The organism is Pseudomonas morbosilactucae, assembly GCF_023241715.1.
In the GTDB taxonomy this organism is placed as follows: Bacteria; Pseudomonadota; Gammaproteobacteria; order Pseudomonadales; family Pseudomonadaceae; genus Aquipseudomonas; species Aquipseudomonas morbosilactucae.
Genome location: NZ_JALQCW010000012.1, coordinates 1 through 55715 on the forward strand (window position 1 = coordinate 1; position 55715 = coordinate 55715).

Genomic DNA, 55715 nt, shown 5'->3' on the forward strand with positions numbered 1-55715 from the left:
GTGCCCGGGACACCGTGGATGAAGGCGAAGAGCTGGGCGGGGCGCGTTACCTGAGCCAGGTTCGCGAAGTCCGCGATGACAACGCTCCGTTCGAGAACCGCGCGCCCGTGGCCGTGGGCTCCCGGGCCTTGCGTCTGTTGACCGCCGGCGATGGCTTGAGCGACTACGCCGCCATCGGCCTGGTGCGGGTCAAGGAAAAGCGCGCTGACCGTGCCCTGATCCTCGATGACAGTTACATCCCGCCGGTGCTCGACGTGGCCGCGGCCAAACCCCTGGCGGCGTTCCGCAGCGAGTTGCTGGGCCTGTTGCACCAACGCGGCGAAGCCCTGGCCGGGCGCGTGGTGGCGTCGGGTGCGGGCGGTGCCTCGGAAATTGCCGACTTCATGCTGTTGCAACTGGTCAACCGCGCCCAGCCGCTGATCAGCCACCTGAGCCAGCTCAGCCCATTGCACCCGGAGCGGCTGTACAGCGAGCTGGTGAGCCTGGCCGGTGAGTTCGCGACCTTTTCCAACAGTGCCCGGCGTCCGGCGGAATACCCGCCGTACCTGCACGACGAACTGGCACCGAGCTTTGCCCCGGTGATGCATGCCCTGCGTGAAGCCCTGTCGATGCTGATCGACAGCAAGGCGATCCCGATCCCGATTGTCGAGAAAGCCTACGGCGTGCACGTGGCCATGCTGGCCGACAAGACCCTGATCGACAGCGCCAGCTTCATCCTAGTGGTGCGTGCCGATGTGCCCGGCGAAACCCTGCGCGGGCGCTTCGCCCAGCAAAGCAAGGTGGGTTCGGTGGAGCACATCCGCGACCTGGTCAACCTGCAACTGCCGGGCATTGGCCTGTTGCCGCTGCCGGTGGCGCCACGGCAACTGCCGTACACGCCGGCTCGACGTACTACGAACTGGACCGGGGCAGCGAGCACTGGAAACAGCTGATTCATTCCGGCGGTTTCGCGTTCCATGTCGCGGGTGAATTCCCGGGGTTGAACCTGGCCTTCTGGGCCATCCGAGGATAAGTCGCGATGCATCCCTTCGACGATTCGAACGGTCAGCCCCCGGCCAATGACCGCACCCAATTCATGCCCCGTCCCGGTGGCCGTGCCCCGGAAGCCGGGCGCCCGGCACCTGCCCCGGCGTTGGCGATGCCGGCCGCGCCGCTGTCCACCGGCCAGGCCCAGGGCCTCAACCCCCTGGAGAGCGCCGCCGGGCCGTTGCTGGCGTTGCTGACCCGGCTGCGCAACACCATTGCCCACCCGGCCCCGGCCAGCCTGCGGGCCCAGTTGCTGGGCTACCTGCGCCAGTTCGAAGAGCGTGCCGAGGCCGCGGGCGTGGTGCGCAACGACGTGCTGCTGGCCCGTTACGCGCTGTGCACCGCCCTCGATGAGGCGGTATTGAGTACGCCTTGGGGCAGCACCAGCGACTGGGGCAAGCAGAGCCTGCTGATCACCGTGCACAACGAAGCCTGGGGCGGCGAGAAGGTTTTCCAGCTGCTGGAACACTGCCTGCAAAGCCCACGGGAGCGCCTGTACCTGCTGGAACTGTTGTACCTGTGCATGTGCCTGGGTTTTGAAGGCCGCTACCGGGTGATGAATGACGGTCGCAGCCAGTTGGAAGCCTTGCGTGAACGCACTGCGGCGGCGATTCGCAGCGCCCGCGGCGAACACGAGCGTGAGCTGTCGCCCCATTGGCGCGGCGTCACCGTGGCCCGCGACCGGCTGGCGCAATTCATGCCGCCCTGGATCGCCGTGGCCATCGGCGTCGCGCTGCTTCTGGCGTTGCTGTTCGGCCTGCGCCTGAAGCTGGCGGCGGATGCCGAGCCGGTGTTCAAGAACATCCATGCCCTGGGGGAAATCCCGGTGCAGACCATCGACCGCCAAGTGGCCCAGCCCAAGCTGGTGGAACGTCCGCGCCTGGCGGGTTTCCTGGCCGACGAAATCCGCGCCGGGCGCGTGGCGGTGGAAGATGCCGTCGACCGCTCAGTGGTGACCATCCGTGGCGACGAACTGTTCGCCTCGGCCAGCGCCAGTATTGTCGATGACTACCAGCCGCTGATGCTGCGCATCGCCGACGCCATCCGCAAGGTCAAGGGCGAGGTGCGGGTGACCGGTCACAGCGACAATCGGCCGATCGCCACCTTGCGCTTCCCGTCCAACTGGAAGCTGTCCCAGGCCCGCGCCGAGTCGGTGTTGCAGATCCTGGCCGCGAAGACCGGGCAGCCCGAGCGCTTCAGCGCCGAAGGCCGCAGCGACACCGAGCCGCTGGCATCCAATGCCACCGCCGAAGGGCGGGCGCGTAATCGTCGGGTAGAAATCACCGTATTGGCGGAGGGCGTCGAGTGAAGGCGTTGTTGAGTTTTGTGGTCCGCTGGGTGATCCCCTTGCTGGGCCTGATCGCCCTGAGCCTGATCATCTGGTTCATCGGGCCGCTGCTGGAATTCCTGGTGCCGGAAGGCCGGCGCTGGGCGTTGATCGTCTTCATCTTCGCGGTGTGGATTGCCTACCGGGTGTTTCGCATCATTCAGGCCCGGCGCCATGCGGCCAAGGTCTTGCAAAGCCTGGCCGCCGACACCCCGCCGGACCCGGACAGCGTGGCCACTGCCGAAGAGTTGGCGACCTTGCGCCAGCGTATGGACGAAGCCCTGGCGCTGTTGAAGAAGGCCAAGCTCGGCGGCGACGAACGTCGCAATCTGTATGAGCTGCCGTGGTACGTGATCATCGGCCCGCCGGGCTCGGGCAAGACCACCGCGCTGGTCAACTCCGGGCTGCACTTTCCCCTGGCGGCCCAGTTGGGTGCCGGTGCGGTGCGTGGCGTGGGCGGCACCCGCAACTGTGATTGGTGGTTCACCGACCAGGCAGTGCTGCTCGACACCGCTGGCCGCTACACCACCCAAGACAGTCACGCCACGGTGGACAAGGCGGCCTGGCTGGGCTTTCTCGACCTGCTGAAAAACCAGCGTTCGCGGCGGCCCATCGACGGCGCCTTCGTCGCCATCAGCTTGTCCGACCTGCTGCTGGGCAGCGATGCCGAGCGTGCAGCCCACGCGGCGGCGATCCGCCTGCGCATCCAGGAGCTGTACACCCAGTTGGGGGTGCGGTTTCCGATTTACCTGATGCTCACCAAACTGGACTTGGTGCCGGGCTTCATGGAGTTCTTCGACGCCCTGAGCAAGGAAGAGCGGGCCCAGGTTTGGGGCATGACCTTTGCCCTGGACGACGGCAAGAGCGACGAGAGCCCCCTGGCCCAGTTGCAAAGCGAATTCGCCGGCCTGGAGCAGCGCCTCAATGAGCGGCTGGTGGAGCGCCTGCAACAGGAGCGCGACCCGGTGCGGCGCGACCTGATCTACGGTTTCCCGCAGCAGTTCGCGGCGCTCAAGGAAAGCCTGCAACACTTCCTCGACGGCGTGTTCAAGCCCAATGCCTTTGAAGAGCGGGTGCTGCTGCGCGGCGTCTACTTCACCAGTGGCACCCAGGAAGGCAGCCCGATCGACCGACTGATCGGCGCCATGGCCCAGAGCATGAACCTGGACCGCCAGCACCTGGCGCGCCAGACCGGCACCGGGCGCAGTTACTTCATCGAAAAACTCTTCAGCGCCGTGGCCTTTGCCGAACGCGGGCTGGTGGGCGTCAACCCCAAGGTCGAGCGACGCCGCAAGTGGATCGCCCGTGGCGTGCTGGCGGCCACCGTGGCCGTGGTGCTGGTGGTCGGGACCCTGTGGTTTGTCAGTTACCGGGCCAACCAGGCTTATATCGCCCAGGTGGATCAGCGGGTCGCGCCTTTGGGCGCCACGGTGCAGAACCTCAGCCCGGCCCAGCGCGATGTGCTGGCGGTGCTGCCCCTGCTCAACGCCACTCGTCATCTGGCCGGTGATGCGCCGGGCTGGGCCGAAGGCCTGGGCCTGTACCAGGGCGACATGCTCGAAGCCGAATCCGCCAGCGTCTATCGCAAGCTGCTGGTGGCGGTGTTCGCGCCTCGGCTGATGACCCGCATCGAGGAACAACTGCACGGCGGCGGCAATTCGGACTTCCTCTACGAGGGGCTCAAGGCCTACCTGATGCTGGCGGACAGCGAGCACTATGACCCGGACTTCATCAAGGCCTGGATCACCCTGGACTGGGACCGCACGCTGGCCCGCGACCTGCCGCCCGACCAGCGCCAGGCCCTGGCCGGGCACCTGCAAGCCTTGTTCGAGAAGCACCCGCCCAATGCGCGCCTGGACCAGCAGTTGATCGACGACCTGCGTCGCCAGTTGCAACAGCTGCCTGTGGCGCAGCGGGTGTATGACCGGGTCAAGCGCGCCAAGCTGCCGGCCGGCGTAGCGGATTTCCGCCTCAGCGAGGCCGGCGGTCGCGATGCGGCGCTGGTGTTCACCCGCAAGAGCGGCAAGCCGTTGAGCGAACCCCTGAGCGGCCTGTTCACCGCCAAGGGCTACCGCGAAGGTTTCCTCCTGGCCAGCCTGGACCAGGCCGGCACCCTGGCGGAAGAGCAGTGGGTATTGGGGCGCGATCAGGCGGATCAGCAGAACGTCGCCAGCCTGGCGGCGGATGTGCGCCGCCTGTACTTTCAGGACTACGTGCGCCAGTGGGATGCGCTGTTGGCGGACATCGACTTTGTGCCGATCACCAGCGTGGCCCAGGCGGCGGATGTGCTGCGGATTCTGTCCGGGCCCAGTTCGCCCTTGAAAAAACTCTTGGTGGCGGTGGCCAAGGAAACCGACCTGCAACAGGAAGAGCGCCTGCTCGCGGCCCAGGGCCAGAAGGTTGATGGCGGCGTGGACCAGCTCAAGCAACGCCTGGGTTCCCTGCTGGGTCAGGAGCAGGCGGCCAATCCGTCTGCTGCAGCGCCCACCGACGACCCGGTCAGCGCGCACTTTGCCGACCTCAATAGCCTGGTGAGCAAAGGCGAGGGCGAGCCGGCGGCCATCGATGGCCTGCTGGCCGACATGAATGCCCTGTATGCCCAAGTCAGCGCCATGGTCGGTGCCAGCGGCGATGCCTTGCTGGGTGAAGCCAAGAACCAGGCCAGTGCGGCGGCGGCCCGGGTCAGCCTGACCGCCGAGCGCCAACCGCCGCTGGTCCAGGGGCTGGTCAAGTCGGTGGTCAATTCCACCACCAACACCATGATGGGCGGGGTGCGCAACCAACTGAACGCGGCCTGGATCAGCGAGGTGGTCAACGTCTATCGCCAGTCCCTGAGCGGCCGTTACCCGATGTCGCCGGGCAGTGCCCGGGACGCGACCCTGGATGACTTCGGCCAGTTCTTCGGGGTTGGCGGGGTGATGGACAACTACTTCCGCAAATACCTGCAGCCTTACGTCAACACCTCGACGACCACCTGGAGCTGGCAGCCGGGCGCCGCACAGAAGCTGGGGATCTCGCCGGGGGTGCTGCAAACCTTCCAGCGCGCAGCGAATATCCGCGACGCGTTCTTCCGTTCCGGCGGTACCCAACCCACGGTGCGCTTTGAGCTGAAGCCAGTGGCCATGGACGCCAGCATCACCCAGTTCCTGCTTGATCTGGACGGCCAGCAACTGAGCTACGACCACGGCCCGAGCCGCCCGGTGGCCATGCAATGGCCGAACCCGGGGAGCATCGGTGTGGTGCGCCTGTCGATCATGCCGCCTTCGGCCAGCGGGCGTTCCGGGGTGACCCTGGACGGCCCCTGGGCCTGGTTCCGCTTGCTGGAGCAATCGGACCTGACCGCGGGCAACTCGCCGGACCGTTTCAACCTGCGGCTGCGGGTGGACGGGGCGAGCATTTCCTATGAGCTGCGTGCCAACAGCGCCTTCAACCCGTTCAAGAGCCGGGTGCTCAGCGGCTTCAGCCTGCCGGAGCGGTTATGACCGGCCTGGGCCTGTACGGCAAGTTGGCCAGCCGTGGCGACTTTGTCAGCCGGGGCCTGCCCCAGAGCTTTATCGGCCCTTGGGACAGCTGGTTGGCCGCCGGCTTGCTGGCCAGCCAGACCGCCTTGGGCAGCCAGTGGCTGAATGCGTACCTGGTCAGCCCGTTGTGGCGCTTCGCCCTGGCTGCCGGGGTCTGTGGGCCGCAGGCGGTGGTGGGTGTGGTGATGCCGAGCATCGACCGGGTCGGGCGCTATTTCCCCCTGACCATTGCCGCGCTGCTGGATCAAGACAGCGACCTGGCGTCCCTGGTGAGTGGCCCCGATCACTGGTTTGAACGGGTCGAGGAGTTGCTGTTGGCGACCCTGGACGACACGGCCAGCTTCGAGGCCCTGGAAAGTGGTTTGCAGGCCCTGGGCGCACCCATGCCCAAGCCGCGTGTGCCCGGCAGCCGTTTTGCCGGCTTGCGCCAGTTTGCCGTGAATGATCCCGAGGCCCGTGGCGCGGTGCTCGCCGAGTGGGCGTGCGAGGGATCGAGTTTCTGGTGGGGGCGCGGTTCGCCGCAAATCAGCCCGATGCTCCTGGGTTGCCAGGGGCTGCCACCGGCCAATGATTTCGCTCAGTTTTTGCTCGGACAAGAAGGTGCCGTCTAAATGAGTTCTGCGCCGCAATTGTCCTACCAGTCCGCCAGCTGCAGTCATGTCGGCATGGTGCGGAAAATCAACGAAGACGCCTTCCTCGAAGTCCCGGAATCCGGGCTTTGGGTGGTGGCCGACGGCATGGGTGGGCACGCCGCTGGGGATTACGTCAGCAGCCTGATCGTCGACAGCCTGCGGCAGATTGCCGAGGGTGCGAGCCTGGAAGACTATGTCGCCGCGCTGCGCAACGGCCTGGCCCGGGTGAACGCCGCGGTGCGCGAGGAAACCGCCAATCGTGGCGTGACCATGATGGGCAGCACCGTGGTCCTGCTGGCGGTACGCGGCGACCGTGGGGCGTGCCTGTGGGCCGGTGACAGCCGCCTGTATCGCCTGCGTGACGGCGAGCTGGAAGCCCTGTCCCGGGACCACAGCTACGTCCAGGACTTGCAAGACAGCGGCCTGCTCAGCGAGGCCGAGGCGCGGGTGCACCCACGGGCCAACATCGTCACCCGAGCGGTGGGTGTACAGGACCATCTGGAACTGTCCCAGGTCGACCTGCAGGTGCGGGCCGGCGACAGTTTCCTGCTGTGCAGCGATGGCCTGAACAAGACCGCCGAAGACCGTGAGCTGCGCGATGTGCTGTGCCACAGCGAGCCCAATGACGTGGTGCGCAGCCTGATCCACCTGGGCCTGACCCGGGGCGCCCCGGACAACATCACCGCCATCGTCGTCAAAGCCGCAGGACATTGAGCATGGACATTCTGATTCCCGGCTACGACATCCAGGGCGAAGTGGGCGAGGGCGCCATGGCCACCGTGTACCTGGCGACCCAGCGCTCCCTGGAGCGCAAGGTGGCGCTCAAGGTCATGGCGGCGGCGCTGGCGGCCGACCCGAGTTTCTGCGAGCGCTTCCTGCGCGAGGGCAAGACCCTGGCGCGGCTGTCGCACCCGCACACCGTGACCGTGCATGACATCGGCAATGTCGGTGACCTGTATTACATGGCCATGGAATACCTGCCCAACGGCACCCTGAAAGAGCGCATCGCCGCCGGCCTGACCCCGGAGCAGGGCCTGGCCTACATTCGCCAGATTGCCTCGGCGCTGGGCTACGCCCATGCCCAGGGGCTGGTGCACCGCGATGTGAAACCGGCCAACATTCTGTTCCGCGCCGACGGCACCGCTGTGCTTTCGGACTTCGGCATCGCCAAGTCCCTGGATGACCGCACCCAGTTCACCCAGGCCGGTTTTGCCGTGGGTACCCCGAGCTACATGAGCCCTGAGCAGGCGCGCGGCCAGGACATCGACGGCCGTGCCGACCTCTACGCCTTGGGCGTGGTGCTGTATGAAATCCTCGTCGGTGAATTGCCGTACAACGGCACTGACGCCTTGTCCACGGCCTTGGCCCACCTGACCGAGCCGATGCCGGAACTGCCACTGCACCACGGTCGCTACCAGCACATCCTGCGCAAGCTGCTGGCCAAGGACCCGGCCGAGCGTTACGCGGACGCGGCGGCCTTGTTGCGCGCCCTGGATCAATTGCCGACGGCGACCCCGGACATCGAGGCAACCCTTATCCAGCCCGTGGCCCTGCCGGCGCAGGCGACGCCGCCCGGTAATGAATTGGCCGGTTTGACCCCGGTGTCCATCGAGATTCCCCAGCAGGCCCCGCGTGCTGAAACCCGGCCGCCTGCACCCGAGCCGGTAGCGACTCCGACTCCTGCCCCTGCGCCGTCTCGGCGTGGTTCGACGCCGGTGCTGGCGGGTGTGGCCGTGGCCGTTGCCCTGGCCATCGGTGGTGCCGGTTACTGGTGGCTGGGTGGCGAAAGCCCGGCGCCAGCGGCCAAGGCGTCTTCATCCTCTTCGACGGCCAACGTGCCTGCGGTGGCAGCGCCGCCGGTGAGCCAGCCGGTGGCGGCGGATGTCGATGGCGGCCAGCGGCCGTTGTTGATGGCCGGCAAGAAGACCCTGTTCCAGCGCGTATTGAGTAAGCCCGGGGCGAGCTTTTCCAGCGAGCCGGGGGCGGCACCGGGCCAGGCTGTGCCAGCGTTTTCGGTGCTGTACGTGTACCAGCGCAAGAGCTTCAACGGCAGCGCCTGGCTGCGGGTCGGCGCGGCCAGTGATGGCCGCAGTGCCGGCTGGTTGCCGGCCGAGCAGGTCAGTGACTGGAAGCAGAGCCTGGTGCTCAAGTTCACCGAGCGTTCCGGCCGTGCGCCGGTGATGTTCGTACGCCAGGCCGGCGAGCTGGAGCGCCTGCTGGCGGACCCGGCGGCGGCGAAAAACCTGCTGCTCAATGTGCAGAAAAACCCCCAGGACGACCAGCGTGTGTTGGCCCTGGAGCCGGGGGCCAGCGCGGTGCCTCAGGATCAGTTTTACCTGCTGCCGATTTTCGACTCCAAGGAAAGCTTCGACGAAAACGGCCAGCCGGTGCAGTTGCTGAATGTGGCGTCCATCGACCCGGGCAACAGCCCGCAAAGCATCAGCGACAGCCGTGGCAAAAGCCTGCCGGCGAACAACCCGCAGGCCGCGGGCGATGCCTTCCGCACGGCGGTGGTGCTGGTGGTGGACACCTCGGTGTCGATGCAGCCCTACATCGACCAAGTGCGCGACGTGGTGCATGAGCTGCAAAGCAAGATTGCCGAGCGCGGCGAGCTGGACAGCGTCAGCTTCGGCCTGGTGGGGTTTCGCAACAACACCCAGAAAACCCCGGGCCTGGAGTACGTCACCAAGACCCTGGTGACCCTGGACCAGGGCCGCGACCCGCAGCGTTTCATGGAGCTGGCGCGGCAGGTCAAGGCCACCCATGTGTCCAGCCATTCGTTCAACGAAGACGCGTTCGCCGGGGTGATGCAGGCGGTGGAAGGCATGGACTGGTCCGGCTACGGCGGCCGCCTGATCCTGCTGGTCAGCGACGCCGGTGCCCTGCGCAAGAACGACCCCCTGAGCCGCACCCAGATGAACGAGGCCGAAGTGCGCCAGGCGGCCCTGGGCAAGCAGATCAAGATCTACGCGCTGCACCTGCGTACCGATGCCGGCAAGAACAATCATGGCTACGCCGAAACCCAGTACCGCACCCTGACCGCCGACGCCAACCCGCAGATCGGCGACCTGTACATTCCGGTGCCGGGTGGCGATGTGGCCAAGTTCGGCGAGCGGGTCGGCGAGATCGGCACGGTGTTCGCTGACCTGGTGCATCAGGTGCGTGACAAGCAGGTGCAAGCGGTGCCGGTGCTCAAGCCGGGGCCGAGCCTGGCGGAGAAATCCGCGGCCATCGGCTACGCCATGCACATGGACTTCCTCGGGCGCCAATCCGCCAGCCAGGCGCCACAGCTGGTCAGCGCCTGGGCGGCCGACCGCGACCTGACCAACCCGGCGCTGCCGGCGTTCCAGGTCTGCGTGATGCTCACCAAGCTGCAGCTCAACGACCTGCAGCAATCGCTGAAGCTCATCGTCGACGCGGCGCGCAAGACCCAGACCTCGCCCAAGGATTTCTTCCAGGAAATCGCCAGCGCCAGTGCCTACATGAGCCGCGACCCTTCGGCCTTGCGCAAGGGCGCCAACCTGGCCGACGGCGGCGTGCTGGGCGAGTACCTCGAAGGGCTGCCGTACCGCAGCAAGTCGCTGAACATGACCCAGGACCTGTGGTTGTCCTTGAGCGTGGCCGAGCAGGAAGACTTTATCGACGAGCTGGATTCGAAAATCCGTCTTTACGAAACCTTCCACAACGACCTGGCCAACTGGGTGCGCTTCGGCGACGCCGAGCCGGGTGATGCGCTGTACCGCGTACCTTTGTCGACGCTGCCGTGATGCTCGATCTTCTGGAGGTGAGCAAAACCCGTGGGGCTGGCAGCCAACGCTACAGCCTGGTGATTCCGCGCCTGCAACTGCGGGCCGGCGAGCAGTTGGCGGTGGTTGGGCCCAGTGGCTGCGGCAAGAGCACTCTGCTCGATCTGCTGGCCCTGGTGCAGGCGCCGGATCGGGCCGGGCGCTTTGAATTCGCCCCGGCCCGGCAGGTGATCGACATCGCGGCGATCTGGCGCGCTTCGGGACAGAACCCCTTGGCCGGGCTGCGCAGCCGGCACCTGGGTTATGTGCTGCAAACCGGCGGCCTGCTGGGTTTTATCGACGTGCAGAGCAATATCAACCTCTCGCGCAAGCTCCTGGGCCTGGCCGATAACGGCGAAGCCCGGCGCCTGGCCGAACAGCTGGAAATCGCCGATCAGTTGCACAAGAAACCCGCCGCGTTGTCGGTTGGCCAGCGCCAGCGAGTCAGTTGTGCCCGAGCCCTGGCCCACGGCCCGCAATTGCTCCTGGCCGATGAGCCGACGGCTGCGCTGGACCCAATCAACGCGCAACGCGTCATGCAACTGCTGCTCAAGCAGACCCGCGAGCAGGGCCTGTGCAGCGTCATCGCCACCCACGATGAAGAGTTGGCTCGGGCCAGCGGCTTGCAGGTGCGGCGCATCAGCTGTCGCCGCGATGCCGATGGCGGTGTGACCGCAACCCTCGGGGAGGCTCACTGATGCGTGCGTCCTTGACCGCCGGCCTGGCCTGGCAGGATTACCGCGCCGACGCCTGGCTGTCGGCCTGTTCGGTGTTGGCCCTGGTGGCGGTAATCGCGCCGCTGCTGGTGCTGTTCGGCCTGAAGTTCGGCTTGGTCAGCAGCCTCACCGAGCGCCTGGAAAAAGACCCGGCCGTGCGGGAAATCATCCCCTTGGGCGGCGGCCGTTTCAGTGCCGAGGTGATTGCCCAGTTAGGCCAGCGCAGCGACGTCGCCTTCGCCTTGCCCAGGACCCGGCAGATCGCGGCCACGGCGCAGTTGTCGTTGACCGTGGCCGAGCCCGGCGTGACCGTGGAAATGATCCCCACTGCGGCCCTGGACCCGTTGCTCGGCACTTTGCCGGTGCCCCAGGGTTTGAACGCAGTGCTGCTCAGCCACACCGCTGCCGAGAAACTCGGGGTCAAGGTCGGTGACTGGGTGCACGTCAGTTTCGGCCGGCAAGTGGCCGGGCGCACCGAGGCCCAGCGGACCCTGGTGCAAGTGCAGGGGGTGTTGCCCCTGGAGGCCTTCCAGCGCGATGGCTTGTTCGCACCCCTGGCCCTGCTTGAAGCCGCGGAAGATTACCGCGATGGCCGGGCCGTCGAGGCACTGGGTTGGGACGGCGAGGCCCCGGCGGCGGCCGGGCAGCGGGTGTACCCGTCCTTCCGCCTGTATGCCCGCAGCCTGAATGACGTCGAGCCGCTGCGTCAGGCGTTTGCCGAGCGCGGGCTGCTGGTGTCGACCCAGGCCCAGAATATTGCTCAGGTGCAGTCCTTGAGCCGCAACCTTTCCGTGGTCTTCTGGGTCATAGCCGGGTTGGCGCTGGCCGGGGCCTTTGCGGCGATTTTCGCCGGCGCCCTGGCGGCGGTGGCGCGCAAGCGTCGGGCCCTGTCGGTGCTGCGCCTGCTGGGGTTTTCCACTGGGGCCTTGCTGTTGTTCGTGGTGGTCCAGGCGCTGTACAGCGCCGGCTTTGCTGCCTTGTTGAGTGGCTTGCTGTACGCCTTGGCCGAGTCCGGGCTCAACCATTTGTTTATGCAGGTGCCGGGCGAGTACGCCAGCCATCTGTTGCCGGTGCACTACGCCCTGGCCTTGTTTGCGGCGCTGGGCGTCAGCACCCTGGCGGCAGCGCTGGGCGGTTGGCGGGTGTCGCGCATTGAAGCCAGTGAAGGAATTCGCGATGTATAAGTGTTTGACCGCCGTCCTGGCCCTGACCCTGGCGAGCGCTGTCTGGGCCGACGACGACAACAAGCTGGACAACCCCAAGCCGTTGGCCGATGACGTCAGCCTGCCGTTGCCGTGCGAAGGCGAGATGGTGTTCCGCTACGTCTACGTGCTGGCCCAGGGCACCCTCGACGACCGTGAAGTCAACCTCGGTTACCCCTTCAGCGAGGGCGAGTCGGGTTATCAGCAGTCGTTTATTTCCGGGTATCGCCGTGACTACATCAACGGCCAGTTCACCCTCAAGGATCTGCCGCCGATCTGGAGCAAGGCCATCGGCCCCGGCTTGCCCAAAGCCGGCGCGGGCGTGCCGCTCAAGCCGATGCTGTATTTCATCGGCAAGTACGAAGTCACCGCCCGCCAATACGCCCAGGTCATGGCCCAGGCGCAGTCCCTGGCCAGTGGTGAGCCGGCTCCGGCCTGCGAAGCGCCGGAAGGCCTGCAAGGGCGCTTGCCCAAGGTCAAGCTGTCGCGCTTCGAGGCCGAACGTTTTGCTGCGGTGTACAGCGCCTGGCTGATGAAAAACCACCGCGACCTGCTGCCGGTCAGCGGCCGTGGCACCTCGGCGGAAGACGGCGGCCTGGGTTTTGTGCGCCTGCCCACCGAAGTCGAGTGGGAATACGCCGCCCGGGGTGGCCAGGCCGTGAGTCGCCAGGACCTGGAGGGCCGCTTGTTCCCCCGGCGCCTGGAGGGCAGTGAAAGCGACGGCCCGCTGGCCGACTGGGCGGTGTTCAACCAAGTGGCCGGCGGCACCGGCCAGGCTGCACGCTTGATGCCCATCGGCACCAAGTTGCCCAACCCCATCGGCATGTTCGACGTGATCGGCAATGCTGCGGAGATGGTCCAGGAGTCGTTCCAGCTGGTGCATTCCGGACGGCGCCAAGGCACCTACGGCGGCTTTGTGGTCAAGGGTGGCAACTACCTGGAAGGCGAGGGCACGCTGTTCACCGGCATGCGCCGCGAGTACCCGCTGTTCGCCGCCGACGGCACCGAGCAGAGCAATGAAACCACCGGTTTCCGTGTCGCCGTGGGTGCCCTGGCTGCGCCCCGTTCGCGCTACAAGGAGTTGTTCGCCCAGTGGCAGAAAGAAGGCCGCCTGGCGTCCCTGACCGATGCCATTGACGATGCCCAGGACCCGACTAAGCGCCTGGACAGCATCATCGCTGCCAGTGTCGACCCGCGGCTGCAGGCCGAGCTGGGGCTGGTCAACGAAGAGCTCAAGCGCAACGTCTCGCTGATCGCCCAGCAACGCGAAGAAGCCGCCGGCAACCTGATTCAGTCGTCGGCTCTGGTGGCCGAGACCATCAATAACTACAACATCCGCCTGACCAACCTGAAGAAAAGCCAGCAGCAAGCCATTGATGCCAAGGATGAACCCAGCGCCAAGCTGTTCGCCGAAGCCATCAACAACGGCCGCAGTGCGCTGGACGGGGCGGTGGCGATCTACATCGACAACCTGGCCACCGGTACCCGCTACACCGATGCGGTGATCCAGGCGCAGTTTCAACGGATCAAGGAGGAACTCAACCGCAAGCCAGTGCTCGGCAAGAGCCTGGTCACGCGGGCCACGATATTCGTTCGCCATGTCGGGAACTATCGCCAGCAACGGCGAGCCGATCCGGCGACGATTTTGAAGGAACTGCTCGCATCGTCCGCTCAGAAGTCATGAGGGGCGCGCTTGCGCGAGCTTGGAGGGTCTCGGGCGGCATGGCGCCGCACCGAGCTGGTCAAACTAAAACGAGATGACGCACATGCTTTTTTCCCGTAAGCCTTTTGCTTCAACGTCCAAACGTCACCTGCTGTTGGTTGCCGCCGGGTTCAGTACCGTGCTGACCGGTTGTGCCACCTCTCCGGTGTCCAAGGTCGCGTCGACCACCAAGGTCGAGTACTACCCGAGCTGCTACGAGCCGGTGCAACACCTGCGTGACACCGATTCCAACATGACCACCTCGGTGGTGACCGGTGCAGCCCTGGGCGCGGCCGGCGGTGCCCTGCTGGGTGCCTTTACCGGTGACTCCGACAAGCGCGGCCGTAACGCCGCCATCGGTGCCGCGGGTGGCGCCCTGGCCGGTGGTGCCGCCGGTTACTACACCGAGCGCCAGAAGCAGATCGCCGATGACAACCAGCGCATCGCTTCCTACGCCACCGACGTCAACAAGAGCGTGGCCGACATCGACCGCAGTACCGCTTATGCCAAAGCTTCCCAGGCGTGCTACCAGCGTGCGTTCGACAGCCTGATCAGTTCGCGCAAGGCCAACAGCATCAACGACACCGAAGGCCGCAAGCGCCTGGCGGAAATCGTCTCCGGCCTGAAAGAGTCCAACGACCTGATCACCGCCGTGAACGGTCGTGCCAGCGAAGACCTGAGCAAGTACAACCAGGCTTACGAGCAGGATCTGCAACAAGTGGGCGTGCAGCGCACTGACGTGGTCACCGTGGCCACCGCCGACACCACGCCGGTCACTGCCACCGGTAGCGGCAAGAAGAAGCAGGTCAAGCCACCGAAGAAACAAGTACTGCCGACCGTTCCTAAAGAAGCAGTGAGCACCGAGAAATCGATGCAGCAGGCCAAGACCAAGCAGGACGAGAGCAAGCAGGTTGCAGCGACCGGCCAGACTCAGGTCAACAGCATGTGCAAGAGCCCGGACCTGGGTGACTGGGCCCCGGTGCCTTGCCCTAACGTCTGAGGCAGCGATTGTCGGACAATAGGTTGCGATAAGTACTGAACGCCAGCCGATCTCCTGAGGTTTCAGGAGATCGCTGGCGCTCATCGAGTTACAGGTTAAACTGCGCCCGCCATCCAATAATTCCACTGAGGCGCTGCGCATGAAATTCCGTTTTCTTCTCTGGATGCTGGGCCTGTTGATGGGCAAAGCCAGCCGCAACAATCCCGCCTTCCAGCAGCAATTGGGTGACAAGGAGCTGGTGTTCCAGCTGCAGACCCTCGACGGCAAGATTGCCCGTCACTTCCTGGTCAAAGACCAGCGCATCACCAGCCGCTCGGGTGTCTACCCGGAGCCGGCCTTCGCCATCGCCTTCAAAGACGCCGCCTACGGCTTCGCCACCTTGCAGGCGAAGAACAAGCAGTTGGCGTTCATGACGGGGATTCAGGACAAGTCGATCCAGATCAAGGGCAACCCGGCCCTGGTCATCTGGTTCCAGGGCCTGACCAAATACTTGAAACCCAAAAAGGCCAAGCCCAAGGCCTAAAGCGTTTGCCGCTGTTTTAGGCGCCGGCTTACCGGCGATGACGATCTTGCGGGTGCTATCGCTGGCGAGCCAGCTCCTACAGGGTCGGTGTTGGGCGTTGTGTGCGGGTGATTGCCGCTGTTGCAGGAGCCGGCTTGCCGGCGATGGCGATTTTGCGGGCGCTATCGCAGGCGAGCCAGCTCCTACAGGGTCGGTGTTGGGCGTTGTATGCGGGTGATTGCCGCTGTTGTAGGAGCCGGCTTGCCGGCGATGGCGATTTTGTGGGCGCTATCGCTGGCGAGCCAGCTCCTACATTGGGGGGTTAGGCTTGGCTGAACTGGGAGGCCAGTTCGCGTAGCAGGACTTCGGCTTCCAGCACTTTGCTGACTACGTCTTCGGCCTTGTCCCGGGTCAGGCCCAGGCGCTCAAGCATGGCGTCGGGGATCTGTTCGTCCGGGCCCGAGCCGATGCCACGGCTGCGCAGCAGGCGCACGGCCAGGCACACCAGGTTCGGGTACTCGGCGTAGGCGCCGTCGTAGCTGGGGTCATGCTGGAAACGCAGGGCCGTGGACAGCTCGTCCGGCATGTCCCAGTAGCGCATCAGCCAGGCACCGATCTGTTCCCGGCTGATGCCCAGCAGGTGCTGTTCCACGTAGCTGTGGCACAGGTGCGGGTTGACCTCCAGGTGGCGGCAGATCAGCGAGAAGTGCGGCGGGAACACGTGGGCCAGCAGCAGGTAGCCGAAGTTGTGCAGCAGGCCGGCCAGGTAGGTCAGGCCCGACTCTGGGCGCTGGGCCCGGGGCATGGCACGGGTCAGGCCCTCGATCACCGCGGCGGTGTAGATCGATTGCTGCCAGTACGGCGTGGCTTGCTGTGGCTGGTCTTTGGGCAGGCTCAGGGTCTTGCCCAGCGCCAGGCCCAGGGCCAGGTTGATCACCAGGTCAAAGCCCAGCACACGGACGATGGCGTCTTCCACCGAGCGGATCTTGCCGGGTGACGCGTAGTAGGGCGATGCTGCCCAGCTCACCACCTGGGCAGCCAGGGCCGGGTCGGTTTCCACCACGCCGGTGATGTCGTCGATGGTGGCGTTAGGGTCGACCCGCAGCTTGATGATCTTCTGCGCCGTTTCGGCCAGGGGTGGAATCTCGATGGTGGCTTCCAGGCGCTGCTGGATGCGCCGCGCGGTGAAGGCCTGCATGGCCTGGGAGATTTCCTCGCGGTCATCGTCCGGGCGGTCGAGGTTGGGGCGGATGGTCGCCAGGGGCTCGCCGAAATTCGCCGCGCTGGCCTTGCTCAGCATGCTCTTGAAGTCGTCGCGGGTGATTTCCAGGAGCAGGCCAGGCTCGCCGGAATTGATCAGCAGGCTGGGTTCACGCAGCAGGCTTTCTTCATACAGGCACGGCGAGCTGGTCAGTGCAGGCAAACCCGGCAGCAGGCTCAGGCTGTGCTTGCCGAGCATGCGCTCCAGGCGTTCGGTGGACACCGCAGTGAGGCGCCGGCCCGTGAGTTCGGCCAGGCGGTTGAGGTCCAGCAACTGGCTTTGCGGGAACAGCACCATGAGGGCACCCACGGCATCGTCCAGCAGCACGGCCTGGACCTTGCGCTCGGCAGGCAGTCCGGGGCGATCAGCGACTTCGATGTAACTGATGGCCAGCTGGCCGAGCAGCAACCGGATAACAGACGGAGCGTGCGGGGTTGCAGTGGCGAGGGCAACTTCTGTCATGGCCTGTATCCGTTTTTCTACAAGGTGAAGAGTATAACCAGCTTGGTTAGGTCGATGGTCCATTAACTGAGACGCGGTTCACACTTGGCCGTACTGCTGGCCGTGGCGCAACCAGCGCTCCAGCAATGGGCTGACGTGATGGGGCCAGCGTTCGATCAAGGCCTGGGCGGCGTCACGCACTGCGGGCAGCAGGTCGGCGTCGCGCATCAGGTCGGCGACCTTGAATTGCAGCAGGCCGGTCTGGCGGGTGCCGAGCATTTCCCCGGGGCCGCGCAGTTCCAGGTCCTTTTCGGCGATGACGAAGCCGTCGTTGGTTTCGCGCATGATGCCCAGGCGTTGCCGGCCGATCTGCGACAGCGGCGGGTGGTACAGCAGCACGCAGTGGCTGGCGGCGCTGCCGCGACCGACCCGGCCACGCAGCTGGTGCAATTGGGCCAGGCCCAGGCGCTCGGGGTTCTCGATGATCATCAGGCTGGCATTGGGCACATCGACACCGACCTCGATCACCGTGGTGGCCACCAGCAGTTGCAGGTTGCCGGCCTTGAATTCGGCCATCACCGCGGCTTTTTCCACCGGCTTCATGCGCCCGTGAATCAGCCCGACCCGCAGCTCGCCGAGGGCGCTGGTGAGGTCTTCGAAGGTGGTCTCCGCCGCCTGGCAGGTAAGTTCTTCGGATTCTTCGATCAGGGTGCAGACCCAATAGGCTTGTCGGCCTTCGGCGCAGGCGGCCCGCACCCGCTCGATCACTTCGACGCGGCGACTGTCGGTCACCAGTACGGTGTTCACCGGGGTACGGCCGGGGGGCAGTTCGTCGAGCACCGAGGTGTCCAGGTCGGCGTAGGCGCTCATGGCCAGGGTCCGAGGAATCGGCGTGGCGGTCATGATCAACTGGTGCGGGCACATGCGTCCGCCCACGCCTTTCTGGCGCAGGGCCAGGCGCTGCTGCACGCCGAAGCGGTGCTGTTCGTCGATGATCACCAGGGCCAGGTTCTTGAAGCGCACCTCGTCCTGGAACAAGGCATGGGTGCCCACCACCATCGGCGTGCCGCCGGCGATCTGTTCCAGGGCGGCGGTGCGGTTCTTGCCCTTGAGCTTGCCCGCCAGCCAGGCGACCTCCAGGCCCAGGGGTTCGAGCCAGCGCTTGAAGGTGATGAAGTGCTGCTCGGCGAGGATCTCGGTGGGCGCCATCAGAGCCACCTGGTAACCCGCTTCCAGGGCTTGCAGGGCGGCCAGGGCGGCGACCACGGTCTTGCCCGCGCCGACGTCGCCCTGGATCAGGCGCAGCATGGGCTCGGGCTGGCTGAGGTCGTAGGCGATTTCGTTGCCGACCCGCTGCTGGGCGCCAGTGGGCGGAAAGCCCAGGTTGCTCAGGTAGTGGCCCGGGAGTTTTTTCGCCACCGGCAGCGCTGGGGCACGCAGGGAGCGCAGGCTCTCGCGCAGGCGTTGCTGGGACAGTTGATGGGTCAGCAATTCTTCGAAGGCCAGGCGATGCTGGGCCCAGTGGTGACCCAGGGCCAGTTCGTCGACATCGGCGTCGGCGGGCGGGTGATGCAGGTAGCGGATCGCATCGTCCAGGGGCGCCAGTTGATAGTCCCGGGCCAGTTCTTCCGGCAGCCAGTCGGGCAGGCTGCTGGGGCCGAGCAGGGCCAGGCTCTGCTGGCACAACTGGCGCAGGCGCTGTTGGGTCAGGCCTTCGGTCAGTGGGTAGATGGGGGTCAGGGTCTGGTCCACCGGCGGCGGTTCATCACCACTGATGGCGCGGTATTCCGGGTGGTAGATCTCCAGCCCCGAGGCGCCCGGCCGGGCTTCGCCGTAGCAGCGCACGCGGGTGCCGCGCTTCAGGCCGTCTTTCTGGGCATTGCTGAAATGGTAGAAGCGCAGGCTCAAGCCACCGGTGCCGTCCTGCAGGCGCACCAGCAGGCTGCGGCGCTTGCCCATGACCACGTCGGCGCCGCTGACGGTGCCTTCGATCACCGCATCCTGGCCCGGGCGCAAGGCGCCGATGGGCACCACCCGGGTGCGGTCCTGGTAGCGCAGGGGCAGATGGAACAGCACGTCTTGCAGGTTTTCCAGGCCGACCTTGGCCAGCTTCTCGGCCATGGCTTCGCCGACGCCCTTGAGTGCCGTGACCGGCACGTTCGACAGCTCAGTCATTGCGTCGGCTTAACTGGCGGCGGGCGGCTTGGCCACCGAGCACAGGCGGATCGAGTCGGCGAGGATTTCGATGGCTTTGGGCCGTGGGAAGCTGGCGCGCCAGGCGATCGCCACGGTGCGGAACGGCACCGGCGGCGTCAGGGGGCGCACTTCAATCACGCCCGGGGCGTAGTGATGGCTGTCCACCGCCGACAGCGGCAGGATCGAGATGCCCAGGCCGGAGGCGACCATGTGGCGGATGGTTTCCAGGGAACTGGATTCCACCGTGGTGTGCTTGGCGCCGTCGTTGCCTTTGGTCAGGGTCGGGCAGGCTTCCAGGACCTGGTCACGGAAGCAGTGGCCTTCGCCCAACAGCAGCAGGCTCTTGTCGTTGAGCAGGCTGGCGTCGATGGTTTCCTTCTTGGTCCAGGCGTGGCCGCTGGGCATCAGGACGTAGAAGGGCTCGTCGTACAGCTGCAGGGTCAGCACGTCGGCTTCATTGAAGGGCAGGGCGATGATGATCGCGTCCAGCTCGCCGTTGCGCAGCTTGTCTCGCAGGATGTGGGTGAAGTTTTCTTCGATGTACAACGGCATCTGCGGGGCGACCCGGTGCAGTTGTGGGATCAGGTGCGGAAACAGGTAAGGGCCGACGGTGTAGATCGCGCCGACTTTCAGCGGTGCGGTCAGCTGGTTCTTGCCGGCTTGGGCCAGTTCGCGAATGCCTTGGGCCTGTTCCAGGACCTTTTGCGCCTGGGCGACGATGCCTTCGCCCACCGGCGTCAGACGCACCGCGCTCTTGCTGCGTTCGAAAATCAGCACACCGAGTTCGTCTTCAAGCTTTTTCACGCCTACCGACAGGGTCGGCTGGCTGACGTGGCAACGCTCGGCCGCATGACCGAAGTGCTGCTCTTGGGCGAGGGTAACGATGTAGCGCAATTCTGTAAGAGTCATAGCGGGCGTCCATGGGATTGCGGGCCAAGCATACCGGCTGCAACCGATAGACGCACGTTATCAGAGTGAGTGCGCACTGTGACACTGGGCAATCCGTGGTTGTCGGGCCCAGATACACAAAAGGCACCTGTAGGGTGCCTTGGTGTTTGCTTCTTTGTACACGCGTGCGCAGGCCTGACTCAGCGGCGACGTTTCTCCAGGGAGTAAACGAAGGGCGCGACGATCTCGATCGAGCCGTTGTTGAGCATGTCGGCCGGCGGCTTGGGCAGCGGCTGGGCGCGGCGGATCATTTCCAGGGTGGCCCGGTCCAGGTCGGCGTTGCCGGAGCGGCCCACCAACTCGTAGGACAGCACCTTGCCTTCGGCATCGACCACGAAGCGCAGACGGTTCAAGCCCTCCTTGCCACGGGACTGGGCGCCTGGCGGGTATTTCTTGTACTTGGCCAGGTGGGCCAGCAGGGTGCCTTGCCAGCTTTCCTTGGCGGCAATCTGCGACGGCGAAGGGCCCGGTGCCGGAGCGGCAGACTTGGTGGCCGGCGCTACGGTGGGGGCGTCGCTGGGCGGATCCTCAGTCGGCTTTTCCTTCGGCGGCTCGAGTTTTTTCTCCAGCGGCTTGGGGGGTTGCGGCTTGGGTTTGGGCTTGACCGGCTTGGGCACGGAAATCGTTGGTTTCGGTGCTTCAGCGAGTTTCGGCAGCGGCAGTTCTTCAACCGGAGCAGGAGGCTGCGGTGGCGTTACGACCTTGGGCGGCGCGGGCGGAGGCGGGGCCGGAATCGGCGCCAACTCGACCATCATCGCTTGCGGAGGCAGCTCCACCGGCTGCGGGCGCGACCAATTGAGGGCAAGCAGAATCGCCACTCCATGGACGCCCAGCACCACCGCCAGGCTACCGCTGTAACGCGTCAGCTTTTGGCGCGTCGTGATCATTTCTTGGCTGCCGTCTCGAGTCCGACCAGGCCGACTTTCAGGTATCCGGCGGCCCGCAGGGCATCCATCACACTCATCAGGTCGCCGTAATCCACGCCTTTATCAGCCTGGAAGAAGATCGTCGTGTCCTTCTTGCCTTGAGTCCGGGCGTCGAGGGTGGCACCGAGGGCTTCGGCCTTCACTTCGTCTTCGCCGAGGAACAGGCGCTGGTCGGCCTTGACGCTGAGGAACACCGGTTTTTCCGGGCGTGGTGCCGGTTTGGCGGTGGAAGCAGGCAGGTCAACCTTGATGTCCACGGTCGCCAGGGGCGCCGCAACCATGAAGATGATCAGCAGTACCAACATCACGTCGATAAACGGCGTGACGTTGATTTCGTGGTTCTCGGCGAGGTCGTCGGCCGCGCCTTCTTTTAAATGCAGGCCCATGGCTAATTACCCCACTTTCACCATGTGCGGTTGTGCGGAACGCTCGCCCGGCGCGTGATCCAGATCACGGCTGACCAGCAGCAGGACTTCAGCCGAGGCGTCGGACACCTGGGCCTTGTAACCGGTGATGGAGCGGGCGAAGACGTTGTAGATCACCACCGCAGGGATCGCAGCGACCAGACCCAAAGCGGTAGCCAGCAGGGCTTCGGCGATGCCGGGGGCCACGACAGCAAGGTTGGTGGTCTGGGTTTTGGCGATGCCGATAAAGCTGTTCATGATGCCCCACACGGTACCGAACAGGCCGACGAACGGCGCGGTGGAACCGATGGTGGCGAGTACGCCGGTGCCGCTGCTCATGTTGCGGCCGCAGGCGGCTACCAGGCGCTCAAGGCGGAAGCTGACGCGTTCCTTGATGCCTTCTTTCTCGCGGCTGTTGACCGAGAGGCGCATTTCTTCCAGGGCATCGTGGACCAGCAGGTTGGCCAGGGTGCCTTCTTTGGTGGCGCTGGCGCTGGCTTCCTTGAGGGTAGTGGCTTGTTTCAAGGCCAGGATTTCTTTGCGCAGGCGACGTTTGGCGCCCATCAGCTCCAGGCCTTTGGCGATCCAGATGGTCCAGGTAATGATCGAAGCGATGGCCAGGCCAATCATCACCAGTTTCACGATGATATCGGCGTTCTGGTACATGCCCCACGGCGACAGGTCGTGGGCCATGCCCAGGGTGTTGTCGGCTTCGAGGACTTCATTGGTGTCGTCAGCGACATCGCCTTCGGCCAGCACAGGGTCGGTGGCCTGTGCAGCGGCAGCCGGCGCTGTATGATCGGCGGGTGCCGGCGCGGCAGCAGCGGCGGCTGGCGGAGTGGCAGGTGCCTGGGCGTCGGCAAGGGCTGCCGTGGGTGCCAGCAACAGGCTGCACAACAGCGCGGCAACTGCGCTCATGGCGCGCATCGGGCTTGGGCGTTTGCTTGGCGAGGCGGAGAGTTGATTGCTTGTCATGCTGGCCGGACCTAAGAGGGAAAGAGGTAGATGTCCTTCTAGGCCTCGTGGGGCCGAGAACAAATGGGTGCGTATTATTGCAATTAATTCTTGTTAACAAAAGTAATAGAGTATCTTTTTTTCTTTCACTTCCAGCCGTTCGTCCATTGTCGCGGCGGGTGCCACCTTTTATGAACGGAGTTTTTTGATGGCCGTCCCTTCTGTTTTGATCGCGGGCTGTGGTGATGTCGGCAGCCGGCTGGCGACTCAATTGCTCAGCCTGAACTGGCGTGTGCATGGCCTGCGTCGGAACATCGCACGCCTGCCGGAAGGTGTGATCGGGGTGGCTGGCGATCTGTTCAGCGAGCAATGCCCGCCGACTTGGCCGTCCAATGAGCTGGATTACCTGGTGTATTGCGCGGCCGCCACCGATCACGATGAGGCGGGTTATCGAGCGGCTTATATCGAGGGCTTGCAGCATGTGCTTGGTTGGCTCAAGCAGCACGGGCAGCGGCCGCGACGCTTATTGTTTGTGTCCAGCAGCAGCGTGTATGGGCAAAAGAACGGTGAGTGGGTGGACGAAACGTCGCCCACCGAAGCGAGTGGGTATTCGGGACGGCTGATGCTGGAGGCGGAGCAGGTGGCCCTCGATAGCGGCATTCCGGCCAGCCGGGTGCGCTTGACCGGAATTTACGGGCCTGGTCGTGAATGGCTGCTGACTCAAGTGCGCCGGGGTTATCGGGTGGCCGTGGAGCCGCCGCTGTATGGCAACCGCATTCATGCCGACGATGCGGCGGGGTTGCTGGCCTTTCTGCTACAGGCGGACCTGCGGGGCGAGGCGTTGGATGACTGTTATATCGGTGTCGATGACGCGCCGGCGCCCTTGGCGGACGTGGTGGGCTGGCTGCGGGAATACCTCGGCGTGACCGAGTGGTCGGAGGACGCCAGTGTGCGTCGTGCCGGCAGCAAGCGCTGCACCAACGCGCGCGCCAGGGCGCTGGGCTGGGTGCCTCGGTACCTGAGTTATCGCGAGGGTTATGCGGCGATTCTCGAAGGCAAGTGCTGAGCCAGCCGTTAAGCCGCTAAAGAAAAAGGAGCCTGGGGCTCCTTTTTTGCGTCACTGTTTTTGCAGGAGCCATTGCCGTGGGCCGGGGGTCAGCGAGGGCACTTCATCCGCCTGGGCCGTGTTGATGGCCTGGTAGATCTCCAGTTGCTGGTCCTTGCGGACAAAGATCCACGGGTTGCCCTGGCCGTTCTGCTGCAGCCAGACATTGTCATTGCCGCCGCTCATGGACGCGCAATCACCTGCCAGGCACAGGGCAAAGCGATCTGCACCTGGCAGCCCTTGGACCGCACCATCGGCCTGGAACTGCACGGTGCCGCCTTCGCCGGGGCCGCTGAGGATTTTCCAGCTACCGCCCAGGTAGGCCGAGTACAGGGCCCGTTCGAAGTTGGCGCCCAGTGGAGCGCCTTCCGGAGCCGGGTCCTTGGGGCGGTCGAAGACCTGTTCCGGTTCGTTGTCGTTGGCCACTTGCAGCAATTGCTTGCCGTCACGCTTCAAGTCGGTGCCGGCACTGCCGTAGAAATCGACTTTCCAGGTGCCGGATGCATCGCCCAGCAGCTTGCCTTCGGCGATCTCGAAACCGTTGGTATAGCGCGCTTGGCCGGCCTTGGTGTTGACTTCCCATTCCAGGTTCGGGCCGTAGGCCTGAAGGGCTTCACGCAAAGGGCCGCCTTTGGAGGCTGCATCGATCGCCACCTGGTTGATCCAGGTGCCGCTGACGTCCGTCTTGGCAGGGTCGCTGGCACAGCCGCCGAGAAGCAGGGCGAGCAATGAAAGAGCTAGCGCTTTGCGCATGGGGAAATCCTTTCAGAACGAAGTCGGCGCAACCTGGGAGGTTGCGCCGGATGTGTTACTCGATGACCAGGATGGCGTCCATCTCAACCTGTGCGCCCTTTGGCAGGGCAGCCACGCCGATGGCGGCGCGGGCAGGGTAGGGCTGTTCGAAGTACTTGCCCATGATCTCGTTGACCTTGGCGAAGTGGCTCAGGTCGGTGAGGAAGATGTTCAGCTTGACGATGTCCTTGAACGAACCGCCGGCGGCTTCAGCTACGGATTTCAGGTTCTCGAATACTTGGACGGTCTGGGCTTCGAAGCCCTCTACCAGTTCCATGGTTTTTGGATCGAGGGGGATCTGGCCCGACATGTAGACGGTGTTGCCGGCCTTGATCGCCTGGGAATAGGTGCCGATGGCGGCAGGTGCCTTGTCGCTGGTGATAACGGTCTTGGTCATGAATGACTCCTTGTAATGAGCGGGCTACGCGCGCATGCGGGTGATGCGGATAACCCCGATCAGGGCGCGCAGTTTCTTGATCACGCGGGCCAGGTGCACGCGGTCGTGCACGCTGACCACCAGTTGGACCACGCTGATACGACCATCGCGTTCGTCCATGCTGATTTTCTCGATGTTGCCGTCGGCGGCATTGACGCTACTGGCCAGCAAGGCGATCAGGCCGCGCTGGTGTTCCAGTTCGACGCGCAGTTCGACGTTGAATTCGCCGGTGACATCCTTGGCCCAGGACAGCTGGATGCATTTTTCCGGGTTGTGGCGGATTTCGCTGATATTGCGGCAGTTGTCCAGGTGCACGACCATCCCTTTGCCTGCGGACAGGTGGCCGACAATCGGATCGCCAGGAATGGGCGTGCAGCACTTGGCGTAGCTGAGGACCAGGCCTTCGGTGCCGCGAATCGCCAGCGGGCCTTCCGGACTTGGCAATTGTTCGCCTTCGCCCAGCAGGCGGCGGGCGACCACATAGGCCATACGGTTGCCCAGGCCGATGTCTTCCAGCAGGTCTTCGATCAGTTCCAGGCGGTACTCGTGGAGCATGGCTTGGATGCGCTCGGCCGGAATCTTTTCCAGGGCGCTGTCGAAGCCGTTGAGTACCTTGTTCAGCAGGCGTTCGCCGAGGCTGATGGACTCGGAGCGACGTTGCAGTTTCAGGGCGTGACGAATGTGGGTGCGGGCCTTGCCGGTGACCACGAAGTTGAGCCAGGCCGGGTTCGGGCGGGCGCCCGGGGCACTGACGATCTCCACCGTGGAGCCGCTTTGCAGTGGTTCGGACAGCGGCGCCAGGCGCCGGTTGATGCGGCAGGCGATGCAGCTGTTGCCAACGTCGGTGTGCACCGCGTAGGCGAAGTCGACCGCCGTGGAGCCTTTGGGCAGCTCCATGATCCGGCCTTTGGGCGTGAACACGTAGACCTCGTCCGGGAACAGGTCGATCTTCACGCTTTCGATGAATTCCAGGGAGTTGCCGGCCCGCTGCTGCATTTCCAGCACGCCTTTGACCCATTGGCGAGCCCGGGCGTGGGTGCCTTTGGGCTGCTCATCGCCGCTGGACTTGTACAGCCAATGGGCGGCGATGCCGTTGTTGGCCATCTCTTCCATTTCCCGGGTGCGGATCTGAATCTCGATCGGCACACCGTGCATGCCAAACAGCGTGGTATGCAGGGATTGGTAGCCGTTGGCCTTGGGAATGGCGATGTAGTCCTTGAAGCGTCCGGGCAGTGGTTTGTACAAATTATGTACAGCGCCGAGCACGCGGTAGCAGGTGTCTACTTTGTCGACGATGATGCGGAATGCGTAGACATCCATGATCTCGTTGAAGGCGCGACGTTTGCCGCGCATCTTCTTGTAGATGCCGTACAGGTGTTTCTGGCGCCCGCTGACTTCGCCCTGGATTTCATCAATCGCCAGGCAGTGGCTCAGGGACTCTTCGATTTTGTTGACGATTTCCTTGCGGTTGCCCCGGGCGCGTTTGACTGCCTGGTAGATCCGCGCGGAACGCATCGGGTGCATGGCCTTGAAGCCCAGGTCCTCGAACTCGATGCGAATGGCGTGCATGCCCAGGCGATTGGCGATGGGCGCGTAGATTTCCAGGGTTTCCTTGGCGATGCGTCGGCGTTTTTCGCCTGACAGCACTTCCAGGGTCCGCATGTTGTGCAGGCGGTCAGCCAGTTTGACCAGGATCACGCGAATGTCGCGAGCCATGGCCATGGCCATTTTCTGGAAGTTCTCAGCCTGGGCTTCGGCCTTGGTCTCGAAGTTCATCTGGGTCAGTTTGCTGACCCCATCGACCAGTTCGGCCACGGTTTCGCCGAACTGCGCGCAAAGCGCCTCTTTGGCAATACCGGTGTCTTCGATCACGTCATGCAACATGGCCGCCATCAGGCTCTGATGGTCCATGTGCATATCGGCAAGAATATTTGCGACCGCTAATGGGTGCGTGACGTACGCCTCGCCGCTGCGGCGGCGTTGGCCGTCGTGGGCTTGTTCGGCGTAGAAATACGCTCGGCGGACCAGGTTGACCTGGTCCGTGCCGAGATAGGTCGATAAGCGATCGGCGAGGGCGTCTATGCTCGGCATGCTGACTCCTGCCGCAAGCGGTGATCCCGCGCCGTGCTACGTCGACCAGGCATGGGCTTATACAGTCTCGTTGGACTCGTCCTCGAACGCTGCAAAGAGCGGCTCGTCTTCAACGATTTCGGCTTCGGCGATAGCGGCGTAGTCGATCAGGCCTTCAGCAATTTCACGCAAGGCGACAACGGTAGGCTTGTCGTTTTCCCATGCAACTTTCGGCTCTTTGCCGCCAGTGGCCAGTTGACGGGCACGCTTGGTAGAGAGCATGACCAGCTCAAAGCGGTTATCCACGTGTTCTAGGCAGTCTTCAACGGTTACGCGGGCCATGGTCTTCCTCGTAGCAAATGCAATATGCGCGCTGCCCGGATGGGCGAGCGGACTCAACAGTTTAAAAAATCACCAGCGATTAGGGAAGCGCTGATTTTTTAACCAGGCCCTTCGACACGCTACAAGCACCAATGTAAAGCGCTTGCAGCCGTTTTGGGAAGCGCTGTTTTAGTCCAGCAATTCAGCTAGCAATTTGCCAAAACGCTGTTGTTGGCGCTTTTGCTGGAGCTGATTGGCACGGAAAATCGCTTTCAGGTCGTCCAGCGCATGGGCGAAATCGTCGTTGATGATCAGGTAGTCATAGTCGACGTAGTGGCTCATTTCGCTGACCGCTTCACGCATCCGGCCGTCAATGATCTCGTCACTGTCCTGGCCGCGGTTGGTCAGGCGCTGGTGCAAAGCCTGCAGGGACGGCGGCAGGATGAAAATCGAGCGGGCTTGGGGCATCAGCTTGCGTACCTGCTCGGCGCCCTGCCAGTCGATTTCCAGAATCAGGTCGTGGCCTTCGTCCAGTGTCTGCTGCAGATGGCTTTGCGAGGTGCCGTAGAGGTTGCCGAAGACTTCGGCGCGCTCGAGGAAATCCCCGTGTTCGATCATCTTCACGAACTCGCTGCGTTCGACGAAGTGATAGTTCACGCCGTTCACCTCACCGGGGCGCATGGCGCGGGTGGTGTGGGAGACCGAGACGCGGATCTCCTGGTTGGCGTCGGTCAGGGCCTTGACCAGGCTGCTCTTGCCCGCGCCCGAGGGGGCGGAAATGATGTACAGGGTGCCTGTGCTGTGGTTCATGTCGGTTGCCTTACTCAATGTTCTGCACTTGTTCGCGCATCTGCTCGATCAACACCTTGAGGTTGACCGCCGCCTGGGTGCTGCGTGGATCGAAGGCCTTGGAGCCCAGTGTGTTGGCTTCGCGGTTCAGTTCCTGCATCAGGAAGTCCAGGCGCCGACCGGCAGCGCCGCCGGACTTGAGCACGCGGCGTACTTCGATGATATGGGTGCTCAGGCGGTCCAGTTCTTCGGCGACGTCGCTCTTTTGCGCGAGCATGACCATTTCCTGTTCCAGGCGCTGCGGGTCCATCTCGGCTTTCATGTCGGCAAAGCGGTCGAGGACTTTCTGGCGCTGGGTGGCGAGCATCTGCGGGACCAGTTCACGCAGGGTCACGACATCTTCTTCAATAGACGTCAGGCGCTCATTGATCAGCCGGGCCAGCTCCGCGCCTTCGCGCTCGCGGCCGGCCTTGAGTTCTTTCAGGCCCTGGTTGAACAGCGCCAATGCGTCGGCATTCAGTGCTTGCGGGTCTGTGGCATCGCCCACCAGCACGCCGGGCCAGGCCAGGACTTCCAGTGGGTTCAACGCCGCCGGGTTCTTGATCAGGCCGGCAATCGTTTCGGCGGCCGCGACCAGTTGCGCGGCGCGCTCGCGGTCCACTTGCAGCGGTTTGCCGGTGCTTTCTTCGGTAAAGCGCAGGGTGCATTCCAGCTTGCCCCGGGACAAACCCTGGCGCAGGGCTTCACGTACCGCGCCTTCGAGGTCGCGAAAGGATTCCGGCAGGCGCAGGTGCGGCTCCAGGTAGCGGCTGTTGACCGAGCGCAGTTCCCAGCTCAGGGTGCCCTGAGTGCCGGCCCGTTCGACCCGGGCGAAGGCGGTCATGCTGTGCACCATGAGGTACCTCCGATTCAGGCCCGGTGCCCGCCGAGAAGGGGGTGGGCGGACCTGATTGTTATGAATTAAAGCCCACAGGCTATGAAGGCGCAGGATTGTAGCGCAGTGCGATGGGCGCCCCCAAACTGCCGGTGTGACAAAGCGCTGCAGGTCGTCGCCGTGCACCGATTCCGGGCCCGCTCGGCGTTCCGGCTTTTTTAGATGTGCCCAGGTGTGGCTGCGGGCTTTATAATGCTCGGCAGTTTTCCGTCCCTGTACAGGTGTTCCCCTATGAAACGTCCAAGTGGTCGCGTTGCCGATCAGCTCCGCTCGATCCGCATCACCCGCAACTACACCAAACACGCCGAGGGATCTGTACTGGTCGAGTTCGGTGATACCAAAGTGATCTGCACGGTCAGCGTTGAAAATGGCGTGCCGCGCTTCCTCAAAGGCCAGGGCCAGGGTTGGTTGACGGCCGAATACGGCATGCTGCCGCGCGCCACCGGTGAGCGTAACCAGCGTGAAGCCAGCCGTGGCAAGCAGGGTGGCCGGACCCTGGAAATCCAGCGCTTGATCGGTCGTTCCCTGCGCGCTGCGTTGGACATGTCCAAGCTGGGCGACGTGACCTTGTACGTCGATTGCGATGTTATCCAGGCGGATGGCGGCACTCGCACGGCCTCGATCACCGGTGCCATGGTGGCCCTGGTCGATGCGCTGAAAGTCATCAAGAAGCGTGGCGGCCTGAAAGGCGGCGATCCGCTCAAGCAGATGATCGCGGCGGTGTCCGTGGGCATGTATCAGGGCGAGCCGGTGCTCGACCTGGATTACCTGGAAGACTCGGCCGCCGAGACTGACCTCAACGTGGTCATGACCAGCACCGGTGGTTTCATCGAAGTGCAGGGTACCGCCGAAGGCGCGCCATTCCAGCCGGCCGAGCTGAACGCCATGCTGGCCCTGGCCCAGAAAGGCATGACCGAGATTTTCCAACTGCAGCAGGCAGCCCTGGCTGACTGATTGCCCCGGCGTCCAGCAAGGAGAGCGCTATGAGTGATGATCAACTGCCGCTACCGACCCCCTCTCACGAGGTGCGTCAGTGGGCGATGTTTTGTCACCTGTCCGCCTTGCTGGGGATCTGGGTGCCGTTCGGTACCCTGATCGGCCCGCTGGTGCTCTGGCAGATGAAGCGCGAGAAGGATCCCTTCATCGATGCGCAGGGCAAGGAGGCGCTGAACTTCCAGCTCACCGTCGCCATTGCCTCGGCGGTCTGCTTCCTGCTGATGTTTGTGATCGTCGGCTTCTTCATGTTTGGCTTGCTGGCGATCGGTGCGCTGGTGCTGACGATCATTGCCGGCGTCAAGGCAGGTGAGGGGGTGGCTTATCGGTACCCATTCACTTGGCGCTTGATCAAGTAAATCCGGCGCGCACAAAAAAGCCGACAGTGATGTCGGCTTTTTTATGACTGCGAAAAGACCTTTAGATGGTCAGTGTCCAGTCGTAGTCCACGATCAGCGGCGCGTGCTGCGAGAAACGCGGCTGGCGCGGCAGGCGTGCGCTGCGCACAAAGCGACGCAGCCCTGGCGTCAGCAACTGATAGTCGAAACGCCAACCCAGGTTGAGCATCTCGGCCTGTTCGTTGTCCGGCCACCAGCTGTATTGATCGCCTTCACGGCTGACTTCACGCAGTGCGTCCACATAACCCATGGTGCCGACAATCTCGTCCATCCAGGCGCGCTCTGGCGCCAGGAAGCCTGGGGATTGCTGGCTGTCGCGCCAGTTCTTGATATCCAGCTTCTGTTGCGCAACGTAGAGCGAGCCACAGTAAATGTACTCGCGACGTTTGCGCCGCTGTTTATCCAGATAACGGGCGAAATCGTCCATTAGCTTGAACTTCTGGTTCAAGTCTTCATCGCCGTTCTGCCCTGATGGAAGCAGCAAGGTCGCGATGCTGACCTTGTCGAAATCGGCTTGCAGGTAGCGCCCGTAGCGATCGGCTGTCTCGAAGCCGAGGCCGTTGATGACCGCCTTCGGTTGCAACCGCGAATACAAAGCCACACCGCCTTGGGTAGGGACTTCAGCATCGCAGGCATAAAGGAAGTAGCCATCCAGTTGGAAGGCTGGGTCGTCCAGTTCAAAGGCGGAGGCGCGGGTGTCCTGCAGGCAGATGACGTCGGCATTCTGTGCCTGCAGCCAACTGAGCAAACCTCGCTCGACTGCAGCCTGAATACCATTGACGTTCACACTGATGATCCGCATAAATGGCCCCAAAAATCACGTGCGTGTATGATACCCGAGGTCTACCTAATTAGCTAAATCCGTGGTATCTGGGGCTTTTTCATGCAGGCGTATCAGCGCGACTTCATCCGTTTTGCCATCGATCGCGGGGTTTTGCGCTTCGGTGAGTTCACCCTGAAGTCCGGGCGTACCAGCCCATACTTCTTCAATGCCGGCTTGTTCAACAGCGGTTCGGCCCTGGCTCAGCTGGGGCGTTTCTATGCCGCGGCCATCGTCGAAAGCGGCATTGCCTTCGACGTGCTGTTTGGCCCGGCTTATAAGGGCATTCCGTTGGCGGCAGCCACAGCAGTGGCGCTGGCCGAGCATCATCAGCGTGATCTGCCTTGGTGCTTCAACCGCAAGGAAGCCAAGGCGCACGGCGAAGGCGGCAGCCTGGTGGGCGCGCCGTTGACCGGTGACGTACTGATCATCGACGACGTGATCACCGCGGGTACCGCGATCCGTGAAGTGATGCAGATCATCGAGTCCCAGGACGGCGCCAAGGCTGCCGGTGTGCTGATTGCCCTGAACCGTCAGGAACGCGGCAACGGTGAGTTGTCGGCGATCCAGGAAGTCGAGCGCGACTTCGGCATCCCGGTGGTCAGCATCGTCTCCCTGAATCAGGTCCTGCAGTTCCTGGAAGACGATCCTCAGCTCAAGCAGCATCTGCCGGCGGTGCGTGCGTACCGCGAGCAATTCGGCGTCTGACTGCAGGAGCCGGCTTGCCGGCGATAGGCTGTGCAAGGCGACATAGTTGCTGCAGATGCCGCCGTCATCGCAGGCAAGCCAGCTCCTGCATGTGCATCGCGTGCATAAAAAAGGCCCCGTTCAACTCAATTGAACGGGGCCTTTTTGTTTTCAGTGCTTAAGGGCGCTTGCGGTTGCTGATCAGGGTGCCGACGCCGGTATCGGTGAAGATTTCCAGCAGGATCGCGTTAGGCACGCGACCGTCGATGATCAGCGAGCTGCCGACGCCGCCTTGCACGGCTTCCAGCGCGCAGCGGATCTTCGGCAGCATGCCGCCGTAGATGGTGCCGTCGGCGATCAGGTCGTCGACTTGCTGGGTGCTCAGGCCGGTCAGGACCTTGCCCGATTTGTCCATCAGGCCGGCAATGTTGGTCAGCAGCATCAGCTTTTCGGCTTTCAGTGCTTCGGCCACTTTGCCTGCGACCAGGTCGGCGTTGATGTTGTAGGACTCACCGTTGGCACCCACACCGATCGGTGCGATCACCGGGATGAAGTCACCTTTGACCAGCAGGTTGAGCAGGTCGGTGTTGATCCCGACCACTTCGCCCACGTGACCGATGTCGATGATTTCCGGGGTGGTCATCTCGGGTGTCTTGCGGGTCACGGTGAGTTTTTTCGCCCGGATCAGTTCGGCATCTTTACCGGTCAGGCCGATGGCGCTGCCGCCATGACGGTTGATCAGGTTGACGATGTCCTTGTTGACCTGGCCACCGAGGACCATCTCTACCACGTCCATGGTTTGCGCATCGGTCACGCGCATGCCGTCGACAAAGTGGCTCTCGATGGAGAGACGCTTGAGCAGGTCACCGATTTGCGGACCGCCGCCGTGCACCACCACCGGGTTGATCCCGACGGCCTTCATCAGCACGATGTCACGGGCGAAACCGGTCTTCAGCTCCTCGCTCTCCATAGCGTTGCCGCCGTATTTGATCACCAGGGTCTTGCCGACATAGCGGCGAATGTAAGGCAACGCTTCGGATAGGACCTTGGCGGTATTGGCGGCAGCATCGCGTTCGATGGTCATTCAGGGCTCCGGTGCTTCAAACAATCAAAACGGTAGTTGGAGATCAGGTGCAACTCGTTTCAGCTGGGCGTGGAACACATCCTTGATGCGCTGCAACTCGGCCTCGTTATCGGCCTCAAAGCGCAGCACCAGCACCGGTGTGGTGTTGGAAGCGCGCACCAGGCCCCAGCCTTGGGCGTAGTCGACTCGCACGCCATCAATGGTGGTCAGGTTGGCGCCTTCACCCCATTGCGCGTCGTGCAGGGCGTCAATGATGCTGAATTTGCTCTCTTCGGTCACATGGATATTGATTTCCGGCGTAGAAATATCATTCGGGAAGGTCGCGAACAGCTCTTCCGCGGTGGATTTTTCCTGGCTGAGGATCTCCAGCAGCCGTGCGGCGCTGTAGATACCGTCATCGAAACCGAACCAGCGTTCCTTGAAGAACACATGCCCGCTCATTTCCCCGGCCAGTAACGCACCGGTTTGTTTCATTTTCTTTTTGATCAACGAGTGACCGGTCTTCCACATTAGCGGGCGACCGCCGTATTCCTTGATCAGGGGGATCAGGCGCCGGGTGCATTTGACGTCGAAGATGATTTCCGCGTCCGGGTTGCGCGCCACCACGTCTTTGGCGAACAGCATCAGCAGGCGGTCCGGGAACACGATGCTGCCGGTGTTGGTCACCACGCCGACGCGGTCGCCGTCACCGTCGAAAGCCAGGCCCAGGTCGGCCCCGGTTTCCTTGACCTTGGCGATCAGGTCTTCGAGGTTTTCCGGCTTGCCCGGGTCCGGGTGGTGGTTGGGGAAGTTGCCGTCCACCTCGCAGAACAGCGGGATGACCTCGCAGTTCAGGGCTTCGATCAACTGCGGGGCTATGACCCCGGCGGCGCCGTTGCCGCAATCCACGACCACTTTCAGGCGCTTGGCCAGTTTCACGTCGCGGGTGATCTCGTCGGAGTAGCGCTCGAGGATCCGGACTTTGGTGATGCTGCCCGGGCCGCTGCTCAGGTTGTTGCTCTTGAGGCGTTCGTGCAGGGCCTGGATCTGTTCGTTGGCCAGGGTGTCGCCGGCGATGACGATCTTGAAACCGTTGTAGTTCGACGGGTTGTGGCTACCGGTGAGCATGACCCCGGATTTGCCGGCCAGCACGTTGGCGGCGTAGTACAACGCCGGTGTGGGCACCAGGCCGACATCGCTGACGTGGCAGCCGCTGTCGTACAGCCCCTGGATCAGTTGTTCCACCAGTTCCGGGCCAGAGAGGCGACCGTCGCGGCCTACCGACACATTGGGTTCGCCCTGGGCCAGGCTCTGGGAGCCGATGGCGCGGCCGATCCAGTAAGCGGTTTCAGCGGTCAGGGTTTCCGGAACCACGCCGCGAATATCGTAGGCGCGGAAGATGCTGTCAGGAAAAGAAGGTGCGACTTTGGCTGCGTTGCTCATCACTGAGGGTGCTCCATCTGAAAAGGTGCGGTACGGCCGGAAAATGACGGGCCGGCAGGCTCAAACTGAAGGGTATGACGGCGTTTTCAGCTTAGAGTTCGTACTGCGAAAGTGCCATCTGATGCGGAGCGTCCCGTAAAAAACTGCGCAACTTATTGATTTTTATAAATTAAAAAACCAGAGAAAGATCGGCTAAAGCGCAGCCTGAAGGGGTTGGCGGGGGGATCCGGCCGGGCGTGGCCCAGCCGGATGCTCCTTGATCAGTGGCTGCCGGAGTGACCGAAACCGCCGCTGCCGCGTTGGCTCTGATCAAAGGCTTCAACCACTTCGAAATGCGCCTGGACCACAGGCACCAGCACCAGTTGGGCGATGCGCTCGCCGACGGCGATGTTGAAGGCGGTTTGGCCGCGGTTCCAGCAGGACACCATCAACTCGCCCTGGTAGTCGGAGTCGATCAGGCCGACCAGGTTGCCCAGCACAATCCCATGCTTATGGCCCAGGCCGGAGCGCGGCAGGATCAGGGCGGCCAGGCCCGGGTCGCCGATGTAGACCGACAACCCGGTCGGGATCAGCAGCGTTTGCCCAGGCTCCAGGACGGTGTCTTCCTTGAGCATCGCCCGCAGGTCGAGGCCGGCGGAGCCGGGGGTGGCGTACTGCGGCATGGGGAAATCGGTGCCGATGCGTGGGTCGAGGATCTTGGCTTGTAAAGCGTGCATGCGAGTTAAACCTGGTTCAGCCGTTCGGCGATAAAAGAGATCAGTTGGCGGGCAATCTTGCCCTTGCTGGTCTGGGCGAAGAGAGTTGCGTGCAACTCACGGTCAATCACGCTGCAGGCGTTTTCCTCGCTGTTGAAGCCAATGCTCGGGTTGGCTACGTCGTTGGCGACGATCAGGTCGAGGTTCTTGTCTTGAAGTTTGCGCGCAGCGTAGTCGAGCAGGTGTTCGGTCTCGGCGGCAAAGCCGACACTGAACGGGCGATCGGGACGGGTGGCAATGGTGGCCAGGATGTCTGGATTGCGCACCATCTGTAGGAGCAGGCCGTCACCTTTCGTAGGGTCTTTCTTTAATTTTTGTGGGGCGACGACTTCGGGGCGGTAGTCCGCAACCGCTGCCGAGGCGATAAACAGGTCGCAAGGGATGGCTGCTTCACAGGCTGCGAGCATGTCGCGAGCGCTGACCACGTCGATTCTAGTGACTCTGTCGGGGGTTGGCAGGTGCACCGGGCCGGTGATCAGGGTCACCCGGGCGCCGGCTTCCACCGCAGCCTCGGCCAGGGCGAAGCCCATTTTCCCTGAGCTATGGTTGGTGATGTAGCGCACCGGGTCGATGTTTTCCTGGGTCGGCCCGGCGGTGATCAAAACGTGCTTGCCGGTCAGGGCCTGATGCTTGAAGCAGTCGGCGGCGCACTGGGCCAGGTCGTTGGCTTCGAGCATGCGGCCCATGCCGACGTCGCCGCAGGCCTGGCTGCCAGAGGCTGGCCCGAAGACCTGGAGGCCACGGCTTTGCAGGAGTTGGGTATTGGCTTGGGTGGCCGGGTCGCGCCACATGGCCTGGTTCATCGCCGGGGCGATAGCGACGGTGGCGTCGGTGGCCAGGACCAGGGTGGTCAGCAAATCATCGGCGATGCCTTGGGCCAGGCGGGCGATCAGGTCGGCCGTGGCGGGAGCGATCAGCACCAGGTCGGCCCATTTGGCCAGTTCGATATGGCCCATGGCGGCTTCGGCCGCAGGGTCGAGCAGGTCCAGGTGGACCGGGTGCCCGGACAGGGCCTGCATGGTCAGTGGGGTGATGAATTCACTGCCGCCCCGGGTCATGACCACGCGTACTTCCGCGCCCTGGTCGAGGAGTCGGCGGACCAACTCGGCGCTCTTGTAGGCGGCGATGCCGCCGCCGACGCCGAGAACGATGCGTTTCCGATACAGCCGCTGCATAGGCCTGCCTTTCAGTTCAGTGATTGCCGCGTGAGATGCCCCCTCCCCAGGTGAAATCCCACGCAAAAAAGATGGGCTAGATTAGCACAGCGCCCGCTATGGAACAGCGGTGCCGACAGACAGGGAGGTGCTATGAGCATCCGTGATTGGCCCGCGGCGGAGCGGCCGCGAGAGAAGCTTCTGGAGTTGGGTGTGGCGAGCCTTTCCGACGCCGAATTGCTGGCGATCTTTCTACGGACCGGGGTCGCCGGTAAGAGCGCTGTGGACCTGGCCCGGCACCTGCTGCACCGTTTTGACGGCCTGCGCGGCTTGCTGGAGGCCGACCAGCAAGTCTTCTGTCGGCAGTTGGGGCTGGGGCCGGCCAAGTTCGCCCAGTTGCAGGCAGTGCTGGAAATGGCCCGCCGCCATTTGGCGGAGACGTTACGTCGCGAGTCGGTATTGGAGAGCCCGCTGGCTGTGCGCGACTACCTCAAGGCAATGCTGCGCCATGAGCTGCACGAGGTGTTCGGCTGCCTGTTCCTGGACACCAAGCACCGGGTGCTGGCCTTCGAGGCGTTGTTCCAGGGCTCGATCGACAGCACCAGCGTCTACCCGCGCCAAGTGGTCAGGCGTGCCCTGGCCCATAACGCTGCGGCGGTGATCTTCTGCCACAACCACCCTTCGGGGGTGGCCGAGCCAAGCCAGGCCGACCGCATCCTCACCCATCACCTGAAGGAGGCGCTGGAATTGATCGATGTGCGCGTGCTCGACCATTTCATCGTCGGCGAGGGCGAGCCGTTATCGATGGCCGAGTATGGCTGGTTGTGAAAACCCTTTTGTAGGCGTCTGCTTGCCGGCGATGGGGCCTGTGGATCTTGCGTTGATCTTGGGGCGCCATCGCTGGCAAGCCAGCTCCTGCAGGAGAGGTCAGGGTTTGACGCTGACTTTAGAGAAGTCCTGGCGGCCGAATGGGCTGACCTGGTAGTCCTGGACTTCCTTGCGGGTCAGGACGGAGGCCGTAGGGTGGGCCAGGGGGAGCCACAGCGCCTGTTGCTGGATTTGAGCTTGGGCCTGTTGGTACAGCTTGCTGCGCACGCCTTGCTCGCTGGTGGTCTTGCCGGCGCTGATCAGCTTGTCCAGGCCTGGGTCGCAATAGCGGGCGAAGTTGGTTCCGGACTTCACGGCGGCGCAGGTGAATTGCGGTGTCAGGAAGTTATCCGGGTCGCCGTTATCACCGGCCCAGCCCATGAACAGCAGGTCATGTTCGCCAGCCTTGGCCCGGCGAATCAGCTCGCCCCATTCGATCACGCGGATTTCCGCCTGGATCCCGACCTTGGCCAGGTCGGCCTGCAACAGCTGCGCGCCCAGGCTTGGGTTGGGGTTCAACAGGCTGCCGGTAGGGCGGGTCCAGATGGTGGTCTGGAAGCCGTTCTTCAGGCCCGCCTTGGCCAGCAGTTGGCGGGCCTTTTCCGGGTCGTGGTTGTAGCCGGGCAGTTCCTTGGCGTAGCTCCAGGTGTTAGGCGGGAAAGGGCCATTGGCTGCTTCGGCCGTGCCTTCGAACACGGCCTTGAGGTAGCTGGCCTTGTCGAATGCCAAGTTGATCGCCTGGCGGACTTCAGGCTTGTCCAGCGGTGGGTGCTGGCTGTTGATGCCGACGAAGGCGGTCATGAAGGCCGCAGTCTTTTCCACCTCCAGTGTGGGGTCCTGGCTGGCGGCCTGCACATCCAGTGGTTTGGGCGACAGGGCGATCTGGCACTCGTTGCGCCGCAGTTTTTGCAGGCGCACGTTGGCGTCCGGGGTGATGGCGAAGATCAACGGGTCGACTTTCGGCTTGCCGGCGAAGTACTCGCTGTTGGCCTTGTAGCGAATCACCGCGTCCTTCTGGAAACGGTTGAAGATGAAAGGGCCGCTGCCGATCGGCTGGCTGTTGAGCTTTTCCGGGGTGCCGGCCTTGAGCAGTTGGTCGGCGTACTCGGCGGAATAGATGGAGGCGAAACCCATCGTCAGGGTGGCGAGGAACGTCGAGTCGGCATGATCCAGGGTGAAACGCACCGTCAGCGGGTCGAGGGCGTCGATTTTCTTGATCAGGGCCGGCAGTTGCAGGGACTGGGCGTGAGGGAAGCCGCTCTGGGCGATCTTGTGCCACGGGTGTGCCGGGTCGAGCATGCGCTCAAAGCTGAACTTGACGTCCTCGGCACTCAGCTCGCGGCTGGGGGTGAAGTAGTCGGTGCGGTGGAATTTGACCTTGGGGTGCAGCTTGAACACATAAGTCAGGCCATCGCTGGAGACTTCCCAGCTGTCAGCCAGGCTCGGCACCACTTTGCCGCTGTTGGCATCGAAATCCACCAGGCGGTTCATCAGCACGTCGGCGGAGGCATTGGTGGTGGTCAGCGAGTTGTACTGCACCACATCGAAACCTTCCGGGCTCGCTTCGGTACAGACGCTCAGCGCGGCAGCCTGGGCCAGGGGGCTTAAAAGGGGGGCGAGCAATAGGGGTAGGGCGGCAAGACGCATGGTCGGGTTCCTTGAACAGATCGAAAGCCCATCTGCGAGTGCAGTCTGGAAAAAGCCTTACCCTAGAGATCTCGCTGGAAAATGACTATCTCCTTTTACGTTCAGTGGCTGCTGCGGGGCGCAATTGAGAGCGGTCGAAGGCGTTTTTCAGTGTCTGGATAACCCGCAGAAAGCTGTTGGCGGCCTCTTGTGCGTGGGTGAGCGACGTGTGCAAGGAAGGTGTTTTGGCTAAATAAGGCCTTAGGTTTTTTATTCTGCGACGAGCGGTCGAAATCTGCTGTAGCCTTTGCCGCAGGCGTTCGTAGCAAGAAAATCAGCGTTTTTCGCATTCCAGATCACAGTGGCTGTTGTTGCTATTGGGTCTTTCTGGTATAAAGCAGCGCTCTTTTCTAGGGGCCCGGTTCCTTCACTGTAGGTGTAGCCGGTAAGACCTCTAAAGAAACGCGGCGCCTGGCGCCAAATGACTGAGAGATTAAGCGGCCAACCCATGCCGGGTTGGGCATGTGGTTTTAGAGGGCTGAGGCATGTCGAGAGTATGTCAAGTTACCGGTAAGGGTCCGGTGACTGGGAATAACATTTCCCACGCAAACAACAAAACCCGTCGTCGTTTCCTGCCGAACCTGCAGCATCACCGCTTCTGGGTTGAAGAAGAGAAACGTTTCGTGCGTCTGCGCGTATCTGCCAAAGGCATGCGTATCATCGACAAGCGTGGCATCACTGTCGTGCTGGCCGAAATTCGCAAAGCTGGCAAGATCTAAGGGAGCTAATCATGCGTGAATTGATTCGTTTGATTTCGAGCGCCGGTACTGGTCACTTCTACACTACCGACAAGAACAAGCGCACTACCCCGGACAAAATCGAGATCAAGAAATATGATCCGGTTGTTCGCAAGCACGTGATCTACAAAGAAGGCAAAATCAAGTAATTGATTTTTCTTCTGACAAAAAAACCCGCCTTCAAGCGGGTTTTTTTGTGCCTGTGATTCAGGCTTTCTGTTCGAACGCCACGTAGATCTTGCGGCACGGCTCCAGCACTTCCCAGGTGCCCTGGAAGCCAGCGGGAATCACGAAACGGTCGCCGGCGCGCAAAGTCTTGGCGTTGCCGTCTTTGTCGCGCAGCACTGAAACGCCCTGCACGATCTCGCAGTATTCATGCTCGGTGAAGTTCACCGTCCACTGGCCCACCGCACCTTCCCAGACGCCGGCGTTCATCTGCCCGCAGGGGCTGGCGTAGTGATTGAAGACCGCTTGCTCCGGGTCGCCCTTGAGGACTTTTTCCGCCGCGGGGCGGTAGCGTTCGCCCTCGGTATTGGCTTGGCCGAAGTCGATGACCTTATGGATGCTCATTCTTGTATTCCCCCGTGATTGCGACGCGAGTGGGTATGAAGTCCAAAGTCTATGTTTATTAAAATGAACATAGCAATGGCGTTTGCCCGGTCTGTGTCAAATATATTGAAACCACAGGGGCGGCTGGTTTAGGGTGGCGGGTGCCTTTGGTCTTAAGCAAGCTGGCCGGGCAGAATTCTTGAGGGTGCCGGCATCGTTCGCGCGGCACTCCTGATCAATAAGAGGAGGACACTCGTATGACCACCCTGACTCGTGCCGATTGGGAACAACGTGCCCGCGACCTGAAGATCGAAGGCCGCGCCTACATCAATGGCGAATACACCGCCGCCGTCTCCAATGAAACCTTCGAATGCATCAGCCCGGTCGATGGCCGTCTACTGGCAACCATCGCCAGTTGTGACGCTGCCGACGCCCAGCGTGCCGTGGACAACGCCCGCGCCACCTTCAACGCCGGCACCTGGTCGCGCCTGGCTCCGGCCAAGCGCAAATCCACCATGATCCGTTTTGCCGGCCTGCTGAAAAAGCACGCGGAAGAACTGGCCCTGCTTGAAACCCTGGACATGGGCAAGCCCATCAGCGACTCGCTGCACATCGACGTTCCCGGGGCTGCGCAAGCCCTGAGCTGGAGCGGCGAGGCCATCGACAAGATCTACGATGAAGTGGCGGCCACTCCCCACGATCAACTGGGCCTGGTCACCCGCGAGCCAGTGGGCGTCGTCGCGGCCATCGTGCCGTGGAACTTCCCGCTGATGATGGCTTGCTGGAAACTCGGCCCGGCCTTGTCCACCGGTAACTCGGTGATCCTCAAGCCTTCGGAGAAATCGCCACTGACGGCCATTCGCATCGCTGCCCTGGCAGTCGAAGCGGGCATCCCAGCAGGCGTGTTCAACGTCCTGCCGGGTTACGGCCACACGGTGGGCAAGGCCCTGGCCCTGCACATGGATGTGGACACCTTGGTGTTCACCGGTTCGACCAAGATCGCCAAGCAGTTGCTGGTGTACTCCGGTGAGTCGAACATGAAGCGCGTCTGGCTCGAAGCCGGTGGCAAAAGCCCGAACATCGTGTTTGCCGATGCCCCGGACCTGCAAGCCGCTGCCGAATCCGCCGCCGGCGCCATCGCCTTCAACCAGGGCGAAGTCTGCACCGCCGGTTCTCGTCTGCTGGTGGAGCGCTCCATCAAGGATCAGTTCCTGCCCCTGGTGATCGAGGCCCTCAAGGGCTGGAAACCGGGCAACCCCCTGGACCCGGCAACCAATGTCGGTGCCCTGGTGGACACCCAGCAGATGAACACCGTGCTGTCCTACATCGAGTCCGGCCACGCCGATGGCGCCAAGCTGGTGATCGGTGGCAAGCGCACCCTGGAGGAAACCGGCGGTACGTACGTCGAGCCGACGATTTTCGACGGCGTGACCAACGCCATGAAAATCGCCCAGGAAGAGATCTTTGGCCCGGTGCTGTCGGTACTGACCTTCGACACCGCTGAAGAAGCCATCCAGATCGCCAACGACACGCCTTACGGCCTGGCGGCGGCAGTGTGGACGTCGAACATCTCCAAGGCTCACCAGACAGCCCGCGCCCTGCGTGCCGGCAGCGTCTGGGTCAACCAGTATGACGGTGGCGACATGACGGCTCCGTTCGGCGGCTTCAAGCAGTCGGGCAACGGTCGGGACAAATCCCTGCACGCCTTCGACAAATACACCGAGTTGAAAGCGACCTGGATCAAACTGTAAGTCGCGAGGCTTCGGTGGGTCGGCGCCCTTAGCAGCGTCGGCTTTCGACCCTTATCGCAGCCGGACTCCCCTCAGGGAAGTCCGGCTGTGTCGTCTGTGTCTGATGAAAGCAATGATCCACAGGAGCGTGGAAATGCATTGGGCGACTTATTTCGCCGTTCTGTCGGCGGTCCTGAGCGTCGGCCTGGCCTTGGGCGTGAGCATGCCGTTGGTGTCGTTTCGCCTGGAAAGCTGGGGCTACGGCCCTTTTGCCATTGGCGTCATGGCCTCGATGCCGGCCTTTGGCGTGTTGCTCGGGGCGAAGATCTCCAGCCGTCTGGCGGCGCGTTTCGGTACGGCTGGGCTGATGCGTTTGTGCCTGTGGGGCGGAGCCCTGTCCATCGGCCTGCTGGCGCTGTTGCCCAGTTATCCGCTGTGGTTGCTGCTGCGCCTGATGATCGGCGTGGTGCTGACCATCGTCTTTATCCTCGGCGAAAGCTGGATCAACCAATTGGTGGTGGAGCATTGGCGTGGCCGCCTGGTGGCCCTGTACGGCAGTTGCTACGCCCTGAGCCAGTTGGCCGGGCCGCTGCTGCTGGGGGCGCTGGGCACCGGGCATGACTACGGGTTCTGGGTCGGCGTGGTGTTGCTGGTGGTCTCGCCCCTGCTGCTGATGGGCCGCAGCGGCGCGCCCACCACCGAAGCCTGCAGCGTGACCATGATCGACTTGTGGCGCTTCTGCCGCGGCTTGCCGGCCATCGGTTGGGCGGTTGCCTTGTTTGCTGCGTTCGAAGCCATGATCCTCACCCTGCTGCCGGTGTATTGCCTGCGCCAGGGCTTCACGGAAGACATCGCCCTGGCCATGGTCAGCACCGTGGTGGTGGGCGATGCCGTGCTGCAATTACCGATCGGCGCTCTGGCCGATCGCTGGTCGCGGCGTACCCTGTTCAGTGGCTGTGCGGTGGTGCTGCTGTTGTCCAGCCTGGCCATTCCGCTGCTGCTCCACAGCCCGTTGATCTGGCCGCTGTGGGTGCTGTTCGGCGCCAGTGCCGGCGGCTTGTTCACCCTGTCGCTGATCCTCATCGGCGAGCGCTACCGTGACGACGCTTTGGTGCGGGCCAACGCCCATGTGGCGCAGCTCTGGGGCATCGGCTGCCTGATCGGGCCGCTGGTGGCCGGGGCGGGCAGCCAGTGGGTCAGCGGCCACGCCTTGCTGTTCTTGATGGCGGCGGGTGCCTTGGGGTTGATAGTGTTGCTGTCGCGCCAAGGCGCGTTCGGTGTTGCCCAGCCGCAATCCTCGTAGGGGCCGGGCTATTTCGTGTGTATTCAGGGACGTCAGATGAAGCTCAAATCAACCAGGATGAAAGGTGCCCGCGTGGGTGCTGCGCTTATGTGCCTAGTGGCAACCCTCAGCCATGGCGCGCCCAAGGACCCCCCGGTCGAGCGGGTCAAGCAGTTGGCGCTGAAGGAGTGCCTGGACGGCAATTATGAGCGCATGAACTTCTACAAGGCCTTCGACCTGCACGATGCGTCCTACTTCGTCGATCGGGTGCAACTGGACCGCGATGGCACGGACCGGCGCACCCGGGCGCTGAGCCATTTCGTCAAGCGCCACACCGAAACCTTCCATGTCGGCGGGCCCCCGATGAAGAACGAGGCGGGTTACCCGATCAACTCGATCTTCGAGCGGTGCATGGGCTTCTACCACTCGGCCGCCCTGGATCAGTTCATCAGGGGCCAATTGCTCAAGCCCTGACGCAATTGTGTTTCAGAGCATGCGTTCCAGGCCGACCCGGGTGCTCAGCCAGGCGTTGATGCGGCGCCACCAACTGCCGGGCTCGCGGCTCAGGGTGTGCAGTTGCTGGTTGTCTTCGGTGACCCAGACCACTTGGCCATCCTGCAATTTGGCCTCGTAGCTCAAGGCCGGCGCCATGCCTTGCAGGGCCAGCGCGCGCAGGTGTTCGGCCAGTTCCGGGCTGTCCACCAGCACCCCGACTTCGGTGTTCCACAGCACCGAGCGTGGGTCGAAGTTGAAGGAGCCGACAAAGGACTTTTGCCGATCGAAAATCATCGCCTTGCTGTGCAGGCTGGAGTCGGAGCCGCCCACCGAGCCGCTGCGGAACAAGTGCGGGCCGCTGCCACCACCGCCGCTGTCGCCCGGCTGGCGACGCAGTTCGAAGAGCTTTACTCCGTGCTCCAGTAGGGCCTTGCGATAAGGTGCATAGCCGCCGTGGACCACCGGCACGTCCGTGGCCTCCAGGGAGTTGGTCAGCAGGCTGACAGAAACCCCGGCATCAGCACGCCCGGTCAGGTACACCAACCCCGGCTGGCCGGGTACGAAGTAGGCCGAGATCATGATCAGCTCCTGGCTGACCCCCTGCAGTTCAGGGCCTAGCTGGGTGGTCAGTAGCAGGTGCGGGTCGGGTTCGCCCTTGGACAGTACCTTGGCCGGAGCGTCCCACAGGGCCTGGTTCCAGGCCCAGATCAGCTCCTTGCGCCAGATGTCCATGCGCGGCTGGGTCTGGTAGGTCATCAGCCGTTGGTACAGGGCATGGTTCTGCCGGCGGTTGTCTTCCAGGGAGTCTTCCAGGCGTTGCCGGGTATTGCGCAGGTCCTTGGCTGACGGCGCTCGCGACATGAACTCACCGATGGGTTTGCTCAGGGCGCTGTTCCAGTATTGGTCGAAGCTTTGCCCCAGCTGCTCCGCCACGGGCCCGACGCTGAGCATGTCGATATCGGTGAAGTTGAGGTTGGGCTCGGCGTCGAAGTAGGCATCCCCCAGGTTGCGTCCGCCGACGATGGCCACGCTGTTGTCTGCCAGCCACAGTTTGTTGTGCATGCGCCGGTGTTGCTGCGAGAGGTTGAGCAGGCGCCCCAGGGTGCGGGTCACGCCGGTGCTGCGGCCCAGGTGCAGAGGGTTGAACAGGCGAATCTGCACCTGTGGGTGGGCGGCCAGGGTGGCGATGATCTGGTCCAGGCCGTCGCTGGTGGTGTCATCCAGCAGGATGCGGATGCGCACGCCGCGGTCGGCGGCCTTGAGCAGTTCATCCACCAGCATGCGGGTGCTGACGCCGTCGTGGACGATGTAGTACTGCAGGTCGAGGCTGCTCTGGGCGTTGCGGATCAGTTCGGCCCGGGCATGAAGGCTTCGGTGCTGTTGGACAGCAGGCGAAAGCCCGAGCGCCCCTGGTGCGGGGCGGCCTGGGTACGGATCGATTGGGCAAAGCGCGAGTCCGTTGCCGGCAGGGCCTGGCTGGGTTCCCGGGGCACGTCCCGGCTGGCGCAACCGCTCAGCAGCGCGCCCGCCAGCAGCGCCACGGTGCACGCCTGCATGAGTTTCAACTCAGGTCGTCTCGAAGCGTGGCAAGGGTTGGCATAGGGGCGCAGGTTCCCGGGAGAGGGTCAGTCGTTATTGGCCTGGGTTTCGGCCAGGAGCTTGATGGCGGCGGCGCCGACCTTGCGAACCGCTTCTTCGACCTCTGCGGTTGGCTTGGCAGCGTAGTTCATCCGCAGGCAATTGCGGTACTTGCCGGAGGCCGAAAAGATGCTGCCTACGGCGATCTGCACCCCCTGGTCCAGCAGGGCACGGTTGAGCTTCAGAGTGTCGAAGCCCTCCGGTAGTTCGACCCACAGCATGAAACTGCCCTGGGGCCGGCTGGCACGGGTTCCGGCCGGGAAGTAGCGGCTGACCCAGTCAAGCATCAGGTCGCGATTGCGCTGGTATTGAGTGCGCATCTTGCGCAAGTGCGGTTCGAAGTAGCCGTCCTTAAGGAATTCGGCAATGGCGATCTGTGGCTGCGTCGCCGTGGACCCGGTGCTGATGTATTTCATGTGCAGCACCCGTTCCAGATAGCGCCCCGGCGCCACCCAGCCAATGCGCAGGCCGGGGGCCAGGGTTTTCGAGAACGAGCTGCACAGCAGCACCCGGCCGTCTTCATCGAAGGACTTGATGGTGCGTGGGCGCGGGTAGGTGTAGGCCAGTTCGCCATACACATCGTCCTCGATGATCGCCACGTCGAAGCGCTGGGCCAGGGTCAGCAGGGCGCGTTTACGCGACTCCGGCATGATGTAGCCCAGGGGGTTGTTGCAGTTGGGGGTCAACTGTATGGCCTTGATCGGCCATTGCTCCAGGGCCAGTTCCAGGGCTTCCAGGCTGATGCCGGTCAGGGGGTCGGTGGGAATCTCCAAGGCTTTCATGCCCAGGCCCTTGAGGGTTTGCATGGCCCCGTGAAAGCTCGGCGAGTCCACCGCGACAATGTCGCCCGGGTTGCAGGTGGCGCGGATGCTGGTGGACAGCGCTTCGTGGCAGCCGGTGGTGATCACCAGGTCGTTGGCCCCTAATTGGCAGCCGGAATCCAGCAGCAGGCGGGCCAGTTGTTCCCGTAGTTCGAGCACGCCGTAGATGTTGTCGTAATACAGCCCGGGCATGTCCTGGCGCCGGCTGATCCGTGCCAGCCCGCGCAGCAGCGGTTGCATGGTCGGCGTGGTGACGTCCGGCATGCCCCGTCCCAGTTGCACCACATCCTTGCGCGGCACCGCGCGAATCAGTTCGAGGACTTGGTCCCATTGGGAAATTTCTACCGGACGCTGGGCCGGTCGACCCACCGCCGGCAGGGCCGGCAACTCGCGACTGGCGGGCACGAAATAGCCGGATTTCGGTTTGGGCGTGGCCAGGCCGTTATCTTCCAGCAGCCTGTATGCCTGCTGCACGGTGCTCAGGCTGACACCGTGCTCGACGCTCAAGGCACGTACCGAGGGCAGCCGATCGCCGGGGCGATAGAAGCCCTGCTCGATGCGGGTACCCAGGAGTTCGGCGAGGTTGACGTAAAGGGTCATGCTGAGCACTCGATGGAAGAGGGGCGGGGAGGACCGGTACAGATGGGAGGAAAATACAGGATTCAGCCGGGTTTGTGGAAAATCTGTATGGGAATAATACAACCGCTTTGAGTCTGTAATGGTTTTGCCCATCCGCCCATGATGTCTGCTCATTGCAACCCAAGTGAACAGGAGCAAGACAGAAATGAACGGCTTGAGCGATGTGCGTCTGTCGTTACACAGTCAGGATCTGGTCGAGGGGCAGGAGCGGGCGATGACCGCGCGCCTGTCCGGCTGTGCGCCCATCGGCCTGGGGCGCTGGGCTCTGTACTGGCATCGACTGCACAGCCGCAAAGCCCTGTTGGAACTGACCCCCGAGCAACTGCGGGACATCGGCCTGAGCCGGGAGCAGGCGCGTCGGGAAGGGCTCAAGCCGTTTTGGCGTCTCTAAAGGGGTGCCGGCTCAGGCCAGTTCCTTGAGTCGGTGCCAGAGCATCCCCAGCGCCAGCAGCGGCGAGCGCAGGTGCTTGCCCCCGGGGAAGGTGATGTGAGGCACCTGGGCGAACAGATCGAAACCACGACTTTGCCGGCCGCTGATAGCCTCGGCCAACAGCTTGCCGGCCAGGTGCGTGGCGTTCAGTCCGTGACCCGAATAGGCCTGGGCGTAATACACATTCGGCTGGTCCTTGAGCCGGCCGATCTGCGGCAGGCGGTTGGCGCCGATGCCGATCATCCCGCCCCACTGATAGTCGATCTTCATCCCGGCCAACTGCGGAAACACCTGGAGCATCTTCGGTTGCATGTAGGCGGCGATGTCCTTGGGGTCGCGCCCGGAATAATGGCAGGCGCCGCCGAACAGCAAGCGCCGGTCCGCCGAAAGCCGGTAGTAATCCAGGGCCACCCGTTGGTCGCAGACCGCCATGTTCTGCGGCAACAGCGCGTGGGCCTGGGCCTCGCTCAAGGGCTCGGTGGCGATGATGTAGCTGCCGGCGGGCAGCACCTTGCCGCCCAACTCCGGGTTGAGGTCATTGAGGTAGGCGTTGCAGCCCAGCACCAGGTGCTCGGCGCGAACCGTGCCCTGGGCGGTGTGGACCTTGATTTCAGGGCCGTAGTCGATGCGCGTGACCGCCGATTGCTCGAACAGGCCAACCCCCAGTTGTTGCGCGGCGCGGGCTTCACCCAGGGCCAGGTTCAGCGGGTGCAGATGGCCCGAGCCCATGTCCACCAGGCCGCCAACGTAGCGCTTGGAGCCCACCACCTGATGCATGTCCTGCGCTTGCAGCAGCCTGAGTTCATGCCGATAACCGAGGCTGCGCAACTCTTCAGCGTCCTCGGCGAAACCGTCCAGCTCCCTGGATTTGTTGGCCAGGTCGCAATAGCCCCAGGTCAGGTCGCAAGGGATCTGGAAGCGTTCGACCCGTTGCCGGACGATCTCCACGGCTTCCAGGCCCATCAGCTTCAGCTCACGCACCCCGTCGCTGCCCAGCAGCGAGGTGAACTGTTCCAGGCCGTGCCCGACACCACGAATCAACTGGCCGCCGTTGCGCCCGCTGGCGCCCCAGCCGATCTTGCGGGCCTCCAGCAGGATCACGCTGAGCCCGCGCTCGGCCAGCTCGATCGCCGTGTTCAAGCCCGAAAAACCGCCGCCGACCACGCACACATCCGCCCGTAGTTCGCCGCTGAGCACCGGGTAATCGGGCTGGGCCAGGCTGCTGGCGGCGTAGTACGAAGCAGTGTGCCCCTGGAGCGGCTGCGGTGGCTGAGTACGGGCGGTCATGGGCGCGGATCCTGAGTCGTGTTTGGAAAAATGCACGGAGCATAAGCCGGGGTTTTCCGCCTCGGCAACCGACGGTGGTCAGCTGTCGCTGTCTGCACCGGGGCTTTTAGGGCAAAATCCCGGGTCATTGAATATCCCGGTATACGCTGCCATGAGCTGCAACAGCCAGAAAGTCCGTCTGCTGCGACAGCAGATTCCCTCCTTCGAATGCGTCCCCGGTTGCCACGACTGCTGCGGGCCGGTGACCACCTCTCCCGAGGAAATGTCCCGCCTGCCGCGCAAGACCGCCGCCGAGCAGGACGCCGCCATGGACGAGCTGAACTGTGTGCACCTGGGGCCCAACGGCTGCACCGTGTATGACGAGCGGCCGCTGATCTGCCGGCTGTTCGGCACCACCCCCAGCCTGCCTTGCCCCAATGGCCGGCGCCCGGTGGAGATGATTCATCCGCGGGTGGAAAAACAGATTCACCAGTACATGGCGAGCACGCGGCAAGTGCTGGTCTGACATTGGCGGGGCACTGCGACCGGAATCAATCCGGAATCGGCAGGCTCAGGCTCTCCTTCACTTCTTCCATCACGATGTAGCTCTTGGATTCGCGCACATGGGGCAGCTTGAGCAGGATGTCCCCCAGCAGCTTGCGGTACGAGGCCATCTCGGAAATCCGCGCCTTGACCAGGTAATCGAAATCTCCGGACACCAAGTGGCACTCCAGCACATGGGGCAGCTTGAGCACGGCCCGACGAAATTCCTCGAAGGTGTCCCCGGACTTGTAGTCCAGGCTGATTTCGACGAACACCAGCAGGCTGCCCTTGAGGTGTTGTGGGTTGAGCCGGGCGTTGTAGCCCATGATGATGCCTTCGCGCTCCAGGCGCCGGACGCGCTCGGTGCATGGCGTGGTCGACAGCCCCACCCGCTCCCCCAGTTCGGTGAAGGAGATACGCCCGTCGGCTTGCAGTATTCGCAGGATATTGCGGTCTATCTTGTCCAGAGCACGACGGGTCTGATGGTTGGTTCGCATAGTGGATGCCCCTCCGTGAAAAGCGTTATTGCCGAGAATTCTCGCCAAATATAGGCACTTATACAGTGAAATTCACTGGCTAATGTTTTTTACACTGCGCCCAACTTCGCTCTGAATTACAAACGTCAGCGGCTCGCCGCGATGAGGGATATGAAAATGCGCGTTCTGGTCTTGGGCAGCGGCGTTATCGGTACCACCAGTGCCTACTATCTGGCCCGTGCCGGTTTTGAAGTGACGGTGGTGGACCGCCAGCCGGCCGCCGCCATGGAAACCAGCTTCGCCAATGCCGGCCAGGTCTCGCCGGGCTATGCCTCGCCCTGGGCCGCACCGGGCGTGCCGCTCAAGGCCATCAAGTGGCTGCTGCAGCGCCACGCGCCCCTGGCGATCAAGGCCACGGCCAACATCGACCAGTACCTGTGGATGGCGCAGATGCTGCGCAACTGCACTGCCAGCCGCTACGCGGTGAACAAGGAGCGCATGGTGCGTCTGTCCGAGTACAGCCGCGACTGCCTCGACGAACTGCGGGCCGAAACCGGCATTGCCTATGAGGGCCGCAGCCTGGGCACCACCCAACTGTTCCGCACCCAGGCGCAACTCGACGGCGCGGCGAAGGACATCGCCGTGCTCAAGGAGTCGGGTGTGCCGTTCGAGTTACTGGACCGCGCCGGTATCGCCCGGGTGGAACCGGCCCTGGCCAACGTCACCGACATCCTCGCCGGTGCCCTGCGCCTGCCCAACGACCAGACCGGCGACTGCCAGATGTTCACCACACGCCTGGCGGACATGGCCAGCAAGCTGGGGGTTGAGTTCCGTTTCGGCCAGGACATACAGAGCCTCGACTTCGCCGGTGACCGCATCAATGGCGTGTGGATCGACGGCAAGCTGGAAACCGCCGACCGCTACGTGCTGGCCCTGGGCAGCTACTCGCCGCAACTGCTCAAGCCGCTGGGCATTCGCGCCCCGGTGTATCCGCTCAAGGGTTACTCCCTGACCGTGCCGATCACCGACCCGGCGATGGCCCCGACCTCGACCATTCTCGATGAGACCTACAAGGTCGCCATCACCCGTTTCGACAACCGCATCCGTGTTGGCGGCATGGCCGAAATCGCCGGTTTCGACCTGTCGTTGAACCCGCGCCGGCGGGAAACCCTGGAGATGATCGTCAACGATCTCTATCCTCGCGGCGGTGATCTTGCGCAGGCCAGTTTCTGGACCGGGCTGCGGCCGACCACGCCGGACGGCACCCCGATTGTCGGAGCCACGCCGTTGCGCAATCTCTTCTTGAACACAGGCCACGGCACCCTTGGCTGGACCATGGCATGCGGCTCCGGTCGCTTGCTGGCTGATTTGATGGCCAAGAAAAAGCCGCAGATCAGTGCCGAAGGCCTGGATATTTCTCGTTACGGTAACCCTCAGGAGTCAGCTAAACATGTCAATCCAGCGCCAGCTCACCAATGAGCGCATGAGCCAGATTGTTGTTCACAGCGGTACCGTGTACCTGGCCGGACAAGTCGGTGACGACCTGCAGGCCGGGGTCGAGCAACAGACCCGGGAAACCCTCGCCAATATCGAGCGTTTGCTGGACCTGGCCGGCACCGACAAGAGCAAGCTGCTGTCGGCGACCATCTACCTGAAAGACATCGATGCGCACTTCGAAGGCATGAACAGTGTCTGGGACCAGTGGTTGCCAAAAGGCGTTGCCCCGGCCCGGGCTGCCGTCGAAGCCAAGCTCTGCGAGCCGGAAATTCTCGTTGAAATATCGATAGTGGCTGCCCTGCCTTAACTGTCCCTCTCTCGGTGCTGGCGACGGTTGATGCCATCGTCCAGTGCCGGTTTTTCTTCCCCACGACCGCCTAGAAGTCTGCCGCCATGCGTCCTGCTCGTGCCCTGATCGACCTTCAAGCCCTGCGTCACAACTACCAACTGGCCCGTGAACTCTCGGGCGCGCGCGCCCTTGCGGTGATCAAGGCGACGCCTACGGCCATGGCGCGGTGCGCTGCGCCCAGGCCCTGGAAGCCGAGGCCGACGGTTTTGCCGTGGCCTGCATCGAAGAAGCCCTGGAGCTGCGGGCGGCCGGGGTCAAGGCGCCGGTGCTGTTGCTGGAAGGGTTTTTCGAGGCCGATGAACTGGCGCTGATCGTCGAGCATGATTTCTGGTTCGTGGTGCATTCGCTGTGGCAGCTGGAAGCCATCGAGCAGGCCCGCGTGGCCAAGCCGCTGACGGTCTGGCTCAAGCTCGACTCGGGCATGCACCGTGTTGGTCTGCACCCCAAGGATTACGCGGCGGCTTACCAGCGCCTGCAGGCCAGCGGCAAGGTGGCGAAGATCGTGCTTATGAGTCACTTCGCCCGGGCCGACGAACTGGAATGCCCGCGCAGTGCCGAGCAGGTGGCGGTGTTCGAAGCCGCGCGCCAGGGGCTGGGTGCCGAGGTCAGCCTGCGCAACTCGCCGGCCGTGCTGGGTTGGCCCAGTGTGCCGAGCGACTGGGTGCGCCCCGGGATCATGCTCTACGGCGCCACGCCGTTCGAGGAAGCCAATGCCCAGGCCGCGCGCCTGCAGCCGGTCATGACCCTGGAATCCAAAGTCATCTGCGTGCGTGAACTGCCGGCTGGCGAGCCGGTGGGTTACGGCGCCCGGTTCGTCACCCAGCGGCCCAGCCGCATCGGCGTGGTTGCCCTGGGTTATGCCGATGGCTATCCACGGCACGCACCCACCGGCACACCGGTGCTGGTGGCCGGGCAGCGCAGCCAGTTGCTGGGACGGGTGTCGATGGACATGCTGTGTGTCGACCTCACCGATGTGCCCCAGGCGGGCCTCGGTTCGACCGTGGAGTTGTGGGGCAAGAACATCCTGGCCAGCGACGTGGCGCAGGCCGCGCAAAGCATCCCTTATCAGATCTTCTGCAACCTGCGCCGGGTGCCGCTGATCTACTCCGGGAGCTGATGCGCCGGGGGGTGTACCGAAAGTCGCCTTGCGCAATGGGATTGGGCCCCAAGTGTTGTAAATACTGAACGCTGTCGCCATGATGACGCTCAATTACAACAACGCCTGATCCCCTAGGAGACTGCCGCATTGGACGTCGGTGAACGACTGCAATCCATCCGTAAACTGAAAGGTCTCTCCCAGCGTGAGCTCGCCAAACGTGCGGGCGTCACCAACAGCACCATTTCAATGATCGAGAAAAACAGTGTCAGCCCTTCGATCAGTTCGCTGAGAAAGGTTCTTGGCGGCATTCCCATGTCCATGGTCGAGTTCTTTTCCGAGGAAATCCTCCAGGAAAAGCCGACCCAGATCGTCTACAAAGCCAACGAGCTGATCGACATCTCCGACGGCGCCGTGACCATGAAACTGGTCGGCCGCGCCCACCCGAGCCGGGCCATCGCGTTCCTCAATGAGGTCTATCCGCCAGGCGCCGACACCGGCGAAGAGATGCTCACCCATGAGGGCGAAGAAACCGGCATCCTCGTCGAGGGCCGCCTGGAACTGGTGGTCGGGCTGGAAACATTTATCCTCGAAGCCGGCGATAGCTACTACTTTGAAAGTACGAAGCCGCACCGTTTCCGCAATCCTTTCGATGCTCCGGCGCGACTAATCAGCGCAGCTACACCGGCGAATTTTTAATAGAAGAGGCGTTCTGCACGGTTTGCAGCAGCGCCCGGATCGCCACCTCGCTCGCTTGAAGACCCCTTCGACTATAGGGTTGTTTCAGTGTGGCGGGCTAACCGTTATACTTGCGCCCGCCTGCGAAACCGTGGCCGCGGGCGTGACTAGCCACCATTGAGGGTGTACGCGTGAACCTAATTATGAAAATGCTGGCCGCACCAGCAACCGTATTGGCCCTATGGGCAGTCAGCGCTCAAGCTGCGACCAATGACGACATTGCCAAGCGCCTTGAGCCGGTCGGCCAAGTCTGTGTCCAGGGGCAGGAATGCAAGGGCATGGAAGTGGCCGCCAGCGTTGGTGGCGGTGGTGCCAAGACCCCGGACGAGGTCATTGCCAAGCACTGTAATGCCTGCCACGGCACCGGCCTGTTGGGTGCACCGAAAATTGGCGACACCGCAGCCTGGAAAGAGCGCGCCGATCACCAGGGCGGCCTCGACGGCATCCTGGCCAAGGCCATCACCGGCATCAACGCCATGCCGCCGAAAGGCACCTGCGCCGATTGCTCCGACGATGAGCTCAAAGGCGCCATCCAGAAAATGTCCGGCCTGAAATAAGCCGCCATTTCTCGCGAAAAAGCCGCTTGCGAGCGGCTTTTTTGTGCCTGGGATTTGGCCTCCCGGCTGTTCAATGCAGCAAAGTCCCGGCAAGCTCGGTCCAACCTCAATTCATGGAAGGTCCCAGGAGGGTCAGATGCTGCAGTCCTGTTCTATCGAGCATGCGGTTGATGAAGTGCTGGCGCGGCTGCCGGCGCACATTCACTTGGGCATGCCCCTGGGATTGGGCAAACCCAATGGTTTTGCCAATGCCTTGTATCAACGCATTGCCCAGTTGCCCGAACGCCAACTGACCATCTACACCGCGCTGTGCCTGGGACGCCCGCCCTTGGGCGACGGCTTGCAGCGACGCTTCCTTGAGCCCTTTATCGAGCGGGTGTTCGGTGACTACCCCGAGCTGGATTTCCTCGCCGACCTGCGCCGCGACAGCCTCCCCGCGAACGTCCATGTCCAGCAGTTCTTCATGCAGCCCGGCAGCTTGTTGCACAGCCGCTCGGCGCAGGAAGACTACGTCAGCAGCAACTACAGCCACGCTGCCCGGGACATCAATGCGGCGGGCCTGAACCTGGTGGCCCAGTTGCTTGCCCGCGACCCCCAGGACCCGCAGCGCCTGAGCCTGAGCTGCAACCCGGACATCACCCTCGACCTGCTGCCGATGATCGCCAAGCGCCGGGCCGCCGGTGAAACCATCCTGCTCCTGGGCCAGGTCCACCCAGGGCTGCCCTACATGCCGGGCGATGCCGAAATCGACGCCGAGGCGTTCGACCTGCTGCTGGACGAGGACGAGCAGCGCACGTTGTTTTCCACGCCCAACATGCCGGTGGGGCTGCAGGATCATTGCATCGGCCTGCATGCCAGCACCCTGGTCCGCGATGGCGGGACCTTGCAGATTGGCATCGGCTCCATGGGCGACGGGCTGACCGCAGCATTGCTGGCGCGACAGGCCGACAACCCGGGGTATCAGGCGCTGCTGGCGGACCTGGGTAGCCCGTATTGGACGCCGCTGATCGAGGCGCAAGGCGGCGTCGAACCCTTTGCCCAAGGCTTGTATGGCTGCAGTGAAATGTTCGTCAACGGCCTGCTGGTGCTGGCCGACGCGGGTATTGTGCGGCGTAAGGTCTACCCGACGCTGGAGTTGCAACAACAGGCCAACGCCGGGACCCTGGACGAGTCCCAGGCCCAGGGCGGCGTCTCGGTGCACGGCGGTTTTTTCCTCGGCCCGCGCAGTTTCTATCAGCGTTTGCGCGAGCTGTCCCAGGAGCAGTTGGCGCATTTCAATATGACCGCCATCAGTTACATCAACGAGCTGTACGGCGAGGAAGCGCTCAAGCGTGCGCAACGCCGTGATGCGCGTTTTATCAACAGTGCATTCACCATGACCCTGATGGGCGCCGGTGTGGCCGACCAGTTGGAAGATGGCCGGGTGCTCAGCGGCGTGGGCGGGCAATACAACTTCGTTGCCCAGGCCCATGCGCTGGAAGGCGGGCGCTCCATATTGATCCTGCGCAGCTGGCGCGAAGCGGGCGGCGAGGTGAACTCCAACATCGTCTGGGAGTACGGCCACTGCACCATCCCTCGGCACCTGCGGGACATTGTGGTCACCGAGTACGGCATCGCCGACCTGCGTGGCAAAACCGACGCTGCGGTGATCGAGGCCTTGCTCAATATCAGCGATTCACGCTTCCAGCCCGGCCTGATCGAACAGGCGCAGAAGGCCGGCAAGCTGGCGAAGGATTTCCGCCTGGATCCGCGTTTTGCCGACAACAGCCCGCAGCGTCTGCTGGCCATCCAGGCGCGCCATCCTCAGTTGTTTCCGGAGTATCCGCTGGGCAGTGATTTCAGCGCAGAAGAGCGGGACCTGTTGCGGGCGCTGAACTGGCTGAAGAGCAAGTTCAAGCTCAGCGAGATTCTGGAGCTGGGCAAGGCCGCCCTCGATGCCCCGGAGCCCCAGGCGTTTCCCGAGCATTTGCAGCGGATGCAGTTGGCCAGCCCGGAAGGCTTGAAAGAGGATCTGTA

At 63.4% G+C, this 55715-nt stretch carries 48 protein-coding genes and 4 pseudogenes (1 of these 52 running past the window's edge); 29 read left to right on the forward strand and 23 right to left on the reverse strand.

The features are described from left to right. From tssK to M1B34_RS06445, 11 genes and pseudogenes are all read left to right on the forward strand, one after another. A pseudogene (gene tssK, locus M1B34_RS06395) lies at positions 1-1012 on the forward strand (type VI secretion system baseplate subunit TssK); the annotation flags it as partial. Positions 1013-1018: 6 nt separating this feature from the next. Continuing rightward, positions 1019-2335 carry a DotU family type VI secretion system protein gene (locus M1B34_RS06400; RefSeq protein WP_123327857.1) on the forward strand — a complete coding sequence of 439 codons (1317 nt, stop codon included), beginning with the start codon at positions 1019-1021 and terminating at the stop codon, positions 2333-2335. Further along, complete coding sequence (gene tssM, locus M1B34_RS06405; protein WP_268264696.1) at positions 2332-5835, forward strand: type VI secretion system membrane subunit TssM; 3504 nt, start codon at positions 2332-2334, stop codon at positions 5833-5835. Before M1B34_RS06400 ends, tssM begins: the two co-directional genes overlap by 4 nt. After that, positions 5832-6485, forward strand: a complete 654-nt coding sequence (gene tagF, locus M1B34_RS06410) for a type VI secretion system-associated protein TagF (RefSeq protein ID WP_123327855.1) — start codon at positions 5832-5834, stop codon at positions 6483-6485. Before tssM ends, tagF begins: the two co-directional genes overlap by 4 nt. Beyond that, complete coding sequence (locus M1B34_RS06415; RefSeq protein WP_123327854.1) at positions 6486-7220, forward strand: PP2C family protein-serine/threonine phosphatase; 735 nt, start codon at positions 6486-6488, stop codon at positions 7218-7220. A 2-nt stretch (positions 7221-7222) separates the two neighbouring features. Then, positions 7223-10273, forward strand: a complete 3051-nt coding sequence (locus tag M1B34_RS06420; RefSeq protein ID WP_268264697.1) for a serine/threonine-protein kinase — start codon at positions 7223-7225, stop codon at positions 10271-10273. Further along, entirely contained in the window at positions 10273-10989 is a 717-nt protein-coding gene (locus M1B34_RS06425) for an ABC transporter ATP-binding protein (protein ID WP_123327852.1), read from the forward strand. Before M1B34_RS06420 ends, M1B34_RS06425 begins: the two co-directional genes overlap by 1 nt. Continuing rightward, the gene (locus M1B34_RS06430) at positions 10989-12191 is read left to right on the forward strand and encodes an ABC transporter permease (protein ID WP_268264698.1); all 1203 of its coding nucleotides are present in this window, start codon (positions 10989-10991) and stop codon (positions 12189-12191) included. The genes M1B34_RS06425 and M1B34_RS06430 overlap by 1 nt, the downstream gene beginning before the upstream one ends. After that, positions 12184-13893 (forward strand): formylglycine-generating enzyme family protein, encoded by a 1710-nt coding sequence (locus M1B34_RS06435; RefSeq protein WP_123327850.1) that lies wholly within the window; start codon positions 12184-12186, stop codon positions 13891-13893. The genes M1B34_RS06430 and M1B34_RS06435 overlap by 8 nt, the downstream gene beginning before the upstream one ends. Positions 13894-13975: 82 nt before the next feature. Beyond that, a complete protein-coding gene (gene tagQ / locus M1B34_RS06440) occupies positions 13976-14911 on the forward strand; it encodes a type VI secretion system-associated lipoprotein TagQ (protein WP_268264699.1) in 936 nt (311 codons plus the stop codon). A gap of 139 nt (positions 14912-15050) precedes the next feature. Then, entirely contained in the window at positions 15051-15434 is a 384-nt protein-coding gene (locus tag M1B34_RS06445; protein WP_268261214.1) for a helicase, read from the forward strand. Positions 15435-15735: 301 nt separating this feature from the next. On the opposite strand, the gene M1B34_RS06450 is transcribed toward M1B34_RS06445, so the two are convergent. The 6 genes from M1B34_RS06450 to exbB all read right to left on the reverse strand — a co-directional run bounded on the left by M1B34_RS06450 (position 15736) and on the right by exbB (position 22564). Next, on the reverse strand, positions 15736-17136 hold the full coding sequence (locus M1B34_RS06450; RefSeq protein WP_268264700.1) for an aminoacyl-tRNA deacylase and HDOD domain-containing protein: 1401 nt from the start codon (positions 17134-17136) through the stop codon (positions 15736-15738). 78 nt (positions 17137-17214) lie between these two features. Further along, positions 17215-19290, reverse strand: coding sequence for an ATP-dependent DNA helicase RecG (gene recG / locus M1B34_RS06455; protein ID WP_123327846.1), 2076 nt, complete (start codon positions 19288-19290; stop codon positions 17215-17217). A 9-nt stretch (positions 19291-19299) separates the two neighbouring features. Continuing rightward, positions 19300-20220, reverse strand: coding sequence for a hydrogen peroxide-inducible genes activator (locus tag M1B34_RS06460; RefSeq protein WP_123327845.1), 921 nt, complete (start codon positions 20218-20220; stop codon positions 19300-19302). Between the two features lie 179 nt (positions 20221-20399). Further along, on the reverse strand, positions 20400-21146 hold the full coding sequence (locus M1B34_RS06465) for a TonB family protein (protein ID WP_123327844.1): 747 nt from the start codon (positions 21144-21146) through the stop codon (positions 20400-20402). Next, complete coding sequence (gene exbD, locus M1B34_RS06470) at positions 21143-21571, reverse strand: TonB system transport protein ExbD (RefSeq protein ID WP_268263694.1); 429 nt, start codon at positions 21569-21571, stop codon at positions 21143-21145. Before exbD ends, M1B34_RS06465 begins: the two co-directional genes overlap by 4 nt. 6 nt (positions 21572-21577) lie before the next feature. Further along, positions 21578-22564, reverse strand: a complete 987-nt coding sequence (gene exbB, locus M1B34_RS06475; RefSeq protein ID WP_268263695.1) for a tonB-system energizer ExbB — start codon at positions 22562-22564, stop codon at positions 21578-21580. A gap of 187 nt (positions 22565-22751) precedes the next feature. Between exbB and M1B34_RS06480 the strand changes: the two genes are divergently transcribed. Continuing rightward, a complete protein-coding gene (locus tag M1B34_RS06480; RefSeq protein WP_268264701.1) occupies positions 22752-23609 on the forward strand; it encodes an NAD-dependent epimerase/dehydratase family protein in 858 nt (285 codons plus the stop codon). 51 nt (positions 23610-23660) lie between these two features. On the opposite strand, the gene M1B34_RS06485 is transcribed toward M1B34_RS06480, so the two are convergent. From M1B34_RS06485 to M1B34_RS06510, 6 genes are all read right to left on the reverse strand, one after another. Then, positions 23661-24401 (reverse strand): hypothetical protein, encoded by a 741-nt coding sequence (locus M1B34_RS06485; RefSeq protein ID WP_268263696.1) that lies wholly within the window; start codon positions 24399-24401, stop codon positions 23661-23663. Between the two features lie 55 nt (positions 24402-24456). After that, complete coding sequence (locus M1B34_RS06490) at positions 24457-24837, reverse strand: RidA family protein (RefSeq protein WP_003176922.1); 381 nt, start codon at positions 24835-24837, stop codon at positions 24457-24459. A 24-nt stretch (positions 24838-24861) separates the two neighbouring features. Next, positions 24862-26967 carry a bifunctional GTP diphosphokinase/guanosine-3',5'-bis pyrophosphate 3'-pyrophosphohydrolase gene (gene spoT / locus M1B34_RS06495; protein ID WP_123327839.1) on the reverse strand — a complete coding sequence of 702 codons (2106 nt, stop codon included), beginning with the start codon at positions 26965-26967 and terminating at the stop codon, positions 24862-24864. Positions 26968-27024: 57 nt separating this feature from the next. Then, complete coding sequence (gene rpoZ / locus M1B34_RS06500; protein WP_025130817.1) at positions 27025-27288, reverse strand: DNA-directed RNA polymerase subunit omega; 264 nt, start codon at positions 27286-27288, stop codon at positions 27025-27027. A 168-nt stretch (positions 27289-27456) separates the two neighbouring features. Beyond that, positions 27457-28077, reverse strand: a complete 621-nt coding sequence (gmk, locus tag M1B34_RS06505) for a guanylate kinase (RefSeq protein ID WP_123327838.1) — start codon at positions 28075-28077, stop codon at positions 27457-27459. A 10-nt stretch (positions 28078-28087) separates the two neighbouring features. After that, entirely contained in the window at positions 28088-28951 is an 864-nt protein-coding gene (locus M1B34_RS06510; RefSeq protein WP_123327837.1) for a YicC/YloC family endoribonuclease, read from the reverse strand. A 270-nt stretch (positions 28952-29221) separates the two neighbouring features. Here M1B34_RS06510 and rph point away from each other — a divergent pair, with 270 nt between their 5' ends. Further along, complete coding sequence (gene rph, locus M1B34_RS06515; RefSeq protein ID WP_123327836.1) at positions 29222-29944, forward strand: ribonuclease PH; 723 nt, start codon at positions 29222-29224, stop codon at positions 29942-29944. 29 nt (positions 29945-29973) lie between these two features. Continuing rightward, complete coding sequence (locus M1B34_RS06520) at positions 29974-30342, forward strand: DUF4870 domain-containing protein (protein WP_268264702.1); 369 nt, start codon at positions 29974-29976, stop codon at positions 30340-30342. A gap of 61 nt (positions 30343-30403) precedes the next feature. Here the strand turns inward: M1B34_RS06520 and M1B34_RS06525 are convergent, their stop codons facing one another. Further along, on the reverse strand, positions 30404-31183 hold the full coding sequence (locus M1B34_RS06525) for an exodeoxyribonuclease III (protein ID WP_123327834.1): 780 nt from the start codon (positions 31181-31183) through the stop codon (positions 30404-30406). Positions 31184-31264: 81 nt separating this feature from the next. Between M1B34_RS06525 and pyrE the strand changes: the two genes are divergently transcribed. Further along, positions 31265-31909, forward strand: a complete 645-nt coding sequence (pyrE, locus tag M1B34_RS06530; protein ID WP_123327833.1) for an orotate phosphoribosyltransferase — start codon at positions 31265-31267, stop codon at positions 31907-31909. Positions 31910-32066: 157 nt separating this feature from the next. Here pyrE and argB read toward each other — a convergent pair whose 3' ends face one another. The 4 genes and pseudogenes from argB to coaBC form a co-directional block, all read right to left on the reverse strand. Next, positions 32067-32972, reverse strand: coding sequence for an acetylglutamate kinase (argB, locus tag M1B34_RS06535; RefSeq protein WP_123327832.1), 906 nt, complete (start codon positions 32970-32972; stop codon positions 32067-32069). A 24-nt stretch (positions 32973-32996) separates the two neighbouring features. Next, positions 32997-34397 (reverse strand): annotated as a pseudogene (locus tag M1B34_RS06540) (phosphomannomutase/phosphoglucomutase); the annotation flags it as partial. Between the two features lie 257 nt (positions 34398-34654). Beyond that, on the reverse strand, positions 34655-35110 hold the full coding sequence (dut, locus tag M1B34_RS06545) for a dUTP diphosphatase (RefSeq protein ID WP_123327830.1): 456 nt from the start codon (positions 35108-35110) through the stop codon (positions 34655-34657). A gap of 5 nt (positions 35111-35115) precedes the next feature. Further along, the gene (gene coaBC, locus M1B34_RS06550; protein ID WP_123327829.1) at positions 35116-36324 is read right to left on the reverse strand and encodes a bifunctional phosphopantothenoylcysteine decarboxylase/phosphopantothenate--cysteine ligase CoaBC; all 1209 of its coding nucleotides are present in this window, start codon (positions 36322-36324) and stop codon (positions 35116-35118) included. A 132-nt stretch (positions 36325-36456) separates the two neighbouring features. Between coaBC and radC the strand changes: the two genes are divergently transcribed. Continuing rightward, positions 36457-37131: a RadC family protein gene (radC, locus tag M1B34_RS06555; RefSeq protein WP_123327828.1), complete on the forward strand. Its 675-nt coding sequence runs from the start codon at positions 36457-36459 to the stop codon at positions 37129-37131. Between the two features lie 99 nt (positions 37132-37230). On the opposite strand, the gene M1B34_RS06560 is transcribed toward radC, so the two are convergent. Next, positions 37231-38817 (reverse strand): ABC transporter substrate-binding protein, encoded by a 1587-nt coding sequence (locus tag M1B34_RS06560; RefSeq protein WP_268264703.1) that lies wholly within the window; start codon positions 38815-38817, stop codon positions 37231-37233. Positions 38818-39341: 524 nt separating this feature from the next. On the opposite strand from M1B34_RS06560, the gene rpmB reads away from it, so the two are divergent. Both rpmB and rpmG read left to right on the forward strand, forming a co-directional pair. Then, positions 39342-39575, forward strand: coding sequence for a 50S ribosomal protein L28 (rpmB, locus tag M1B34_RS06565; RefSeq protein ID WP_007894701.1), 234 nt, complete (start codon positions 39342-39344; stop codon positions 39573-39575). A gap of 11 nt (positions 39576-39586) precedes the next feature. Continuing rightward, on the forward strand, positions 39587-39742 hold the full coding sequence (gene rpmG, locus M1B34_RS06570) for a 50S ribosomal protein L33 (RefSeq protein WP_003177274.1): 156 nt from the start codon (positions 39587-39589) through the stop codon (positions 39740-39742). 58 nt (positions 39743-39800) lie between these two features. On the opposite strand, the gene M1B34_RS06575 is transcribed toward rpmG, so the two are convergent. Further along, positions 39801-40163 carry a cupin domain-containing protein gene (locus M1B34_RS06575; RefSeq protein ID WP_123327826.1) on the reverse strand — a complete coding sequence of 121 codons (363 nt, stop codon included), beginning with the start codon at positions 40161-40163 and terminating at the stop codon, positions 39801-39803. Positions 40164-40399: 236 nt separating this feature from the next. Between M1B34_RS06575 and M1B34_RS06580 the strand changes: the two genes are divergently transcribed. From M1B34_RS06580 to M1B34_RS06590, 3 genes are all read left to right on the forward strand, one after another. Beyond that, on the forward strand, positions 40400-41893 hold the full coding sequence (locus tag M1B34_RS06580; protein WP_123327825.1) for an aldehyde dehydrogenase: 1494 nt from the start codon (positions 40400-40402) through the stop codon (positions 41891-41893). Between the two features lie 133 nt (positions 41894-42026). Then, positions 42027-43175, forward strand: coding sequence for an MFS transporter (locus tag M1B34_RS06585; RefSeq protein WP_268264704.1), 1149 nt, complete (start codon positions 42027-42029; stop codon positions 43173-43175). A 72-nt stretch (positions 43176-43247) separates the two neighbouring features. Next, complete coding sequence (locus tag M1B34_RS06590; protein ID WP_268264705.1) at positions 43248-43628, forward strand: hypothetical protein; 381 nt, start codon at positions 43248-43250, stop codon at positions 43626-43628. A gap of 12 nt (positions 43629-43640) precedes the next feature. On the opposite strand, the pseudogene M1B34_RS06595 reads toward M1B34_RS06590, so the two are convergent. Then, positions 43641-45205 (reverse strand): annotated as a pseudogene (locus M1B34_RS06595) (phospholipase D-like domain-containing protein). 69 nt (positions 45206-45274) lie between these two features. Further along, positions 45275-46708 (reverse strand): aminotransferase-like domain-containing protein, encoded by a 1434-nt coding sequence (locus M1B34_RS06600; protein ID WP_123327821.1) that lies wholly within the window; start codon positions 46706-46708, stop codon positions 45275-45277. Between the two features lie 184 nt (positions 46709-46892). On the opposite strand from M1B34_RS06600, the gene M1B34_RS06605 reads away from it, so the two are divergent. Then, positions 46893-47138 (forward strand): DUF1127 domain-containing protein, encoded by a 246-nt coding sequence (locus tag M1B34_RS06605; protein ID WP_123327820.1) that lies wholly within the window; start codon positions 46893-46895, stop codon positions 47136-47138. Positions 47139-47150: 12 nt separating this feature from the next. On the opposite strand, the gene M1B34_RS06610 is transcribed toward M1B34_RS06605, so the two are convergent. Continuing rightward, positions 47151-48464: an NAD(P)/FAD-dependent oxidoreductase gene (locus tag M1B34_RS06610; RefSeq protein ID WP_268264706.1), complete on the reverse strand. Its 1314-nt coding sequence runs from the start codon at positions 48462-48464 to the stop codon at positions 47151-47153. 151 nt (positions 48465-48615) lie between these two features. Here M1B34_RS06610 and M1B34_RS06615 point away from each other — a divergent pair, with 151 nt between their 5' ends. Further along, positions 48616-48969 (forward strand): YkgJ family cysteine cluster protein, encoded by a 354-nt coding sequence (locus M1B34_RS06615; protein ID WP_123327818.1) that lies wholly within the window; start codon positions 48616-48618, stop codon positions 48967-48969. Positions 48970-48994: 25 nt separating this feature from the next. Here M1B34_RS06615 and M1B34_RS06620 read toward each other — a convergent pair whose 3' ends face one another. Further along, a complete protein-coding gene (locus M1B34_RS06620; RefSeq protein ID WP_011064210.1) occupies positions 48995-49483 on the reverse strand; it encodes an Lrp/AsnC ligand binding domain-containing protein in 489 nt (162 codons plus the stop codon). A 156-nt stretch (positions 49484-49639) separates the two neighbouring features. On the opposite strand from M1B34_RS06620, the gene dadA reads away from it, so the two are divergent. From dadA to M1B34_RS06650, 6 genes and pseudogenes are all read left to right on the forward strand, one after another. Beyond that, positions 49640-50941 (forward strand): D-amino acid dehydrogenase, encoded by a 1302-nt coding sequence (gene dadA, locus M1B34_RS06625; protein ID WP_268264707.1) that lies wholly within the window; start codon positions 49640-49642, stop codon positions 50939-50941. Beyond that, positions 50913-51266 carry a RidA family protein gene (locus M1B34_RS06630; RefSeq protein ID WP_123327817.1) on the forward strand — a complete coding sequence of 118 codons (354 nt, stop codon included), beginning with the start codon at positions 50913-50915 and terminating at the stop codon, positions 51264-51266. Before dadA ends, M1B34_RS06630 begins: the two co-directional genes overlap by 29 nt. Before the next feature lie 86 nt (positions 51267-51352). After that, positions 51353-52425, forward strand: a pseudogene (gene alr, locus M1B34_RS06635) (alanine racemase). Positions 52426-52554: 129 nt separating this feature from the next. Then, positions 52555-53103: a cupin domain-containing protein gene (locus M1B34_RS06640; protein ID WP_123327815.1), complete on the forward strand. Its 549-nt coding sequence runs from the start codon at positions 52555-52557 to the stop codon at positions 53101-53103. Positions 53104-53285: 182 nt separating this feature from the next. After that, positions 53286-53699: a c-type cytochrome gene (locus M1B34_RS06645; protein WP_268264742.1), complete on the forward strand. Its 414-nt coding sequence runs from the start codon at positions 53286-53288 to the stop codon at positions 53697-53699. A 136-nt stretch (positions 53700-53835) separates the two neighbouring features. Beyond that, on the forward strand, positions 53836-55715 hold the 5' portion of the coding sequence (locus tag M1B34_RS06650) for an acetyl-CoA hydrolase/transferase C-terminal domain-containing protein (RefSeq protein ID WP_268264708.1). The gene runs 55 nt beyond the window's last position; 1880 of the gene's 1935 nt are visible here — the first part of the coding sequence; the start codon lies at positions 53836-53838; its stop codon lies off the right edge, out of view.

What these genes read in the sequence shown, in the direction of transcription:
- M1B34_RS06400 (WP_123327857.1), top strand. Translation starts at nt 1,019, where the DNA reads ATGCATCCCTTCGACGATTCGAACGGTCAGCCCCCGGCCAATGACCGC.
- tagF (WP_123327855.1), top strand. Translation starts at nt 5,832, where the DNA reads ATGACCGGCCTGGGCCTGTACGGCAAGTTGGCCAGCCGTGGCGACTTT.
- M1B34_RS06415 (WP_123327854.1), top strand. Translation starts at nt 6,486, where the DNA reads ATGAGTTCTGCGCCGCAATTGTCCTACCAGTCCGCCAGCTGCAGTCAT.
- M1B34_RS06420 (WP_268264697.1), top strand. Translation starts at nt 7,223, where the DNA reads ATGGACATTCTGATTCCCGGCTACGACATCCAGGGCGAAGTGGGCGAG.
- M1B34_RS06425 (WP_123327852.1), top strand. Translation starts at nt 10,273, where the DNA reads ATGCTCGATCTTCTGGAGGTGAGCAAAACCCGTGGGGCTGGCAGCCAA.
- M1B34_RS06430 (WP_268264698.1), top strand. Translation starts at nt 10,989, where the DNA reads ATGCGTGCGTCCTTGACCGCCGGCCTGGCCTGGCAGGATTACCGCGCC.
- M1B34_RS06435 (WP_123327850.1), top strand. Translation starts at nt 12,184, where the DNA reads ATGTATAAGTGTTTGACCGCCGTCCTGGCCCTGACCCTGGCGAGCGCT.
- tagQ (WP_268264699.1), top strand. Translation starts at nt 13,976, where the DNA reads ATGCTTTTTTCCCGTAAGCCTTTTGCTTCAACGTCCAAACGTCACCTG.
- M1B34_RS06445 (WP_268261214.1), top strand. Translation starts at nt 15,051, where the DNA reads ATGAAATTCCGTTTTCTTCTCTGGATGCTGGGCCTGTTGATGGGCAAA.
- M1B34_RS06450 (WP_268264700.1), bottom strand. Translation starts at nt 17,136, where the DNA reads ATGACAGAAGTTGCCCTCGCCACTGCAACCCCGCACGCTCCGTCTGTT.
- recG (WP_123327846.1), bottom strand. Translation starts at nt 19,290, where the DNA reads ATGACTGAGCTGTCGAACGTGCCGGTCACGGCACTCAAGGGCGTCGGC.
- M1B34_RS06460 (WP_123327845.1), bottom strand. Translation starts at nt 20,220, where the DNA reads ATGACTCTTACAGAATTGCGCTACATCGTTACCCTCGCCCAAGAGCAG.
- M1B34_RS06465 (WP_123327844.1), bottom strand. Translation starts at nt 21,146, where the DNA reads ATGATCACGACGCGCCAAAAGCTGACGCGTTACAGCGGTAGCCTGGCG.
- exbD (WP_268263694.1), bottom strand. Translation starts at nt 21,571, where the DNA reads ATGGGCCTGCATTTAAAAGAAGGCGCGGCCGACGACCTCGCCGAGAAC.
- exbB (WP_268263695.1), bottom strand. Translation starts at nt 22,564, where the DNA reads ATGACAAGCAATCAACTCTCCGCCTCGCCAAGCAAACGCCCAAGCCCG.
- M1B34_RS06480 (WP_268264701.1), top strand. Translation starts at nt 22,752, where the DNA reads ATGGCCGTCCCTTCTGTTTTGATCGCGGGCTGTGGTGATGTCGGCAGC.
- M1B34_RS06485 (WP_268263696.1), bottom strand. Translation starts at nt 24,401, where the DNA reads ATGCGCAAAGCGCTAGCTCTTTCATTGCTCGCCCTGCTTCTCGGCGGC.
- M1B34_RS06490 (WP_003176922.1), bottom strand. Translation starts at nt 24,837, where the DNA reads ATGACCAAGACCGTTATCACCAGCGACAAGGCACCTGCCGCCATCGGC.
- spoT (WP_123327839.1), bottom strand. Translation starts at nt 26,967, where the DNA reads ATGCCGAGCATAGACGCCCTCGCCGATCGCTTATCGACCTATCTCGGC.
- rpoZ (WP_025130817.1), bottom strand. Translation starts at nt 27,288, where the DNA reads ATGGCCCGCGTAACCGTTGAAGACTGCCTAGAACACGTGGATAACCGC.
- gmk (WP_123327838.1), bottom strand. Translation starts at nt 28,077, where the DNA reads ATGAACCACAGCACAGGCACCCTGTACATCATTTCCGCCCCCTCGGGC.
- M1B34_RS06510 (WP_123327837.1), bottom strand. Translation starts at nt 28,951, where the DNA reads ATGGTGCACAGCATGACCGCCTTCGCCCGGGTCGAACGGGCCGGCACT.
- rph (WP_123327836.1), top strand. Translation starts at nt 29,222, where the DNA reads ATGAAACGTCCAAGTGGTCGCGTTGCCGATCAGCTCCGCTCGATCCGC.
- M1B34_RS06520 (WP_268264702.1), top strand. Translation starts at nt 29,974, where the DNA reads ATGAGTGATGATCAACTGCCGCTACCGACCCCCTCTCACGAGGTGCGT.
- M1B34_RS06525 (WP_123327834.1), bottom strand. Translation starts at nt 31,183, where the DNA reads ATGCGGATCATCAGTGTGAACGTCAATGGTATTCAGGCTGCAGTCGAG.
- pyrE (WP_123327833.1), top strand. Translation starts at nt 31,265, where the DNA reads ATGCAGGCGTATCAGCGCGACTTCATCCGTTTTGCCATCGATCGCGGG.
- argB (WP_123327832.1), bottom strand. Translation starts at nt 32,972, where the DNA reads ATGACCATCGAACGCGATGCTGCCGCCAATACCGCCAAGGTCCTATCC.
- dut (WP_123327830.1), bottom strand. Translation starts at nt 35,110, where the DNA reads ATGCACGCTTTACAAGCCAAGATCCTCGACCCACGCATCGGCACCGAT.
- coaBC (WP_123327829.1), bottom strand. Translation starts at nt 36,324, where the DNA reads ATGCAGCGGCTGTATCGGAAACGCATCGTTCTCGGCGTCGGCGGCGGC.
- radC (WP_123327828.1), top strand. Translation starts at nt 36,457, where the DNA reads ATGAGCATCCGTGATTGGCCCGCGGCGGAGCGGCCGCGAGAGAAGCTT.
- M1B34_RS06560 (WP_268264703.1), bottom strand. Translation starts at nt 38,817, where the DNA reads ATGCGTCTTGCCGCCCTACCCCTATTGCTCGCCCCCCTTTTAAGCCCC.
- rpmB (WP_007894701.1), top strand. Translation starts at nt 39,342, where the DNA reads ATGTCGAGAGTATGTCAAGTTACCGGTAAGGGTCCGGTGACTGGGAAT.
- rpmG (WP_003177274.1), top strand. Translation starts at nt 39,587, where the DNA reads ATGCGTGAATTGATTCGTTTGATTTCGAGCGCCGGTACTGGTCACTTC.
- M1B34_RS06575 (WP_123327826.1), bottom strand. Translation starts at nt 40,163, where the DNA reads ATGAGCATCCATAAGGTCATCGACTTCGGCCAAGCCAATACCGAGGGC.
- M1B34_RS06580 (WP_123327825.1), top strand. Translation starts at nt 40,400, where the DNA reads ATGACCACCCTGACTCGTGCCGATTGGGAACAACGTGCCCGCGACCTG.
- M1B34_RS06585 (WP_268264704.1), top strand. Translation starts at nt 42,027, where the DNA reads ATGCATTGGGCGACTTATTTCGCCGTTCTGTCGGCGGTCCTGAGCGTC.
- M1B34_RS06600 (WP_123327821.1), bottom strand. Translation starts at nt 46,708, where the DNA reads ATGACCCTTTACGTCAACCTCGCCGAACTCCTGGGTACCCGCATCGAG.
- M1B34_RS06605 (WP_123327820.1), top strand. Translation starts at nt 46,893, where the DNA reads ATGAACGGCTTGAGCGATGTGCGTCTGTCGTTACACAGTCAGGATCTG.
- M1B34_RS06610 (WP_268264706.1), bottom strand. Translation starts at nt 48,464, where the DNA reads ATGACCGCCCGTACTCAGCCACCGCAGCCGCTCCAGGGGCACACTGCT.
- M1B34_RS06615 (WP_123327818.1), top strand. Translation starts at nt 48,616, where the DNA reads ATGAGCTGCAACAGCCAGAAAGTCCGTCTGCTGCGACAGCAGATTCCC.
- M1B34_RS06620 (WP_011064210.1), bottom strand. Translation starts at nt 49,483, where the DNA reads ATGCGAACCAACCATCAGACCCGTCGTGCTCTGGACAAGATAGACCGC.
- dadA (WP_268264707.1), top strand. Translation starts at nt 49,640, where the DNA reads ATGCGCGTTCTGGTCTTGGGCAGCGGCGTTATCGGTACCACCAGTGCC.
- M1B34_RS06630 (WP_123327817.1), top strand. Translation starts at nt 50,913, where the DNA reads ATGTCAATCCAGCGCCAGCTCACCAATGAGCGCATGAGCCAGATTGTT.
- M1B34_RS06645 (WP_268264742.1), top strand. Translation starts at nt 53,286, where the DNA reads ATGAAAATGCTGGCCGCACCAGCAACCGTATTGGCCCTATGGGCAGTC.